Here is a 51,099-nt window from a genome sequence, read left to right on the forward strand (position 1 = left end):
CCCCACCACCGACCCCATCCGGCCAACGCCGTTGGCCCAGCTCACGCCTGTGGCACGGCAGTCGGTCGGATAGAAGCTGGCTGACAGCGCATTCGCACCCACCTGCGACCCTGAGACGCAGAAGCCCGCAAGGAACACCGCCATGCCCGCAGCCACCGGCTCGGAAGCAACGCTGCCCACCGCCGCGATGCCAAGCGCCGCCAGTGAATAGCTGGACGCCAGCACATAGTGCGGATTGATCCGGTCCATCAGCCAACCCAGCGCAATCGCCCCCACCGTCCCGCCGACCTGGAACATGGTTGTCACCAGCGCGGCCGTGCGCAGCGAATGGCCCGCGGTGCGCAGCAGCGTCGGCAGCCAGCTGGACAGCAGGTAGATCACCAGCAGGCTCATGAAGAACGTCAGCCAGAACAGCAGCGTGCCCCGCAGCAGCTCGGGCCGGAACAGGTGCCGCACGGGCGAGCTGGTGCTGCGCTGTTCGCCGACCACGAAGGTGGCGTCGCGCAGGTCGGCTTGCGGCGCGATCTTCTGCAGCGTGGCGACGATGCGTTCGCGCTGCTTGCCGGCCAGCACGAGGTAGCGCACCGATTCCGGCAGCAGCCACAGCAGCAGCGCCGCCAGCACCAGCGGCATGACCCCGCCGGCCACCAGCACCGAGCGCCAGCCAAAGGCGTCGATCAGCCCGGCGGAAGCCAGGCCGCCGAAAGCCGAGCCCAGCGTGAAGCCGCAAAACATGGTCGTGACCAGGAACGAGCGCCGCTTTTCCGGACAGAACTCCGAGGTCAGGGTGATGGCGTTGGGCATGGCCCCGCCCAGGCCCAGGCCAGTCAGGAAGCGCAGCAGCACCAGCGTCCACAGGTCCTGCGACCAGGCCGAGGCCAGGCTGGCGGCACCGAAGAACAGCACCGACAGCACCAGCACGCCCTTGCGGCCGAAGCGGTCGGCCAGCGGGCCGAAGAGGAAGGCGCCGACCATCAGGCCGCCGAGCCCGGCGCCGAACAGCGGCGCCAGCTGGGCCGGCGTCAGCTGCCATTCCGCGCGGATGGCTGGTGCGATGAAGCCGATCGCCGCAGTATCGAAGCCATCGACCGCAACGATCAGGAAGCACAGCACGACGATACTCACCTGGAACGCCGACAGCGGCTGGCGGTCGATGAACGCGGTGACGTTCAGGGGTTGGCTGGCAGGCATGGTGGTCTCCTCCTTGATGCCAGGATTAGGGGCGAGTCACGTCCGGCTGCCTTATGCTCGGCCGCCAGATCGTTTCGGATTGACTGCGAAGAAAAGTTGCGCCAGCGGCTTACAGCCACGGCGTGGGGCTCAGGCACTGGTCGGCACGCCAGCCATGCAGCCACTGCAGCGCGTCGTAGAACTGCGCCTGCGTGCGGCCAGTCCACAGGCTGTTGCGCACCAGGCGGTCCACACCCTTGGCGTGGTAGACGCGGCCCATGTCGCGCGCGGCGTACAGCACGCGCGCGGTACGCGGGATGCGGGCCTGCTCGTACAGCTTGAATGCTGCCTCGTAGTCGCCGCCGGCGGCCTGCACCGCGGCGCCCAGCGTGACTGCGTCTTCCAGCGCCTGGCAGGCGCCCTGGGCCACGTATTGGGTCATCGGGTGTGCGGCATCGCCCAGGATGGTGGCGCGGCCGAAGCTCCAGCGCTCGACCGGGTCGCGGTCGGCGGTGGCCCAGCGCTTCCAGGAAGTGGGCCGGTCCAGCATCTGGTGTGGCAGCGGATGGATGCCTTCGAAGTACGACAGCACTTCCGCCTTGCTGCCGTCGCGCACGCCCCAGGTTTCCTGCTCGCGGCTGTGGAAGGTCACCACCAGGTTGTACTGCTGGCCGCCGCGCAGCGGGTAGTGGACCAGGTGGCAGTGCGGGCCGGCCCACACCACCGGTGCATTGACCTGCAGGTCCTGCGGCATGTCGGCGACGTCGACCACGGCGCGGTAGACCACATGGCCGGTGACGCGGGGCTCATCGCCGATCAATGCCTGGCGGATGGCGGACTTGACGCCGTCGCAGCCGATCACCGCGTCGCCATGGTGATGCTCGCCGTGCTGGTCGATCACGGTCACACCCTTGTCGTCCTGCAGTAACCGCTCCACGCGCGTGCTCGTGCGAAAAGTGATCAGCGGATGGTCCTGCACCGCCTCCAGGATCGACACGTGGATATCAGCGCGATGGATCACCGCATAGGGGTTGCCGAAGCGTTCACGATACGCCTGCCCAACGTCAACCTCGGCGATCACGCTGGTATCGATTGCATCGCGCAGGCTGAGGTAGTCGGTAAAGACAGCCCGGCTGCGCGCAGCTTCGCCTACGCCCAGCGCATCCAGTGCGGCAAAGGCGTTGGCGGCCAGCTGGATGCCCGCGCCGATCTCGCCGATCTGCTCGGCCTGTTCCAGCAGTTCGATGCGGATGCCCTGGCGTGCGAGCGCCAGCGCAGCGGCGAGGCCGCCGATGCCGCCGCCGATGATGAGGACCTTGCCGGTCGCGTTGTTGGTACTGCTCATGCTTGTCTCCTGGCCTGCGTGGTGGCGTCAGGCGGTGTAGTCGGGCTGGTGCGCTGGCGCGGCCTGGGCAAAGGCGGGATGGACGCTGGCGTGTGCGTAGACCGCCATCGCGCGCTGGTACCGGCTCAGGTCGCAGCCCATGCGCAGGGCGTTGGCAACTTGCGGCACCAGCGTGACGTCAGCGAGCGTCGGCGCATCGCCGAAGCACCACCTGCCATGCCCGTGCTGCGCCAGCAGGCGTTCCACGCCGGCCATGCCTTCATCGATCCAGTGGCGGTACCAGGCATCCTTCTGCTCGGGCGTGACCTTCAGCACGTCCTGCAGGTAGCGCAGCACGCGCAGGTTGTTGACCGGGTGGATGTCGCAGCCGATCAGCGTGGCCAGTTCCAGCACCCGCGCGCGCTGCACCGGGTCTTGCGGCAGCAGGCGCGGCACCGGCTGGAGCGCGTCCAGGTAGTCGATGATCGCGAACGACTGTCCGAGCGCAAAACTGCCATCCACCAGCGCGGGCACGGTCGCGGACGGGTTGATGCTTCCGACATATTCCGGCTCGCGGTGCTGGCCGGTGCGGATATTGACCGGCAGGTAGTCGTACGGCAGGCCCTTGAGGGCCAGCGCGATGCGCACCCGGTAGGACGTGGAGCTGTTGAAGAAACTATAGAGCTGCATGATCGGTAATGCCTGTGCTGCGATTCAGAGGTTCAGACCACGCGCACGGCCAGTTCGCCGAGGCCGTCCACGCCCGTGACCATGGTCTCGCCGGCCTTGACCGCGCCCACGCCTTCCGGTGTGCCGGTAAAGATCACATCGCCCGGTTCCAGGCGGAAGAACTGCGACAGGTAGGCCACCGTCTCGGCTACCGACCAGATCAGGTGCGACACGTCGCTGCGCTGCTTCGTGTCACCGTTGACGGTCAGCCAGATGCCGGCCTGCTGCGGATGCCCGATCTCGCTGGCGCGGTGGATCGGGGCGACCGGCGCCGAGGCATCGAAGGCCTTGCCGATTTCCCAGGGGCGGCCCATTTCGCGCATCTTCATCTGCAGGTCGCGGCGGGTCATGTCGAGGCCGACGGCATAGCCCCAGACGTGTTCGAGTGCCTGTTCGACCGGGATATCCGAACCAGCCTTGCCGATCACGGCCACCAGCTCGGCCTCGTAGTGGTAGTTCTGCGTCTGCGCCGGATACGGCAGGTCCAGCGTGGTACCTGCCTGCACCGGGACGATCGCGTCCGCCGGCTTGCAGAAGAAGAACGGCGGCTCGCGGTCGGGATCGAAGCCCATCTCGCGCGCATGGGCGGCGTAGTTGCGGCCCACGCAATAGACGCGGCGCACGGCGAACTGGTCGTCGCTGCCGGCAACGGGGATGGAAACGGTGGCGGGGGGCGTGAAGACGTAGGACATGGTTCGAGGTTTCCGGAAGTCGTCAGGTAAGCGGGAGCCTCAGGCGGTGCGCGCAGGCACCGCCCGGGGCAGGTCGGATCAGGGTCGCGAGACGCTCAGGTGCGCGCTTCGCGCAGCAGGTTCATCGCGGACAGCACGGGTCGATCGGAATAGCTGAATAGCACCGCGTCTTCCAGCGCGCCCAGCTGCACCGGCGCCCACGACGGGGCCACGAAGGTGTCGCGCGGCTCGAACTGGAACTGGTCGTCGCCGATGCGCACCGTGCCGCGCCCTTCCACCACGCTGTAGACGGTGGCGTCGGTGCTGCGGTAGGTCTTGCCCTGGAAGCCCGCCGGCAGGTACTGCATGAAGGTGGCGATGGTCGGCATCGGCCAGCCGCCGGTGGCCGGGTTGATATAGCGCAGTTTGACGCCGTCCCAGGCATCGAGCTCGCCGTTACGGTAGAGCTGGTCCAGCGCCTCGCGCGAGCGCTCGTACGGGTAGCTGAAGACCGGCGAAGTGGGATCGGTCACGCGGTGCCGCACCGGCACCATGTTATGGCCGAAGCGGGCAAAGCTGTCGCCCTCGACGCGGGTCACGGGCTGCTGGGCTTGCGGGTAGTTCTCGGCAAACCCGGCATCGAACTGCTGCACCAGCGGAATATCCAGCCCGTCCAGCCACACCACCGGCTCGCCTCCGTCCTCGACGGCGGGGTTGCCATGGTCATGCCAGGTCCACGACGGCGTGATGATGAAGTCGCCGGGATGCATGGTGGTGCGCTCGCCGTTGACCGCGGTCCAGGCGCCCTTGCCTTCCACGATAAAGCGCAGCGCGGACTGGGTATGGCGGTGGCTGGGCGCAATTTCGCCCGGCAGGATCAGCTGCAGGCCGGCGTACAGCGTGGAGGTGATGCTCGACTTGCCGGGAATGCCCGGGTTCTCCAGCACCAGCACGCGGCGCACCGCTTCCTCGGCGCTGATGACGCCGCCGGCCTGCATCACCAGCGGGCGGATCTGGGCGTACTTCCAGATGGCGGGAACGATCTGCGGCCGCGGTTGCGGCGGCACCAGCGCGTGCAGCGACTCCCACAGCGGGGTCATGTGGCTGCGGCCGATTTCTTCGTAATAGGCCACGCGGGCCGGGTCTGGGGTGTGTTCGGACATGCTGTCTCCGTGACTTTTGCAGGTGCTTTGGGGAGCGCTCTTTGCGGGTGCCTGTGTCGATGCGCACCGTCTTGTTGTCGTTATACGCCCGGACCTATAAGATTTGAAATGAACTTTTCATCTTATCGATACGTTTTTTTATATAGGTAGCTTCATGGACTGGACCCAGAGATTGCGGCTGCGCAACCTGCAGATGCTGCTGAGCCTGGCCGAGACCGGCAATATGAGCCAGTCGGCGGCCATGCTGAACACGACCCAGCCGGGACTTTCCAAATGGCTGAAGGACCTTGAGGACGATATCGGGCTGCCCCTGTTCGAGCGCCAGGCGCGCGGGCTGCGGCCCACGCCCTACGGCGAGTCGCTGATCGAGCACGCCCGCCGGATCGAGGCCCAGCTGGATACCGCGCGCGACGACCTGCAGGCCATGCGCGACGGCGGCAGCGGGATCGTGGTGGTGGGTACGTCGGGCGCGTCGTCGGCGGATACCGTGCCGCTGGCAGCGCTGCAATTGCTGCAGCAGATGCCCCGCGCCAGCGTGCGGCTGGTGGAAACGACCATGGACCGGCTCATGAGCCAGCTGGCGCACAGCGAGCTGGATATCGTGGTGGGCCGCTCGGCGCCCGAGCTGCAGGACGCGCACATGCGCACCGAATCGCTCTACATGGAGCCGATCCACTTCGTCGCCCGGCCGCGCCACCCGCTGCTTCAAGGCGGGCGCATCGGCTGGGACGACCTGTATCGCCACCGCTGGGTGGTGTGGCCGCGCGGCACGCCCATCCGCAACGCGCTGGAAGGCGCGCTGGCCAGCGCCGAGCGTGCCCTGCCGGCCGATTGCGTGGAGAGCAATTCCACTGTGCTGAATCTCACGCTACTCAACAACAGCGACATGATCGGCCTGGCCTCGCACCGCACCGCGCGCAGGCTGGAAGAGCTGGGCGCGCTGCGCATCGTGCCGCTGCGGCTGGCGGGGTTCGGCTCGGTGTCGATGTACTGGCGTGACGACGCGCAGTCGCGCGCGGCGGTCATGGCCATGCTGGATTGCCTGCGGCGGGCGGCGGGGGCACCGCAGGTGCCGGCGGAAACGCCGGCCTAGTCCAGATCGGGAGACTCTGCCGGCCGCTGCCGGCGTGGCTCAGCGGCTGACCGCGCGCTGGATCGCGAGCGCAGCGGCCACCATGGCCTCGGCGGATTCCAGCGCCCGGGCCGGATCGTCGCGCTTGCGCACCGCGGCTGCGCTGGTCGCACGCGCGGCGCCGTCCGGGCTGGCGGAGAACTTCACCACCGTCAGCCCCCTGGCCGGATTGATATAGATCTTCTGTCCGAAGCGCCCGCTGGCCTCGATGCTGCCGTCGCCGTCGTTGCGCTGGAACCAGTAGTTGCGGTAGCCATAGCCGTCGCGGCCCAGCATGGTGTTGCCGCGCGCAAATCGGGCCTGGTTGCCGGCCGGCTGCAGCGCAATGCGAACCGCCGCCGGCGAGATCCCGCCCGAGGCGTCGCCCGCGGCCGCCCGGCGCACGGCCTCGGCAAAGCGGGCGGCGTCGCGCAGCGTGGAATTCATGCCACCGCTGGCCATTTCCGTGCCCTGGCGGTCCACCTGGGTGTAGGCATCATCGTCGGCAAAGCGGGCCCACAGCCGCTCGGTCACCAGTTGCGCCCAGCTCTTGCCGGTGATGCGCCGCAGCACCCATGCCACCGCTTCCGGCGAGCCGTTCTGGTAGTACCAGACGCCGCCATCGTCGCGCCCGCCGGTGGCGTAGACGACCTTGAGGAAGTCATAGATGGTGTCCGGCGCCTCCGCCTTGCGCGGCACGATCCCCACCGCCCCGAACAGCGCCAGGTCCGGCGGCAGCCCCTCCGGGTAGCCCACCGGCACCTCCATATCCAGGTTCTGCTGTACCGTGGCCTCGCCGAACGGATTGCCGGCCAGTTCCGGCACATACTGCGCCAGCCGGGCCTGCGGATCGAGCTTGCCCTCCTCGACCAGCATGGCGGCCAGCAGCCCGGTGACGGACTTGGTCATCGAGGCCCAGATATGCGGCTGGTAAGGACCAAAGCCCGCGAGGTAGCGCTCATAGACGACCTTGCCCTGGTGCAGCACGATAAAGCCGTCGGTATGGGTGTCGCGCAGGTAGTCGGCCAGTCGGACCGTCTTGCCGGCCACGGCAAAGGTGGTGCCGTCAAGTTCCGTGCCGGGCTGGCCGGCCAGGGCCAGCGGCTGGCTGGCATGCCGGATGCCCGCCGTCGGCGACATCTCGCGCGCATGCCGGAACGCCCAGCGCATATACGGCGGACGCAGCCCGCTGCCGCGGCTGACCTGCTTGTCGGGCGGCGGCGGAAAGCCCTGCATGACCTCGTCCTCGGCAACGGCCAAAGGCTGGCCGGTGCCCTGCGCCAGCGCAACGCTCATGGGCGCCACCAGCAGCGCCACGGCCAGCCACACCCGACTGCGTCCGAATCCCGTCCTGCGCGACACTGTTTGCGCTTGCATGCTGTCTCCATTCCTGTCCAGGCGGTTGCACGCACGGTGCGCCGCCTTGTATGCATGAGGTGCAAGCCCGCATGGTGCAGGCCGCGGGCGCCATCTTGGAGGAAGCGGATTCCGACCACAATGATGCGTTCGGAATAGAGCCATAACCCGGTGGAATGTCAGGCATCGAAGCCGCATAATGGCGAAACCCCTTCCTCTCCGATGTCTGCCATGCAGCTTCCCGACGCCCGCGTCCGTGACCTGCTCCGCCATCCGGGGCGCTTTGCCTGGCACACGCTCAGGCAGTTCCGCGCCAACCAGGGGCTGCTGCTGGCCGGCGCGGTGGCCTACTACGCGCTGCTGTCGATCGTGCCGCTGCTGATCCTGATGATCATTGCCCTGTCGCACGTGATCGAACCAGACCTGCTGTTGTCCACGCTCGCGCGCTACCTGGAGTGGGTGGTGCCGGGGCAGTCCAGGGCGCTGATCACCGAGCTTGCCGCCTTCCTGCGCAACCGTGGCACGATCGGCTGGGTGCTGCTGGTCACCATGCTGTTCTTCAGTTCGCTCGCCTTCACCGTGCTGGAGAATGCCATGTCGGTCATCTTCGAGCACCGCGTGGCGATCCGGCGCCGGCATTTCCTGGTCTCGGCGCTGCTGCCCTACTGCTATATCGCGGTACTTAGCGTGGGCCTGCTGCTGGTCACGGTGGTGTCAGGCGGCCTGCTCGCCATCGGCGAACGGCATGTGGAAGTGCTGGGCCGCGACTGGTCGCTGGACCGGCTCTCGACCGGCCTGCTCTACCTGCTCGGCTTCATTGGCGAGGTGCTGATGCTGACCTCGATCTACATGGTGATGCCGGTTGGCAGGCTGTCGCTGCGGCATGCGCTGAGCGGCGCGTTGGTTGCGGCCGTGCTGTGGGAAATCTCCCGCCATGTGCTGGCGTGGTACTTCACCACGCTGTCGCAAGTGAGCCGGGTCTATGGTTCGCTGACCACGGCGATCGTGGTGCTGCTGAGCCTGGAGATCGCGGCGACCTTGCTGCTGTTTGGGGCGCAGGTGATTGCGGAGTTCGAGCGTGGCGGCTGGGAAGGAAGGCCGGCGCATGCGGAACCGGAAGAATTCCACACCTGAGCGGCGCCGCAGCGACGCCGTTCGCGCGCCCGCTCAGGCGAGCGCCCGATCGAGGCAGGCGCGGATACGCCTCTCCTCCTCCGCACCGAAGGCACCGATCAGGACCATTGCAGACCCTGCCGCATCGCCTTGCGCCATCGGACTCAGCCGCATGCGGCCCGCGACCACATGCAGTTCGTGCAGGCGCGGATCGGCTGCCAGCCTGACCATGCCCTTCGCGCGCAGCAGCCGCACCGGCAGCGCCTTCAGCGCCTGCCGCAGCAGCGCCTTGTCGAAGTCGCGGCCGGTCTGGTATGAAATGCTGCGGATGCCGGCGGGCACGGTGCCGACGGCTCGCCGCCAGTGCCCGCCCGCCTGCAGCACGGCATCGGCATGTGGTTCCGGCGGGGCGGCGTCGACAAAGACCGACAAGGGCACCTCGCCCTCGCATGCGGTCAGCACCGCGGCATGCGGCGCGATGGCGTCGACCGTGGCGGCAGCCATTGCCAGCGCATCCGCATCGGCAAGATCTGCCTTGGTCAGCACCACTACCGAGGCCCCCGCGATCTGTTGCCGCACCATGTCGCCCACCAGCGGATCGTGCAGGTTGTGGCCGACCTCGGTCACGTCCACGGCCACCGCCACGGCATTGAGCACAAAGGCCCGATCCAGCAAGCCGACCTGAGCAATGCGCTGCGGGTCCGAGACGCCGCTGGCCTCGATCACCAGCAAGTCCGGCCGCTGCTCCCGCGCTGCGATGGCCACCAGCGCCTCGGCCAGCCGGCCGCCAATCGAGCAGCAGATGCAGCCGTTCTCCAGCTGGATCACGTCGTCGCTGCGCGTGCGGATCAGCGCGGCATCGATATTGATCTCGCCGAAATCGTTGACCAGCACCGCGATGCGGCGCCCCTGCGCGTTGGCCAGCAGGCGGTTGAGCAAGGTGGTCTTGCCGGCGCCAAGGTACCCGCCGACCACCACCAGCGGGACCGGAGCCCGCGCGTTCATCGTGCCGGCGCCGCGAACACGCGCCCGCCCAGCACCGTGCCCCAGACACGCACATCCTTCAGGCGCTCTGGAGCCACCTCGGTCGGGTCATCTTCCAGCACGGCAAAGTCTGCCAGCTTGCCGGGCGCGATGCTGCCGATGCGGTGATCGAGCTTCAGCGTATAGGCCGCACCCATGGTGATGGCATACAGCGCGTCGGCGGCCGGCAGGCGCTCAGCTTCGCCCAGCACGCGGCCGGAAGCGGTCTGGCGCTGCACCGCGCACCACGCCGTAAAGAGCGGGTTCAGCGGTGTGATCGGCGCATCGGAATGGATCGCGAACGGAATCCCCAGCCGCCGCGCCGTGCCCGCCGGGTTCATGCGCGCGGCCCGCGCCGGTCCCACGGTCTGGCCGGCATGTGCATCGCCCCAGTAGTACAGGTGGTTGGAGAAGAAGTTGATGCACAGGCCCAGCCGCGCCGCGTGCGCCAGCTGTGCCTCGTCCGCCAGCTGGCAGTGCTGCAGCGTATGGCGATGGTCCGCGCGCGGATGGCGCGACAGCATGGCTTCCAGCACGTCCAGCACCACTTGCGTCGCCTCGTCGCCATTGGTGTGGATATGCAGCGGCAGGCCGGCCAGGTGGAATGGCGTGAAGGCGTCGAGCAGTTGCTCCGGCGGGATCAGCCACAAGCCATTGGCCTGGCCCCCGGCATACCCCGGCGCGCGCAAGCGCGCGGTAAAGCCCTGGATCGAGCCGTCGACGATGAACTTGACCGGACCGAAGTGCAGCTTGTCGGTGCCGGCCGCCGCCGCGGCCTGCACGCGGGCGGGGCCGCCCTGCGCATTGCGCTGCGGCGAGAACGCCGGAACGATGCGCAGCGGGAAGCCGGGGTCGGCAGTGACCGCCTGCAGCGTCTCCAGCCCCTTGGGCGACAGGTCGTTGACCAGATCCGTCGCCGTGGTCACGCCCGCCAGTTGCGCCACGCGGCCGAAGCGGCGCACCGCGTCGGCATTCTCGGCCGCCGCCAGCGACAGGCCGCTGCCAAGCACGCGCTGCACCGGGAACATCGCCGCGAATTCCTGCAGCTCGCCGGTGGGCAAGCCCCGCGCGTCCTTGTGCACGCCGTCGATATCGGTGTCCTCGTCGATGCCGGCCCGCGCCAGCATCGCGGAATTGACGTTCATCAGATGCACGCTGGCATGCATCACCACGATGGGCCGCGTGGCCGAGACGCGATCCAGCTCGCGCACCGACAGCCGGCTGGCGCCGAAATAGATCGGGTCGAAGCCCCAGGCCAGCAGCGGTGTGTCCGGGTCATGCATCTGGCTTGCCGCGCCCGCCAGGCGATCGATCACCTGCTCCAGCGTGCGCAGGCCGCGCCACAGCTTGCCGTCCGGATCGCGGCGGTCGAAGTAGCCGACGTAAACCGCATCCCACATCGCGCCTTCCATCAGGTGGCAATGGCCTTCCACCAGCCCGGGCATCAGCACCTTGCCACGGAAGGTATCGACCTGCACCGCATCCGGCCAGCCGGCCATCTCGGCGGCGCCGCCCACGGCAAGGATCCTGCCGTCGCGCACCGCGACATGTGTCGCCTCGGGCTGGCCGGCTTCCATCGTGAGGATCTTGCGCGCCACGAATACCTGCGTGCGCGCCGTGTCGTCTTGTGTCATGGATTGCATGATTCCGGTCATTCACGCCGCCTGCACGCGGGCCAGTCGGGGCGTGTAGTTCACCAGCGCGGTCACCAGCAGGTTGACGCCCAGGCTGACCAGCCCGAGGTTGATGCCGCCGAAGTCGACCTGCTGCACATACAGCGCGATCGCCAGTGCCTGGCCGGTGACGATGCCGAGCGCAATCGCCAGCGGACGCACCTTCAGCGAGAACAGGATCACCAGCACGCCAGGGAAGAACTGCGTCACGCCGTAGTAGGTGGTATTGATCAGCGTCAGCATCAGGTTCGGCGTGGCCAGTGTCATGGCGATCGACAGCACCAGGTAGATCACGATCACCACCTTGGCGCCCTGCTTCTGGCGCGCCTCGGGCATGCCCGGCAGCAGGTTGCGCGTGACGATGGGGCCGATCGCCAGGCAGATGCCGGCCAGCACCAGCAGTCCCGACAGCGCCGCGCCGGCGGTCACCAGTCCGAGCAGCCAGTCCGGCAACAGCCGCACCGCGGCCGCGAAGAAGGCCTCGTTGGGGGAGGCGAGCTGCAGGTTCTGGCTGATCGCGTAGTACGACGCCAGCACCAGGAACGGATACATCAGCATGTACAGCGGCATCGCCACCTGCGTGCGCCGGATGGTGTTGGCGCTCTTGGCCGTGAAGAAGTTCTGCACCGCGAACGGCATCACGTAGAAGCCCAGCGCCTGGAACAGCATGGTGCTCATCGAGAAGCGCAGCTGGGTGTCATTCATCTGGTTGCTGACCTGCATGCTGGCGGCATGGAACACTTCGCCCACGCCCGCCTTCCAGCCAACCGCAACGCCGGTGACGACGATCGCCACCACCATCAGGATGTCCTTGAGGATGGCGATATAGGCCGATGCGCGCACGCCGGAGATGGCAATGTAGGTAAAGGCCAGTGCCGCCGAGATCATCACCAGGTACACCGGCTCGAACTCCCAGCCCAGCCCCTTGAGCGCCGCCACCAGCCCGGTGAACTGCAGCTGGCCCCAGGGCAGCAGGAACAGGATCGCCGAGCCCGCCACGATCAGCTCCAGCGCACGGCTGCCATAGTGGCCCTTGAACAGGTCTGGCAGCGTGATCGCGTTATAGCGCGCGCCCGCCTGCCAGATCTTGGGCCCGAGGAAATAGCCGAGCGGATACGCCAGCAGGATGTAGCCGAGGAACCAGACCCCGTAGGTCGGTCCCTTGGCGTAGATGCCACCGGGAAAGCCCACCATCGTGCCGATGCTGTAGATCTCGCCCGCCGCGAGGAAGAACACCAGGTAGGCGCCGAACTGCCGCGACGCCACGAAGAAGTCATGCACGCTCTGCGCGCCGTGGCCTTTCTTCGAGCGGATGGCGAGGTAGAGCGAGAAGACAATGAAGCCGACGAATACCGCTGTGGTCATGGTGGTCTCCCTTCAGGCTTCATGCGCCGCGTCGGCGGCGTGGCGGTCAAACAGCAGCCAGCACGCCAGCATGCAGCCGGAGGTCAGCACGAACCAGGCAAAGATCCAGGCGTAGATGAAGGGCACGCCGAGCACGAAGCGCTCGACAGCCGCCACCCAGGGCAGCATTCCGATGACGCCGATAAACGGCAGGCCTAGGCCGATAAACAGCTTGAGCATGATGTCTCTCCGATTTCCGATGGACGGTGGATGGCGGACGCCGTGTGTGCTGTCACCGGCCCGCTCTTGTGTTCCGGTCATCATAGGGAGCGCGGGGGTATGATTCAAATGCAAATGTTGAACCGCTCCCATAACCAACGCGCATGGTTTTCCGCATGGACACACAGAAACTTCTGCATCTGCTCGCCGTGGTCGAGCACGGCACGTTCTCCGAAGCGGCCCGTGCCGTGCACCTGACCCAGCCGGCGCTGAGCCGCAGCATCCGCGCGCTGGAAGACGAACTCAAGGCGCCGCTCTTTGACCGCGGCGCGCGGCGCGCGCGCCTGACGGTGTTCGGCGAGCTGGTGGCCGAACGCGCGCGCCGCATGCGGCTGGAAGAACGCCAGTTGCGGCGCGACTTGGACCTGCTGCGCGGCGCCGAGGAAGGCTCGCTGACGATCGGGGTGGCGCCCGCGCCGGCGGCGCTGCTGCTGACGCCGTTCCTGATCCACATGGCGCAGGCCCACGCGCGCATCAAGGTGCGCACCGAGAGCGGCGCCACCAGCGCCCTGCTGGAGGCCCTGCGCAACGAGACCATCGACGCCATCGTCGGCGATGCCTATGTGCTGCGTGCGGCCGACGACATCGACGTGGAGCCACTGGGTGAATTGCCCGCAGGTCTTGTATGCCGCGCCGGGCATCCGATCCTGCGCAAGCGCCGCATCGATATCGAGACCATCCGCGCCTACCCGGTGGCAACCACCACGCTCAGCACCGTCATCAGCCGGCAACTGGCGGAGCTATGGGGGCCGGGCGCCGCGCCCGACAAGCTCTTCACCCTGCATTGCGACAACCTCGACATGCTGCGCAGCGTGACGCTGGCCAGCGATACGCTGTTGTTCGGCGTACTCTCGATCACGCGGCAGGAGCGCGCCGCGGGGCTGATGGCCGAAGTGCCGATGCCGCCCGATCCGCGCCGCTGCGGCCGCTATGGCATTGCACGCATGGCGGCGCGCTCGCTGTCGCCGGCGCTGGAGGTGCTCTATCGGTTCACGCGCGAACACTGGAAAGCGCTGTCGTCCGAAGCTGGCGGTGCCAACGCGCGCCGCTGAGCCTGCCCCTTGCCGCGCGCTGTTGTATGCTCCGCCCTGAACCATCGCCCGTGTCCCGCATGACCGAATCCACGCCAGACCGCCCTCGCCGCATCACCATCCATGACGTCGCCCGCGCCGCCGGCGTGTCGCTGACCACGGTGTCGCACGCGCTGAACGACCGTGGCGTGCTGGACCCGGCCACGCGTGCGCGCGTCAAGCGCGTTGCCGCCGAGCTGGGCTACCGTCCCAGCGTGCGCGCGCAGCGGCTGCAGTCGGGCCGCGCCAACTGCATCGCGCTGTTGTCGTCGATGCCATTCGCGGTGGCGGGCGGCACATCGCGGCTCGGCTTCATGATGGAAGTGGCGGCGATTGCCGCCGAGGCGGCAATGGGGCGCGGCCTGGGCGTGGTGCTGGTGCCACCGCTGGAAGGCGCGGGGGGCCTGCTCGATACATTGGATATCGACGGCGCGATCGTGATCGAGCCGATTGCGGGCGACCCGCATATCGCGCGGCTGCGCGAGCGCGGCGTCAGCATCGTGTCGATCGGACGCGAGCCGCTGACCGACACGCCGGTGCCTTGCGTCGACCTGCAATCGGCCGACACCGCCCGGCTGCTGCTGGCGCACTTGCACGGGCACGGGCGCCGGCATATCGGCCTGATGATCGGCGCGGCGCCGCGCCAGTCGTATGTGGAAACCGAACGCGCTTACCGCGAGTTCACGCAGGCAATGGGCCTGCCCTGCCATATCGTCAAGGCAGCCGAGGAACACGGCGAAGCCGCTGGCGCCGACGCCTGCGCGCAATTGCTGGCGCAGATGCCGGCGCTCGATGCGCTGTGCGCGCCGGTGGATGCGTTTGCGGTGGGCGCCATGGCCCACCTGCAAGCGCTGGGCAAGCACGTGCCCGACGATGTGCTGGTGGTGACGCGCTATGACGGCATCCGCGCCCGCAGCGCGCAGCCGCCGATCACCGCGGTCAACCTGCACCTGGAGCGCGTGGCATCGCTGGCCGTGGAGCTGCTGTTCGCACATCTGTCCGGCGACCGCAGCCGCGACGTGATCACCGGGCCCGCGCCCGAACTGGTGGTGCGGGCATCGTCCACGCCAGGCGTCTAGGACACTAACCGCGCAGCAGCACCACCGCACCGGAAACCAGCGCAAACACCAGCACGCCGATGCGCAGCATGCGCTGGTTGATGCGCTTGTGCACCAGGTGGCTGGCCACCATGCCGACCATCAGCACCGGCAGCAGCCCGATGGCATAGAGCACCTGCTCCATGCCGAGCCGGTCGCTCAGCGCCAGCACCACCAGCGAGATCGCTTCACCGACCAGGAAGCACAGCGCCACGGTGGCGCGCAGCGTCGCGACCGGCGCATGCTGGTAGGCCAGCGCCAGCGGCGGGCCGCCGACACCGGTTGCGGTCTCGGTCACGCCGGTGATCAGGCCGGTCGAGGCAAAGGTCAGCCGCCCCGGCGTAAAGGCCGGCGCCAGCAATGACACCACCGCTGCGGCAATGGTGCTGCCGCCGACCAGCGCGTTGAGCCATGCCATCGGCATCGCCACCAGCACCCACAGCCCGCCGAAGGTGCCGGCCAGCCGCCCGGCGCTGATCCAGCCGGCCCCGCGCATATCGATGGCATGGCGTTCGCGCCAGGCCACATAGGCGTTGAGCGGCAGCATCGCCAGCAGCAGCGCGCCGGGCAGCATTGCCGGCGCGGCCAGCGCCAGCACCGGCACCACGATCAGCGCGAAGCCCATGCCGGTCGCACCCTGGACCAGCGCCCCGGTAAAGACCGCCACGCCGACGCTGAACAACGTCATGTCCATGGTCAGGATGCCTCCGTGCCGGCATGGCGGACTCGGTGCACGTCCGCGGCTTCATGCAGCTTGCGGATCGGGGCGTTGGCGACGGTGTCCTCGGCCATGGCGTGGATCGCCCGCATCAGCGCGCGTGCGTCCCAGTCCGTGGGCCAGCCCTGCCACAGGCGCAGGCTGCCATCGACAAAGACCGCGCGGATCTGGTCGCGGTTGGCCAGGCGCACCAGTTCCCAGGTCAGGTCCCAGGACGGCGTCAGCTCAGGCACGTCCAGGTCGACCAGCAGGAAGTCGGCGCGCTTGCCTGCGGCGATCTCGCCGGTGAGCGCACCGAGACCCGCCACATCGGCCGCGTCGTGCGTGGCCATGTCGACCCAGCGCCAGCCCGCGCCGCAGGAGGAATCGCCCACGCCGATGCCGAAGGCGAAGCGCTGGGCGGCCTCGGCATAGTCCAGCAGGCGGAAGCCGTCGCTGCGGGTGCCATCGGTGCCCAGGCCCAGGCGCACGCCGAAGGTAGCCATGGTCTCGGCCGGTGCCACGGCGTTGCCCTTCCAGGCGCTGGCCACGGGGTTGTAAGCCACCGCGCTGCCGGTGTCGGCCAGCAAGCGGATCTCTTGCGGCGTCACCAGCGTGGCATGCGCCAGCAGTGCCGCCGGACCCAGTGCGCCGACTGCGGCGAGATGTTCGATCGGACGGCGCCCGCAGGCGTTGAGCGAGCGCTCCACCGCCACCAGGTGCTCGTTGGCATGGGTCTGGAAGATGCGGCCGGACTCGGCGCACAACTGGTAGACGTGGTGCAGCATCGCGTCGGAGGCCACCTCGGGAATCGAGATCGCCAGCGACGGGGCCACCAGCGGATCGCTGGCGTACTTGTCCAGGTGGGCGGCGGCGCGGCGCAGGATCGGCGCGGCGTCGAGCGTTTCGGCGCCGGGCTTGTCGTTGCAGATCAGGCCCAGCACGCAGCGCACGCCGGCATCGGCGACCGCGCGCGCGACCGCATCCAGCCCGGCGTCGCTGCGCGTGCCGGCATCGACCACGGTGGTGAAGCCGCCGCGCAGCGCTTCCAGCGCCGCCAGCTTGGACGACAGGTACAGGTGCTCCGCCTTCAGGCTGCCTTCCAGCGGCACCCACACGCGCCGGAAGATCTCCGATGGTTCGCCGAACACCAGCGACTTGCCGAACGACTGCGTCAGGTGGTGGTGCGTGTCGATCATGCCGGGCATCAGCAGCATGCGCGGCAGCGGCAGGGTTTCCAGCTCGGGGAAGCGCGCGGCGACTTCCGCGGCCGTGCCCACTGCCGTGAAGCGGCCGCCCTCCACCACCACCGCGTGGCCGCGTACCGCGCCCTGGCGCAGCAAGGTCCATTCCGGCAGCAGGATGCGCGGCTGCCTGAAGCTGTCCGGCACCAGGGCCGGGTTGGTATCGCCGGGCCAGGCCGGCGTCGAGTCAGAACGATCAGTCATTGCAATTCAGGAAGCCGGGTCAATGCGTGGCGGCGGCATCGTCGCGGGCAACCGCGCCCGCTGCCGCGGCTCGCAGGCCCGTATGGAAAAACAGGAAGTTGAGCAGCGCCGCGGTAATGGCACCCATGGCCACGCCATTGCCCACCAGGATGCGCACATTGGCCGGCAGGCCGCCATAGATGCCGGGCACCAGGATCGGCAGCAGGCCCACGGCCAGCGCCACGGCCACCACGTACATATTGGCGTGGTCGCGCAGATCCACCTTGCGCAGCATGTCGATGCCCATGGTGCCGACGATGCAGAACACCACCAGCCCGGTGCCGCCGACCACGGCCTCGGGAATCGCGCTGATCAGCGACGACACCGGCACCAGCAGCCCGAACACCACCAGGATCGCGCCCGACATCGCCGTGACGAAGCGCGAGCGCACGCCGGTGGCACGCACGATGCCGATGTTCTCGCCGCTGGTGATGATCAGCGAGGTGCCGAACATCCCGCCCAGCAGCGAAGTCAGCGCATCGGCGCGGATGGTGCGCGGCACGTCGCGCTGCTGGTCAACCGGCCGGCCCACGGCATCGCTGATCGCCAGCGTCTGGCCGGTGGCCTCCACCATCGAGATCACGGCGAACACCATCAGCGGGATTGCCGCCACCACATCGAAATGCGGCCACCCGAACGGGAACGGCGTGGGCAACGCGAACACGGGCGACATCGACACATGGCCAGGCTGGAACGCGCCGGCCAGCCCGGCCACCAGCGCACCGCCCAGCAGCCCCAGCAGGATCGCCAGCTGCGCCAGCATGCCCGACAGCAGGCGCGATGCCGCCACGGTGCAGGCAATGGTGGCGAACGCCAGCAGCAGGTTGAGCGGGTCCACCGTGCTGCCCGCGGCCGGGTGGCCGGCAACCAGCTTGCCGGATACCTGCGCCAGGTTGATCGCCACCAGCAGCAGCATCGTCCCCACCACCACCGGCGGGAAATAGCGCAGACAGCGCCGGAACACCGGCAGCACGCAGAAGTAGAACACGCCGGTCAGGATCACCGCGCCGGCAGCAGTCTGCACGTCGGTCTGCTGCGCGATCAGGATAAACAGCACGATCGGGGCGCCGCCGGGCAGCATCACGAACGGCAGCCGGGCACCGATGCCGCGCTTGCCCAGCGACTGCAACAGCGTGCCGAGGCCGCAGATCACAAAGGTGGCGCTCAGCAGCTGCACCGCCAGCGCGGGCGGGAAGTTCAGCGCCTTGCTCATCAGGAAGACGGACGCGATCGGCGACGCGGCCATGACCAGTACGTGTTGAAGCCCGAAGACAAACAGGCGCCGCCATGGCAGCCGTTCATCCACCGGCGCGGGGGCGGGGTGGGACATGCTTTGCTCCTCGTTTGGTGTGTGAGCGTTTGTGCCGGTGGCTCGCAAGCCACTTGCTGCGTCTGTGCGCAATTCGCCTCAGATATTATCGATTTCCGCCAACAAAAACGTTTTGGTAAGTGTAGGGAAATGGAATTCGCGATGCAAGCGGTTTCTCGGCGGAACGCCCGTGGTCTTCCCCCATATCGATTCAATCGATAAGTGCTAGCAGCAAAACACGTTTCACAAGTTGATGCCGCGGCCTCAAAGTACCCGCCATAGCGCCTTGCGAGACACAACAAGCCCCTGAAGGAGACGCCCCATGCGAGACAAGAACAGTCCGGCGGAATCTGCCGACCCCGCCCAGCCGCTGCCGGCCCGGCGCCGCATCGTCCAGGGCGCGGGCCTGCTCGCCCTCGGCGCCACCCCGCTCGGCGCACTGGCCGCGCGCATCAGCGACGGCGTCACGCTGGCCGACGGCCCCCGCCCGCTGGTGCGCTATCCGGGCAAGCGCCCGCTGGTGCGCGTCAGCACCCGGCCGCCACACCTTGAGACGCCCTTCTCTGCGTTCAACGAGGGGCCGATCACCGCCAACGACGCCTTCTTCGTGCGCTACCACCTGGCCAACATTCCGCTGTCTGTAGACCTTGCCACCTTCCGCCTGACGGTCGGCGGCCACGTCAACAAGCCGCTGAAGCTGTCGCTCGATGAACTGAAGCGGCTGGCCGATCCGGTGGACATCGTCGCCGTGAACCAGTGTTCAGGCAACAGCCGCGGCTTCTCCGAGCCGCGCGTGTTCGGTGCCCAACTTGCCAACGGCGCAATGGGCAATGCGCGCTGGACCGGCGTGCCGCTGCGCAAGGTGCTGGAGCACGCAGGCGTCAAGGCCGGCGCCAAGGTGGTCACGTTCAACGGGATGGATACGCCGGTGTTGCCGAGCACGCCGGACTTCCGCAAGTCGCTCGATATCGCCCATGCCATGAACGGCGAGCCGATGCTGGCCTGGGGCATGAACGGCGAAGACCTGCCGCTGCTCAACGGCTACCCCGTCAAGCTGGTGGTGCCGGGCTACTTCGGCACCTACTGGATCAAACACCTGTCCGAGATCGAGGTGCTGGACCACCCGTTCGAAGGCCATGATGCGTTCTTCATGACCAAGGGCTATCGCGTACCGGATAACGACTGCCAATGCGTGGCGCCGGGCACCCCCGCCAGCAAGACGCGACCGATCTCGACGCTGGCGGTACGCAGCTTCATCACCAGCGTGGGCGCCGGCGGCGTGCTGCCCGCCGGGCGCACGGTGGAGCTGAAAGGCATTGCCTTCGATGGCGGCTCCGGCATCCGCGGCGTCGAGGTCTCGGTGGACGGCGGGCAGAGCTGGCAGGCCGCGACGCTGGGCCAGGACCTGGGGCGCTTCTCGTTCCGCGCCTGGCAACTGCCGGTGAAGTTCGCGCGCAAGGGCCCGGCGGTGCTGATGGTGCGCGCCACCAGCGTCCAGGGCGAGGTGCAGCCCGCCAAGGCCAACTGGAACCCGGCCGGCTATCGCCGCAACGTCATTGAATCCACGCCGGTCACCATCGCCTGAGGAGCGCACCATGCATCGATCCATCACCCCAGTGCTGCTCGCGCTCGCCCTGCTGGGCGCGGGCAGCGCGTCCGCGGCCCCCCAGGACATCAAGCTGCCGGCGGAGAACGTCAAGCTCAAACCGGCCAAGCTGCCCGGCTACGGCATCGCCATGCAGAAATGCGCGATCTGCCATTCGGCCGACTACGTCTCCTACCAGCCGCCCGGCCTGAGCCTGACGCAGTGGACCGCCGAGATGAAGAAAATGCAGCAGGCCTATGGTGCGCCGATCGACGATGGCGAGGTCGAGCAGCTCGGCGCCTACCTCGCGGTGGCCTACGGCTCCGCCAGGATCAAGGACCCGGAGATCGTGGCGATCGCGCAGAAGGCGGGCAAGCCCGCGCCGGCCACACCCGCGGCCGCCTCGGCGCCTGCCGCCGCCGCGGTGGACGTGCAGGGCCTGCTGGCCAGGAACGCCTGCCTGAGCTGCCACAGCGTGACGCAGAAGGTGGTCGGCCCGGCTTATCACGAAGTCGCCACCCGCTACAAGGGCGATGCGCAGGCACAGGCCAAGCTGGAAGCCAGCATCCGCGGCGGCAGCAGCGGCAAATGGGGATCGGTGCCGATGCCGCCGTTTGCCGGCTTGAAGGCGGATGAGGTCAAGGCGCTGGCGGCGTACGTGCGGCAGCAATAGCCTGCGCCCCGCTTCCCCGATCACAAGACGCCCCGGCTGATGCCGGGGCGTCTTGCATTTCGCGCTTGCAGTTTCCGCTTGCCTCCCTATACTTAGCCCCATGGCTAACCATTGTGCCGAGTTTGCTGACGTGTCCCAGGCTGTCGATATTTCCCCGCTTTCCGACGTGTTCTACGCGCTGGCGGACCCGACCCGCCGCGCCATCGTCAGCGTGCTCGGCCGCGGGCCGGAAACGGTCTCGGCGCTGGCGGCACCGTTCACGATGGCACTGCCCTCGTTCATGAAGCACCTGCAGGTGCTGGAGCGCAGCGGCCTGATCCGCTCGCGCAAGACGGGGCGCGTGCGCACTTGCGAACTGGTACCGCAACCGCTGTCAGACGCGCAGCAATGGCTGGCCGACCAGCGCGCCATGTGGGAGGCCCGTACCGACCGCCTGGCCGCTCTTGTCGAAGCCCTTCATCAGGAGGAACAGTCAGATGCCGAATGAAAACGCCGCCAGCCCTGAAAGCCAGGACCTGGTCATCTCGCGCCTGCTCAAGGCCCCGCGTGCCAAGGTCTGGCGTGCATGGAGCGATCCCAAGCTGCTCAAGGAATGGTGGTGCCCCAAACCCTGGACCACCGAGGTCCTGGCCTTCGACATGCGCCCCGGCGGCGCCTTCCATACCCTCATGAAAGGCCCGGACGGCGGCGTCAGCGACAACCCGGGATGCTTCCTCGAGATCGTGCCGATGGAGAAGATCGTCTCCACCTCGGCCCTGGTGGCCGGGTACCGGCCCAACAAGCCGTGGCTGTCGATGACCGCGGTCATCACCATGGCCGACGAGGGTGACGGCACCCGCTACATTGCGCGCGTGATGCATCCGGACGAGGCCACGCGCAAGCAGCATGAGGAGCTGGGGTTCTATGAAGGCTGGGGCATCTGCATTACGCAGCTGGATGAGTTTGCGCAGCAGTTGAAGTAAGGCTGCGGCAAGTGAATGGCGCCGGCACGGGATACCGTGCCGGCGCGACTTCCTTGATATTTCGCCGGTCTGCATGGTGAGGTGAGGGTCTCAAATTACATGGCCTCAAGGAAAGGCTGAATTGAACAACGTGTCGTCTGGCCGAGACGCTCCGAATCAACGTCAGCCTACCGTGGCGCTGTCGCCGCCTCCATGTGGGTGATTGTTCTCCGGCACATCGTCCATCGTCTGGCAAGGGACAAAATGCCATTGTTCCGCCTCCGGATCGAATACGGCGATCTGGTTCACGACCTGGCCAGCCGAATGCACTACCGTACTTGCGGTTGCCAGCGCGCTGTCTATTGCGTGCTTCATGCGGTCGCCCTTCCAGATCCTGGCTAGCGACTGCAGTGTGTCCTGCCAGGCAAAGAGACCTGCGCCCTCAAAGAGACGGCTGATCGCGCGTCGGCCATCGGTGGTGTATTCAGGCACAAGAATTCCCATCCGCAATGGCGCGCGCACGTCATGCACCAAGACGTTGCGCCGCCACTTGCCGCTTGGGCTGAGCAGGAGCTGTCCGTCGCGGGCGAGAAAGCCGCAGGCAATGTCCAACTCCACGCCGGTCGGGAAGGTTTGCTTCACGCGGGCTGCGGGCAGCCGGTCAAGGGATGGAAACTTGAAGGCTTGATTGGGGGCGCTGCCCCGCATTGAGTCCAACAGCAGGTCGATCGGCGACAGGTAGGCAGTCAGGACCGTCTTGTTCCCGTAGCGCATGCCCCAGAAGCCTTCCATTCCGCGCTTGCCCGGTACCTTGGAAGGTTGCACTATCAAGATAACGTGAGGCGCTGGTAGCGGCGAAGTGGCGGTCATGTGGTCTGTTCCGTAGTGCTTCGAAGCAGGGCTTCCGCTTCCGCGCGGGTCAGCGCGCCACGCTTGCGTCGCTCCTGCTGCTGGTCGAGCATTCGCGCCAGATCCTCGCGGGAGGGCCTGGCATCCGGGCCGCTCGGCACGCCGATGTAGTCGTCGGCGTACGGGCGCGCGTACGGGTCATTGGGCATGGGCTTGCACGCCGCCTCGATCTCCGGCGGCCACACGGGATCACTGCACGTGACGAGCACGAGCCAGCGGGCGATCGCATCCAGCAGTGCGAACGGTGCAAAGATGACGTCGGTCAAGGTGAAGAACGCTCCGGAGAATTTACCCCCTCTGCAGATCTTGTAGCCTTCCCAGAACGTTTCCCGCGGCGCCCAGAAGCGATATGGCTCGGGCAGCCCAGCCGGCCCGTCCTGCATGTAGCGGCGGTAGTATTCCCACTGCGCGTAGGCTTCTTCCAGGGTGAAGACGAACTGGCCGAGCACGAATGCGCGGACGACGTTGCCACTCGCGTCGAGCTGGTAATGGCGGATGTCGTACATGTCATAGGCGCGTGAAAATCCGCCCATGCGCCGATGGCCCACACAGAAGAATTCGTCATGGTTCCATGGCACTTCCCAGATGCCGCCCGGGTCCTTGGTGCGAATGGCATAGATACGACGGGTCTTCCGGTTCAGGCGGATGGGGCGGCGCTTCAGCGTGAACATGTTGCGACGCATCGGATCGAAGGCAAGCAGACCGAAGAAGCCTGCAGAACTAAAGCCAAGTAATATGCCGACGATCGTACCGAACCAATACCCGTTCTTCGCCATCATTTCCTCAGAGTCTCTGAATGGGCTAGTTGCAAGCAATAATCCGTAAAAGAGAGAAAACGACGCAAATGCTGAACAGATAATCCAAAGCAGACCAACGTTCTGCATCCGAGCCTGCGACTCATCGGTGATCTCCAGGCAGGTCGAATCAATGCGGTAGACATTGCCGCTCTCCAGCACATGCTCGCTGGCAGGCTGGCCGACATGGAGCCGGTGTTCTTGCTCCCACTTGCCCAGCGGTTTGCCCTGTTGGCGGAAGTAGAAAGGCGTGCGTTCATCCTTGGTCGGGAATTTCATCGAAGAGTCCTATTTGACGTCCTTGAGGCCCAGTTGCACGAACTCGAACGACTCGGTCTCCAGGCTGGTGTAGCGTTCGCTGGCGGGTCCCTTGCTGAAACGGCAACGCTTGGCCCACTTGAGCGTCGCCGGGTCGTCTAGTATCAGGATGCCGATGTTCACCGCGAGCAACACGACTAGGAACGGCCAGCTAGGCACGCCAACGAGGAAGGCCAGGAATTCTTCAGTCGCCAGCGGGAGGACGGCTGCTGCGCCTCCGGACATCGCAGAGCCAAAATATAGTATTGAGACTGTCCGGTTTCCCCTCATGCCTTCATCGTAGGCATGGTACGCATCCCATCCCACCCCAACTGCAGCCCCGGCAAAACCAATCCAACGCCCTCTGACAGCCAGCTTCTTGCCCATTTCCAGCCATTCCGCCTTCGGCGGCGAGCGCATGATGCGCCGGACAATTATGTGCGTCGGCGCCTTCTCCAGCACGACGCCAGTCTGCTCGGCAAGGGTCCCGGCCATGGACACCAGGCCGCCGACCAGCTTGATTCCTCTTTCGGGTTCATCGAACTCGCCCGCTGCGCGGAACGATTGCGTGGCGTGATAGAGTGCCAGTCCCTGCAGGATGCAGGCGACCGCCCCGACATTCACGAAGCGTGAACCCAGGACCGCCTTGACTTGCCGCACCCCAGGCACGTCATTGGCGGTACGCAGCTTGAGGGCGCTCAGTTCCGGAATGCGCTCCAGGTCCTCTGCCTTGAACCACACCAATCTGGCGGTTTGAGCCATGCGCTTGGCCGCGCGTCCAAGTGCCACGGCGTCCTCGCGCCGTCGGGTGCGGTCCAGTTGCTTGTACAACTCCGGATTCACTGTGGAGAGATCGTTCAGCACGACCGCGCGGATTTGCATGACGCTGGCCGTGGGGGCGATCAGGCGCACGCCGCCTAGCAGGCTCATCCCGTACAAGGCGAGCCTGGCCGATGCCGAGCTGACGCTGTTTGCAAGGGTCGGGATGATCTGGTCGGCCAGTATCCAGGTCAGGCGCGGTACCAGGCCCATCTTCGCTAGGGCTTCGGGAAGAGTGAGGCCCTTTGCCATGGAGTCCATCTTGTCGAGACCGCTCTTCAGGATGCCGAAGATGGCGGCATAGCCCTGATCGGTCGGGTCCGGCACCGTGTCGATGATGGGCTTGTGGTCCAGCAACAGGGCGCGCGCAAGCAGATTGCTGTGGTTCTCCGGATTCGCCTCGTTGAACCAACGCTGGATGACCCGACGGCATTCCACGGTGTCGAGCGCGTTCTCCAGGCAGCGCGTCAGGGATTCGTTGTAGACATAGCCGTGCGGCAGGTCCATCTTGTCATGCCGGTATTGCATGTAGGAAGCAAGCTGAGGACTCATGAGCCACTGTGCGAGCGAGGTCGCAATGGGTGCCAGCACGTCCTCGTTGAGGGCCTTCAGTCTGGGACTCAGGTCCTGGTGGCGCTTGCCTGGCGTGAGTTCGTCTTCGTAGGGTTTCCAGGCGGCGTCACTGGCGGCTTTCTTGCGGGCAAGTCGCGTGGCTTCACGCTCCGCATCTTCGCGCTTCCATCGCTCGGCCGTCGCTTTTCCATTAAACAGAACCGACATGAGTTCGTAAGCCGGAAATCCATCCGGCGTGGTCTTCATGCGCTCAGCCTCGGCCGCCGCGGCCTCCGCCTCTTTCGTGTGCTGCGCCTCGGCGTTGGCCCGGATGTTCTTTTCGAGCGTATCCAGGAACAGATCTGTTGCCTTGTCCCAGATGACGCCGTTGTTTGCCTTAGCGTGCAGCTTGGGATTGGTCAGGATGCCCAGGTCTTCAGTGATTGCGAGCGGATCATTGAACGCCAGCATCATCGCCTTGCCGGGGGACACGATCTCCATCCGATCCGCAAGCATCGAACCGCTTATGGGGCCAATCGGAGCAATCTCGCCCAGGTTAATGGTTCCGGGTGGTGTGGCGCTCAGATACCGGAATGCTTGTTGCTGCGCTTCGGGCGTCATGGCGAACGATGCCACGCGCTTGTTGATTTCCGTCGCGCGGCCGGCGTGTGGCTGGTTCTGGTTGCCCATCCAGGCGGCCACGTCGAGGCATTGCATATGAGCCCTGCGCACATCGACTTTGTGCTTGTTGTCGTTCAGTTGGGCCTTGGTCCAGGCCACATGCGAATAGGCGTACCAGACACGCGTCGCGTGCGCGGGATCGGGAATGGTGAAATACAGGGATTCAAGGCTGTGGTGCGAACTAACACAGCAACTGAACGCCTCCGGGACTTTGGCTGGGCCAGGATTCTCCGGTATGACCTTCCACATGTGACCGCCCTTCATGACCACATAGGCATCCCACATTTGCATGGCTTCATGGAAGACGTACAGGAAGCCGGGGCGCATCGTGCGAAGGATGTACTGCACCCCGCTGCCGAGCTGGGCAGGGGCGTTCTCGATCCTGAAATTCCCTGAGAGCGGCGGCGCCCCGTTCTTGTCCTCGGGTCCGACGACGGCGTACCGGACCGGCAGCACGGCCAAGCCGGGCGCATGATGGCAAAAATTGCACGCCTTCACCGGTTTGGATGAACATTCCAGCGTGCTGTCAACGTTATACATGACCATGGTGGCGTTCCGATGAGATTTGCCTGGCGTGCTGCGCCATGATTTTCATGAGTTCCCAGTCGTCGCTGGACAGCGATCCCAGTGCCTGGCGCAGCGTCATTTCGCCTGCGGCCACGGCGGGCCATGCGGCCTGCAGTTTCGGTTGGTCTTCGAACGGCTGCCCAAACGCCGCGACGTGTGTGGCGTAGTGACGGCGATCCGCCGGCAGGGTCAGATGCAGCACTTCATCGGCGTGCCGCAAGGCGCGGTCCACTGTGCGGGCCTGTGCCAGGGACGGCTTGTTGCGCCCGGCAATGCGTGTCAGGACCTGCGCAATATCGGCGGTTTGCTCGACGGTGGGCCACTGCCTGGCGTCTGGCCACCAGGGTCGCGGCAACGTCGGCGGTGCCTCCGCCAGCGTCGGTCTGGCGAACTGGTACCAATCGCCCGCCCAGGCGAAGCCCCACGACTCGCTCGGGCCAAGGAGCGCATGGAGTTGGACGGGACGCAGCAGCCACGTCATGTGCGCAAATACGCGAGGGTCGTAGAAGCGCCACAGCGCGTGTCCGCCGGCATGGTCGGTACCGGTGAGGCAGGACGCCAGATGGCTGCTGACTTCCTGGACAGGGGGCGACGCTCTGCAGCCACGCGCAGATGAGGGGCGGATCTCCACGCGCGGCTTCATCCTGGGCCACGTTCAATAGCATCTGCCGGTCTGCCGGCGACACGGTGGCCAGCTCTACCACGGCGGGCATCAGGTGTGCGTTGTCGCCGATGCCGGCGGGCAAGCACTGATGTAGCGTCAGGGCAGACAGATCCGCGAGGGTGGGATCGTGATTTAGCGGATCGAGCACCAGGTAACCGTCGCCCCAGGCCTGCGGCCAGGGCAGTTGGGTCAATGGGTTGCCGATGGGTGCGGCCATGTTCGTCCTCAATGCAGAGGCACGGCACCGGCGCCGGATGCCGCCGCTCCCGCCGCCAGGTGCGAGCAGATCTTGGTGGTGGGCAACGTATAGGGAGCATTCTTTGGCCCGGTGAGCGACTTGCTGGCCGAGAACACAATCCACTTGCCCGTCGAAATGTTCTCGATGCCCTCCGGCGTGATGCGCAACTCGTTGCCCTCGACATTGACCCGAACGCCTTTCTTGCCGCTGATCTCCACCCAGTCAGTTGTGGACAGCAGGCGCAGCACCTTCTGTGCGATCACATCGACGTCATCCGACTGGGCCTGCACCTCCACCTTGCCCTTGGCCGAATACAGCTTGATCCCGTCGCGCTGGACGAAGAGCGAGAAACGGTCGCTGATCGTGGCGTACATGCCACCGCCGCAGGAGAATGAGAGGTGCTGGCCGCTGGTCAGCGCAATGTGTTCGCCGCTGTAGACGTGCGTGGATCCCGGCGCGGTGGTGGCGATGCCCGCCCGGCTGGCAACGGTGATGTGCGGCTCGGTGAATTCCCCCAGCTTGCCGCCGCCCTTGACCGCATCGGCCTGGCTGCGCAAAGTCTTGGCAACCTCCTGCTGCTGCCCGGTCTGGGCCTGGGCATTGACCGCGCTCTGGGCGAGCGAATCCGCCAGGGTCAGGGCTTCCATGAACACATGGATGACATCCTCCACGTTCATGGCGTTGCCCTCGGCCCGTTCGCGCGGGTAGGTGGTTAGCAGCATGCCCAACGCCGCGCGTAGCGCGGCATGTCCATCGGTGCGCGCCTCCAGCCCCTCACCACGCTTGTCGCGGCGTCCCTGCACGTCAGGAATGCCGGTGATGTACCCCATGCTGATCTGCGACTGCAGGTGGTCCGATGCGAGCTGCGCCTGGATTTTTCCCTTGGTGTCGTCCAGCACCAGGTGGTTACTACGACCACCATCGTGCTCGCGGCTGCGAATGCCGGTGAGAGCGAGCTGGTCCGGCAGCTGCCATGGCGGCATGTTGAGGCTGTTCGGCACCGCCCCCATCACAATGGGCTTGTCCGGATCGCCGCCGTCCAGGAACATCACCAGAACTTCGCTGCCGATACGCGGGATGCTGATCTGGCCGTACTGTGAGCCCGCCCACGGCGTGGCCACGCGCACCCAGCAGGACATCTTGTTGAAGCGGTCCCACGGAAACTGGACGCGGACGCGCCCATACTGATCCGGCCACACGACATGGCTGTCTTCCGGCCCGACCACGGTCGCGCTTTGCGGCCCAGCGACCACCGGCCACGGGATGCTCAGCGCCGGACGGAAGACCTCATGGGTGGGGTGGCACTCGAACTCGACGCGGCAATGCCAGCGCTGGCCCTCGCCGGAGGCCTCGGCCACGTCTTCCAGCCTGAGGTTGGCGCCAAGCACCACGTACTCGCGGTTGGCCGCCTGCTGGGGGTGTCCCTTCACATTCATGGTGCAGCCTGGCACCACCGCGCGCAGGTTGCCGGTGCCAAAGCAGCGCAGGCCACGCGAACGGATTTCCTCCATGCGGATGCGGGCGATCATGTCGCCTTCGTCCCACGGGCGGTTGTCCGTGGCCGGCTGGGCATGCTCGCTGGGGAAGTCGTACACCTCCTGGTGCAGCGCGCCAGTGTTCAGGCCCGTGTCCCGCGGGTCCGAACTGCTGGCGCTCAGGTTGCCGCGCGGCTGGGTGAAGCTGTAGGCATTGGTCGTGTACTTGCCTGCGACCACGGCATCGACAACCGAGAACGCATCGAGGTGTTCCTGGTCGACCCTGACGCCAGGCGGATGGATTTCCAGCACCTGGTACGCCTCGCTCGGCATGCTGAAATAGCCACCGACGTGATCGACCAGAACCAGGCGGTGCTTGCCGTCAGAATGTTCGAAGAACCACGATATGCCCCAGTGCTGCATGAGGCGGGCGATGAAGGTGTAGTCGCTCTCGTCGCACTGGGTGCGGTAGACCCGCCTGGGGTATTTCGCCACGTCGAGCCTGCGCTCAACCGGAAAGGAGTATGCAGACAGGACCTCTTCGATGATCTCGATGTCGGTGCGGTTCTCGAAGACGCGGCTGTCCCGGTTCTGGGAGGCGATCCACAGCCAGGGACGCAGGGTCAGTCCGTAGACAAAGTGCCGCCCTTCGGCGCGCAGGTAGCGGGCGCGGTCCACTATGCCGCTGATCTCACGCGTGCCGGCACCCACGCCGCCTGCCATCCCGGTGCCCATGCCATCCAGTTCGATGCGAACGGTCAGCTCGCGCCCGTTCATCTCGCGCAAGTCGAAGTTGCCTTCCGGGCCGTGGAAGTTGTAGGCCTTGTCCGGCGTCTTCAGTTCGATGTCGTATTCGAACAGGCCGCAGACGCCTTCCTTGCCATCCAGGCGTACGAAGGTAAAGGGGGACTGTCCGAAGAGTTCCGGCAACGCCGGACCAGACACGGTGACGGTGCGGGAGGAAAGGAACGGCGGTCGGTTATCCAAGTGCAGCACTCCGTAGCGTTGAACTTTCTCTTGCCGCAGAAGCACCAGTGTTCCGGTGCTTTGCTTCTCGCGTCATTTGCATGACCGTCAAGAAGATGCGTTCGTCGCGTACGGTAGCCGTTATGCGTTGAGGAAGGAAGGTGGATTATTCAGATATCGCCATTGTTTTCGATTGAATGAGAATTCCAATAGAAATTAAGGGATGTCCTATATCAATCTCGTATCGCCATGATCTATAGGGTCGTTCCGTGCGATTTCGTTCGCCTTGTGAAGCGCGAAGAGTAAGCACAAAGGAAAATGACCCGACACGAGCGACAGCCCGGGATGCGTTCTAGAGATTGGCGCCCTCCCCCACTTTGCGGGGAGCGCCACGGGACAGGTGGCAGCCCGCCCCGGGTCTCCGTAGCCTCAGCCGCTTGGCCTCAGCGCCGCATGAACGGGCAGCAGTCCGTTTCAGAACCGATGCCGCAACCCCACGCTCACCGACTTCGCATCATCCCCGCTACCCGGATCGATCACGATGCTGTTGTTGCTCACGCTGCCGCCAGGGCTGTTATGCACCAGCACCGCCCGCACATAGGCGGTGGTGCGCTTGCTCAGGTCATGGTCCCACCCCAGCGTCACCGCCAGCGGCCGCTGGCCGCCGCCCAGGATCTGGCGCTTGAGTGCGGCGGCCTTGAAGGTGTCGCGCTGCGTCACGTTCCAGCTGAAGGTCACGCCGTAGTGGCGTGCCGAGCGGGTCTCGGGCCGGTCGCTGCTGGCGGCGCTGTACAGCAGGCCGATTTCCACCGGCTTGAAGCGATAGGAGCCGCCGACGAAATGGTTGGAAGTCAGCGTCGGTTCCACCGGCACGTTGGCGCCCGAATACATCCCCTGGTAGGAGTAGAACGCGTAGACGTTGCCGGCCTCGTAGGTCGCATTCATGCCGAAGTTCAGCCCTGAGCGCGCCGACCCCGGCACCTCGCCCGGCGCCACCGCTGCGCCGAAGGAAAAGCCGCCCCACTTGGGCGAGAAATACTGCACGGCGTTGTCGAAGCGGGCGCCGTAGGCCACGTGCCCGGTGCCCTGCGATGCAGTCGCGCTCAGCAGGTTGAACGGCGACACCGCGCCATTGAGCAGGAACGGATCCAGCCGCAGCAGCGCATAGAACGACGGCGTGTACTGCCGCCCCAGCCGGAACTCGCCCCAGTTGCCCGACAGGCCCAGATAGGCCTGCCGCCCGAACAGCCGGTTGTTGCCGAAGAACTCGGTGCCGTTGTCGATATTGAAGCCCGACTCGACCAGGAAGTTGGCCTTGAGCCCGCCGCCCAGGTCCTCGATGCCGCGGATGCCCCAGCGCGACGCGGCCTGCTGGCCTTCGCGCATGCGCACCACGCTTTCCGAGCCCCTGGCGTATTCGATCGATGCATCGACCACCCCGAACAACTGCATCGTGCCCGCCACGGCATTGCCCGCGGCCAGCGCCGCACCCATCACCATCCACTGTCTTACCTTCACGCTGCCTGTCTCCCGTTGTTGTTGTGGTCCAGCCTTACTTCGCCTGCAGCCCCGCCACCTTCACCACCTCGCCCCACGCGGCCAGGTCGGCGCTGACCAGCTTGCCCAGGTCGGCCGGGCTCGACGGCGCGGCCGGCTGCAGGTTCATGGCGGTGAATTTCTCGCGGTCGCCCGGTGTCTGCAGAATGCGATTCACCTCGGCGTTGAGCCGGTTGACGATCGGCGCGGGCAGGCCCCTGGGGCCGAAGATCGCGACCCAGCTGGCTTGCTGGAAGGGCACGCCCTGCTGCGACATGGTCGGCACGTCCGGAGCCGTCAGCAGGCGCTCCGGTCCGGAGACCGCAATGCCCCGTATGCGGCCGGACTTCAGGTGCGGGACCGACGAGATGGCGTCGGTGATGCCGACGGTGACGTGGCCCGCGGCCAGGTCGTTGCTGCACTGGGTGGCGGTCTTGTAGGGGATATGGCGCAGGTGGATGCCGGTCTTGGCCTTCAGGTATTCCATGGCCAGGTGGCCGCCCGAGCCCACGCCCCAAGAGCAGTACGCCAGTTCCGTCTTGCTGGACCTGGCGTAGGCAATCAGCTCCTGCAGGCTGTGCACCGGCACATTGGCGCTGACCGCGAGCAGGTTGCCGCCGGGCTGGCTGGGGCGTGCGATGGGGGTGAAGTCCTTGATCGGGTCATAGGGCAGCGACGGCGTGGTCCACGGGTTCACCGTCATGGTCGCGGCATAGGTGAACAGCAACGTGTAGCCGTCGGGCGCGGCGCGCGCCACGGTCTCGTTGGCGATGATGCCGTTGGCGCCGGGGCGGTTGTCGACCACCACCGGCTGCCTGAGCGCGGCGGTCAGGCGCTCGGCCACCAGCCGTGCCGTCTGGTCGGTGACGGTGCCCGCGCCCGAGGGCAGCACCATGCGGATGGGCTTGCTGGGGTACGGGGCCTCGGCGTGCGCGCTGGCGGCGCCCGCCAGGGCCAGCGCCGCGGCCAGGGCTGCTGTGCGCGTGGCACAAGCCCTGCGGGCGCCAGTGTGCTGGCTGCTCATATTGCTGTCTCCGTTGCGGCGCATTGGCCGCGCATGCCGGTGCGTTGCCGGCGTGTCATGGGTGGGCGCACCGGGCAGCGGCCCGGGCGCCCTGGCTGAACCGGCTCAGGCTTGCGCCTGCGCCGCGTGATCGAGTGCCGCCAGCCGTTCGTAGTGCCAGTCGGCATCGCCGAACAGGTTGGCGTGGGCTGCCAGGCGCTTGTAGCAGTGGCCGATTTCCATCTCGTCGGTCATGCCCACCGCACCGTGCAGCTGCACCACGTCTTCGCCGAGCGCGCGCCCGGCATCCGAGACAAAGGCCTTGGCATGGGATACCGCGCGCATGCGCGCCACCGCATCGCCATGCAGGGCGTTGGCCGCCAGCTCGGTGATGGCGCGTGCCTGCTCGACGCTGACATAGAGGTCCACCAGCCGGTGCCGGATCACCTGGTTGGCCGTCAGCGCGCGGCCGAACTGCTCGCGCGTCACCAGGTAGTCGCGGGTCAGGTCGAACGCGCGCGACATGGTGCCCACGGCTTCGGCGCAGGCCATCACCGTGGCCTGGTCGATGGCGGCTTCCACCAGCGGCCAGGCGCCGTCCACCGGGCCGATGCGCGCGCTGTCCGGCACGGTCGCGCGGCGCAGCGTCACGCTGGCGGTCTGGCGGCCGTCGTAGGTCGGCAGCGCATCGACGCTGATGCCGCGCATGTCGGCCGGCACCGCGAACAGTGTCAGGCCGTCGCGGTCGCGGCGCTGGCCGCCGCTACGCGCCAGCACCAGCAGCACCGCGGCGCTGCCGCCGCCCAGCACCAGGGTCTTGCGGCCGTCCAGCGTCCATTGCCCCGGCTCATGCTGTTGCGCGGTGGTGCTGATATCGAAGGCGTCATAGCGTCCCTGCGTTTCCCATGCGGCCAGCGCCAGCATCGCGCCACCCTCGGCCATCGCCGCCGCGATCGCGGCGTGGGCGGGATCGCCGCAGGCGGCCAGCAGCGGCGCGCACAGCGCGGCATTGGCCAGCCAGGGCTCGGCAGGCTGGGCGCGGCCCAGTTCCTCGGCCAGCAGGGCCTGGTCCGCGGCATCGCCCAGGCCGCCGCAGGCTTCGGGCAGCCCCACGGCCAGCCAGCCCATTTCGGCAAACGCCTGCCAGTGCTTGCGCGAGAAGCCATCGGGCTCGGCCAGCGCCGCGCGGCGCTGCTCGAAGCCGTAGCCGCGTTCGACATAGCGCCGCACGCTTTCCTGCAGCATGCGGCGATCGTCCGTTGGATCGCTCATGTGTTCAGTTCCTTGTCCTGGGTTGCGGGCACGATTGGAGCCACTACAGGCCCAGCACCTGCTTGGCCAGCAGTTCGTGCTGGATCTCGCTGGAGCCGCCGGCAATGGAGTAGCCGCGGGTGACGAAGCGGCGCGCCGATGCCGCCGCGGCGTACGCCGACTGTCCCGCTTGCGGCACGGCGGGCTCGAAGTGCGCGGCGCGGTCATAGGCCAGCGTGTCCGGCCCCAGCGCATCGACCGCCAGGTTCTCGATGTCCTGGATCAGCCGGCTGCCCAGCAGCTTGAGCATGCCGGTCTCCGGCCCCAGCGTTTCGCCGGCGCGCGCCCGCTTGCGAAAGCGCAGCACGGTTGCAGCCAGCGCTTCGAGCCGCACCTCCAGCGCGCGCATCCGGCGTGCAAACCACGGGCGCTGCGACAGCGGCTGGCCGCCCTCCTCCAGCTCGTTGCCGATGGCGCGCACCTTGGCCAGGCGGCGGCGGTTCTCCGCCACGCGCGCCAGGTTCAGCCGCTCATGCTCGAGCAGGGACTTGGCGATGGTCCAGCCGGCGTTCTCCTCGCCGACGAGGTTCTGCACCGGCACTTCCACCTCGTCGAAGAACACCTGGTTGAACAGGTGCCAGCCATGGATGCCCACCAGCGGCCGCACGCTGACGCCGGGGCTGCGCATGTCGATCAGCAGGAAGCTGATGCCCCGCTGCGCGCGCGCCTCGGTATCGGTGCGCACCAGGCAGAAGATCCAGTCCGCGTACTGCGCGTAGGAGGTCCAGATCTTGCTGCCGCTGACCACGTAGACCTCGGTGCCGTCGGGCCGCGTCTTGCGCACCGCACGCGTCTTCAGCGAAGCCAGGTCGGAGCCGGAGTTCGGTTCGGAATAGCCCTGGCACCACCAGTGCTCCTGGTTCAGGATGCGCGGCAGGAAGTACTGCTGCTGCGCCGGCGTGCCGTAGCGGATCAGGATCGGGCCGATCATCTCGAAGGTGATGCCGCCGCTCTCGGGCGCGTGCGCCAGCACCAGTTCTTCCTGGAATGCGGCGCGGCGCTCGGCGCTCCAGTTGCAGCCCTGCCATTCAGCCGGCCAGTGCGGCGCCAGCCAGCCGCGTTCGGCCAGCCGGCGCTGCCAGTCGACCAGCTCTGGCTTGCTGAGTTCCAGTCCGAGGCGGACTTTCTCGCGCACGGCATGGGGCAGCGACCGGGCGACGAATTCGCGCACCTCGCGGCGGAAGTCCTGCAGCGACGCGTCGTCGTCGGTGGTGATGGAATCTGTCATGGAGATATCGGTCCTCAGGAATTCTTGTCGCGCGCAGCAGATGCCATGCGCCTCGTCGCGGCGCGCATGCCGCCCTTGATCGCAGCCACGCCATCGGCCGGAAAACCCCCGATGGTGGCGGCCAGGCCGCGCGCGCGGTCCAGCACCTCGGCGTCTTCGACCAGTTCGGTGGCAATGCCCAGGCGCAGCAGCTCCGGCGCGGGCACGCGGTCGCCAAGCAGGCACAGGCGCGCGGCCACGGCCTCGGAATGGCGCAGCGCCAGCCAGTCGGCATTGCGCGGCGCGGCCATGCCCAGGCGGATCTCGCCGATCTGCAGGAAGGCCCCGGCGCCGCACACCAGCAGGTCGCCGGCCAGCGCCAGCGCCGCGCCGCCGTTGATGGCATGGCGCTCCAGCGCCACGATCCATGCCTTGCGGCTTTGCAGCAGGCCCAGGTGGACGCGCTCCCAGAGCGGCGCAAACGCGGCCAGCCCGCCGCGCTCCGCCTGCAGTGCCTGCAGGTCCAGGCCGGAACAGAAGGCGCCGTCGGCGCCGCGCAGCAGCACGGCGCGCACGCTGTCGTCGGCGGCCAGGGTCTCGATGGCGTCGCCCAGCGCGCGTGCCAGCGACATGTCGACGGCATTGCGGCGGGCCGGGCGGTTCAGCACCACCTCGGCCCAGCCGGCATGGCGCTGCAGCAGTACAGGGGATTGGGGGGTGTTCATGCGGGCTCCTGCCGGGCTTGTTCCACGCCGATCGCGCCGGCGCGGGCCATGGTGTGAATCTCCGCGGCGCTGAAGCCGAGCTCGGCCAGCACCTCGGTCGTATGCTGGCCGAGGCGCGGCACCGCGGGCATCGCGCCTGCCGGCATGCTGGCCATGGTGAAGGGCAGTCCCGGCAGCTCCAGCTGGCCGCCCTCGCCGTCGTCAACGGCTTGCAGCACGCCACTGGCGCGCACGTCGGGGCTCGCGTTGACCTGGTGGTAGTCGCGCACCACGCCCACCACCACCTGGTGGCGCTCCAGCAGCGTGCGCGCGGCGTCGCCGCTGAGGTGGCGCATGGCGTCGTGCAGGATGGCCAGCAGCGCCGGGCGGTTCTGCACGCGCAGCGCGTTGCAGGCAAAGCGCGGATCGTGCGCCAGCGCCGGCTGGCCGATGGCCTCGCACAGGCGCGTCCAGTGCTCGTCGAGATAGGCCGACAGCACGATATGCCCGTCCGCCACCGCGATCACATCCGCGGCCGGCGCGGCCTTGGGCTGGCTGTTGCCGCTGCGCACCGGCAGCGCGCCGGAGCACTGGTACTCGGCCCACAGCTGGGCCTGCATCTGCACGCCGACCGACAGCAGCGAGGTCTCGATGGTCTCGCCGGCGCCGGTGCGCTCGCGCCGGAACAGCGCCGCCAGGATGGCGTTGCCGGTCGCCAGCGCGGTGGCCGCGTCGATCAGCGCAAAACCGGCCTTCAGCGGCTGCCCGCCGGCCTCGCCGGTGACGGACATCATGCCGCTCTCGGCCTGCGCGGCAATATCCAGCCCGGGGCGCGTGCGCGACGGCCCACGCGTGCCGAAGCCGCTGATGGAGGCATGGATCAGGTCGGGACGCGCCGCGCGCAGCGTGGCGGCGTCCAGCCCCAGCGCTTCCATCACGCCGGCGCGGGTGTTGTGCAGCACCACGTCGCTGGCCAGCGCCAGCCGCCGTGCGGCGTCCAGCCCGCCGGGCGTGCGCAGGTCCAGCGCTATGCCGCGCTTGCCGCGGTTGTAGGCCAGGTACATCGGGCTCTGCGGGCTGGTGCCGTCAAAGCGCCGCGCGCTGTCGCCGCGCAAGGCCTCCACCTTGACCACGTCGGCGCCCAGGTCGGCCAGCATCATGGCCGCGCCCGGCGCCGCGATGAACTGCCCGAACTCCGCCACGCGTATGCCTGCCAGCGGCAGGTCTTGCCGGTTCGTCATGCGATGCCACTCCTCGAAGATGCCGGCGCGGCCGGCGGTTTGCGACGATGTGGAGCGATCATGCGTTGGCACGGCGCATCACGGCAGATGCTAAAACCGCCTCGGTGCAAACCAATGGTTAGCACCCTGGGGTTATCCCGAACCCGCCGGAATGCCGCTATGCTGTGCGCCCAGTGCGTCGTTTGAGTGGAGCCAAATCCATGCGTCTGAGCCAAGTCCAGGACTTCATCGCCGTGGCCGAGCACGGCAGCATCCGCGCCGGGGCCCGTGCGCGCGACGTGTCGGCACCGGCACTGACCAAGAGCATCCGCCAGCTGGAAGAGGAGCTGCATGTGCCGCTGCTGACCCGCACCACCCGCGGCGTGGTGCTGTCGCGCTACGGCGATGCCTTCCTGCGGCGCGCGCGGCTGATCGCCACCGAGGCCCGCAAGGCCAGCGAGGAAATGGCGCAGATGCTGGGCGCGCGCAACGGCGTGGTGCGCGTCGGCACCACCCGCGGCCCGGCGCATGTGCTGCTGCCCGCGGTGGTCAAGCGCTTTCGCGTCCAGCACCCCGACGTGCTGGTGTGCATCGACAGCTGGGGCTACCCGACCCACCTGGACGAACTGCGCTCGGGCGTGATGGACATGGCAGTCAGCCCGGTCCCGGATGAGGGCATCGAGCGCGAATTCACCTGCGAGCCGCTCTACAACAACGACTCGGTCGTGATGGCGCACCGCGAGCATCCGCTGCGCAACGCCCGCAGCCTGCGCGAACTGATCGGCTCGGACTGGATCCTGACCGGCCAGCGCATGCACGGCCCGGGCGCCGCCATCCTCGATGCCTTCCGTGAACGCGATCTGCCATTGCCGCGCGTGGCAGTGCGCTGCGACACCATCGGCATGATCGAGCACCTGATGCAGGACCGCCACCTGCTGTGCATGCTGCCGCGCCAGATGGTGGCAGGCCGGCTGGCCGCCAATGGCCTGGTGCCGTTGCCGATCGAGGACAAGCTGCCCAGCCACACCGTCAGCCTGATCTACCGCGCCGATTCGCCGATGACGCCGGTGGCGGCGCAGTTCGCCACCTTGCTGCGGCGTGAAGTCCACTATCTGTCCAACCTGCCTGACAGTCCGCTGCGCCGACTTGACTGAAGGCAGCCGCTACCGCAGCGCGCGCCGGCGGGGAACTCCCTGCACCCGCGCGGTGCTAACCAGCGGTTTACACATGAAATTCCAAAACCTCCGCCGGGCCGCACCGGCGCTTGGTTTGCGGCCGGTTCGCCGCATCCCGGCGGGATTTTCCCCAATCCCCGGGATGCCCCTTCTTGCGTGACAGTTGCGCTGGACGCGACCTGGTTCGCGGAGGAGGCAAGCATGCAGGACATTGAGGACCGGCCGGCCGCACTGGTCACTGGCACCGGCATCGAAAGCGTCGGCGACGGCGTGTGGCTGCTGCACGGACAAGGGCAGAGCTTTGTCGCCGACGTGGGCGGCGGCCTGCTGGTGGTCGACAGCGGCCCCGGCGGGCGCGTCACGCGCGGCATGATCGAGGCGCTGCGCACGCAGACCGGGCTGCCGGTGCTGGCAGTCTGCTACAGCCACGGCCATATGGGCTACAACGCCGGCCTGCAGCAATGGCTGGACCACGCCGCCGCGCGCGGCGAGCCCGCGCCACGGGTGCTGGCCCACGTCAACGTGCTGGCACGGCAGGCGCGCTACCGCGAGACCCAGCGCATGCAGGAGCGCATGGCAGAGATCCAGTTCCGCCAGCCGGCCGGCGCGCTGGCGGGAAAGCTGGTCCACATCGAACCCACCGAGACCTTCGCCGATGGCCTGACCCTGGGCCGGGGCGAGCGCCGCGCGGAAATCCTGTGGGCACCGTCCGAGACCGACGACGCCGTGGCGGTCTGGCTGCCGGGCCGGCGCCTGCTGTACGGCGGCCCCGCGGTGATCGATTCGATCCCGAACATCGGCACCCCCTTCCGCACCATGCGCGACACCGTGCGCTGGGCCGATACGCTGGAACGCTTGGCCGGCCTGCAGCCGCGCACCGTGGTGCAAGAGTTCGGCGCCACGCTGCAGGGCGAGGAAGAATGCCAGCGCGTGCTGTGCCAGACCGCCAGGGCCCTGCGCTGGCTGCGCGCGGAGGTGGTGCGGCTGATGAACGCCGGCTGCAACGAACGCCAGGTGCTGGCCGCGCTCAAGCCGCCGGCGGACCTGTTCGACCAGCCCTGGATGCGCCCCACCTATGGCGATCCCAGCTACATCGCGCGCGACATCTACCGCTCTGAGAACGGCTGGTGGGACCGCAATGCCACCACGCTGCATCCAGCCGCGCCTCAACAGGCGGCCGCCGAGATCGCCGCGGCCGTGGCCGACCATGGCGCACTGATCCGCCACGCGCAGGCCCTGGCCGCGCGCGGCGACACGCAGCTGGCGCTGCACGTGATCGACGTGCTGGCGCTGGCGCCCGATGAAACGCCCACCGTGCGCGAGGCCCGCCAACTCAAGGCCGCCTGGCTGCGCCAGCGCGCCACGCAGATCCGCAGCTATGTGTCGCGCAGCCTGTACGGCGCGGCCGCCGACGCGCTGGAAAGCGACGCGGCGGACAACTTCGGCATGCACTAGGGAGACGCCATGCCCCGAGCAATGAACCCGGCTCCGACGGAACTGCCTGGCAACGCCGCGCGCCGGCGCGACGTGCTGCGCGCGCTTGCCGCACTTGGTCTTGGTGCTGCGGCCGGCCCGCTATGCGCCAGCAATGCCTGGCCCGCCAAGCCCATCCGGCTGGTGGTGCCGGCCCCGCCCGGCGGCGGCACCGATCTGTTCGCGCGCGCGCTGGCCGCATCGCTCGGCAAGGCGCTGGGCCAGACCATCGTGGTCGACAACAAGCCCGGCGCGACCGGCATCATCGGCAACGATACCGTGGCCAAGGCCAGCCCCGACGGCTACACGCTTCTGTTCACCTATGCCGCCACGGTGGTGATCAACCAGACCCTGCAGCCCAAGCTGCCCTATGACGGCCTGCGCGACCTGTTGCCGGTGGCGCAGGTCGGCGCGGGCGGCAATTTCCTGGTGGTGACGCCGGACTTCCCGGCGCGCACGCTCAAGGAGCTCGTCGCCCACGTGCTCAAGCGCCCGGATGCATACGACTACGGCTCATGGGGCATCGGCTCGGGCGGCCACCTGACCATGGAAGCCCTCAAGATGCAGACCGGCATGAAGCTGCGCCACGTGCCGTACAAGGGCGTGGCGCAGATCCTGACCGACATGCAGGGCGGCGTGGTCAAGGTGGCCTTTGTCGATACCTCGTCGTCGCTGCCGCTGATCCGCGCCGGCAAGCTGCGCGCGCTGGCCATCAGCGGCACGCGCCGCGCGCCGGCCACGCCGGACGTGCCGACCATGACTGAACAGGGCTACCGGTTCGATACCGACAGCTGGTATGGCCTGTTCGCGCCGGCCGGCACCAGTGCCGCCATCGTGCAGCGGCTCAATGCGGAAGTGACCCGCCTGCTGGCTGACGCGCCCATGCGCGAGCGCTTCCTGCAGCTGAACATGGGCATGGCGCCCGCCAGGAGTGCCGAGCAGTTCGCGCAGACCGTGCGCGACGACGTGGGCGTGTGGGGCAAGGTGATCCAGGCCAACCACATCACGGTCGACTGAAGACCACCGGGGGGCGCCGCGGCTGGAGGGGCTTGCCGCATGAACCCTGGCGCTGCGCTTCAGTGCGAGAACAGCACCGGCACCGTCATCGACTCCAGCACCACCCTGGTCACGCCGCCCAGCACCAGCTCGCGCAGCCGGCCGTGGCCGTAGGCGCCCATCACGATCAGGTCGGCACCAAAGTCCGACGCTCGCGACAGGATCAGCTCACCGATGGCCAGGTCGCCACCGCCCGGGCCGTGCTCCACCTCAACTGCCACACCCTGTCGCTCCAGCACGTGCACGGCGTGGCTGACCGGAGTGGCATCGGCACGCGACTCCCTGGCGGCATGGGCGCCCAGCACCCGCGCGCGTGCCCCCGCCAACAGCGGCAGCGCGTCGTGCAAGGCACGCGCGGCCTCGCGGCTGCCGTTCCAGGCCACCAGCACGCGTGTGCCCACGGTGGCGAAAGCGCCGGAACAGGGCACCACCAGCGCCGGCCGGCCGCTCTCAAGCAGCAGCGCCTCCAACAGCTGCCGCGCCACCGGGCCTTCAGCGTTGTCGGCGTCATACTGGCCGGAGACGATCAGGCCGGCCTCGCGCGCCTCGCGCAGCGCCAGTGGCACCGGATCGCGCTCGACGGTGCGCCAGTCGCAGGCAACCGCCAGCTCGCGCGTGGCGGCCGCGAAGGCACAACGCATGTTCTCGCGCTGCAGCCGGCGCCGCTCCTGGTCTTCGGCCAGGCAGCGCTGGGCATTGTTCATGCGGTAGAACCAGCTGGGGTCTGGCACGCGCCCGGCCAGCAGGCCGATCAGCGGACACTGGCTGGCGGTGGCAAGGCGTGCCGCAACCTGCAAGCGCTGCATGGCCTGCCGGTTGCCGTCGAGATGGACCAGGATGCTGTCGTACGCCATGATGCCCTCGCGTCCGAATCTTTTGCTTTCAGTCTAGGCCGCGTCGCAGGCAATGCATGCCGACTTGCCGATCGCGCCAGCAATGGTGGTGCGCGGTGCGCCAGCGCCGGCACGAACCAGTCGACTTCCTCCTATATCGATGTCGGAACCTCACCGACGGCGAGCGTGCAGGCCAGCCACTAGTATGCATTCAGCAACCAGCACGCCCCCACGAATCCTGGTGCCGCAAGCGGCATCGTGGCCGCGGCTGCGCGCTGCGTGGACCGAGACCGCAAGCACAGGAGGAGCGCCATGGACCGCCGACAGTTTCTCAAGTGGGGAAGTTTCCTGACCGTCACCGTTGCCACCGGCGGGCTGAGCGCCTGCGGCGGCGGCGACGACCCGGAACCCGACACCGGCAATCCGGAAAATTTCAATTTCGTCCATGGCGTCGCCTCGGGCGACCCCAAGCCCGACAGCGTGGTGGTATGGACGCGGGTGGAAGGCAGCAATGGCAAGCGGCCGGTGGTGGTGCGGCTGCAGGTGTCGGCGCAGCCTGACTTCCCGCCGCCGAGCCTGCTGGTCAATCAACCGCTGATGGCCCTGCCGGACTGGGACTACACCATCCGCAACAAGGTCACGGGCCTGAGCCCCGGCACCCGCTACTACTACCGCTTCCTGCTGGGCAACCGCCCCAGCACCGTCGGCCGCACCCGCACCGCGGCAGCGGCCGGCACGCCCTTGTCACAGCTGCGTTTCGCCTTTGTCAGCTGCCAGGACTGGAATGCCAACCACTGGGCCGGCATGGAAGAACTGGCGCAGCAGGACCTGGACTTCATCGTCCATGTCGGCGACTACATCTACGAGGCCGTCCCGGGCGGCTCGCGCGCCGGCAATGTGGAGGATCGCCACGGCGTGCTGCAACTGCCCAATGGCACCGCGCTGCCGGACGGCAGCGTCTACGCCACCACGCTGGACGACTATCGCTACCTGTACCGCAGCTATCGCACCGACGCGCGCCTGCAGGCCCTGCATGCCGCGTTCCCGATGATTGCGATCTGGGACGACCATGAATTCTCGGACAATTGCTGGCAGGACCGGCAGACCTACGACTCCGACGACGACCTGACGCCGCGCACCGCGCGCCGGCGCGCTGCCAACCAGGCGTGGTTCGAGTTCATGCCGGCCGATGTCAGCCTGGACGTCAACAACCCGTCGTTCCAGAACATCCAGATCTATCGCTCGTTCACCTTCGGCAATCTCGCCACCCTGCTGATGACCGACGAGCGCCTGTACCGCGCCGACCACATCATCTCCGAGCAAGCCACCGGCCGCGCAGTCGGCGCCCTGTACTTCGTCCCGGCCGAGACACTGGCTGCGGCCGAAGCGCAGAAGATTGCCGCCGCCGGCGGCACGCTGACACCGGTGTCGATGCTGGGCGATGCGCAGCGCGCGTGGTGGCAGGACCGCGTCGGCGCCGACGCCACCGCGTGGAAGCTGTGGGCCAACCAGTTGTCGCTGTTGCGCATGCAGGTGGATGTGATCCAGGCGGTGGCACGGCTGATCGCCAGGGCGCTGGTGCTGGCCAACAATTCCCTGTCCTCGCTGGAGAGCGCCATTGCCAATGCGCTGGCCGACGACCTGCGCGCGGCCAAGACCGCCGGCACCTATGCCAACCTGGCCTACACGGCGCTGCGCAATGTACTGGCGCAGGTCGGCATCGACAGCGCCACGTTCGATGCCAACATCAAGCCGCTGATCGAAAGCCGGTTGCCGGCCATCGCGCTGCTCGACCGCTTTATCCTCAATGCCGACCAGTGGGATGGCTACAACGCCGAGCGCAAGAACCTGATGGCGTTCCTGAAGAACAACGGCGTGCGCAATGTGGTGGCGCTGAGCGGCGATATCCACGCATTCTTTGCCGGCCAGGTGATGGACGACTACGATGCGGCGACGCCAGCGCCGGTGATGGTGGACCTGGTCACGGCCGGACTGTCGAGCAACTCCCTGCTCAGTTCATTCCGCTCGATCGTCGACAACGACCAGGCCTTCGCCGCACTGCGTGAACTGGTCTACAGCGACGTGGGCGGCACGGTGGTGAACACCTTCGACACCACCTTGCGCACCTTCAACGCGTGGCTGCGCCATGCCGACTCCAACGCCGAGGGCTACACGCTGGTCACCCTGACGCCCGAGAAGCTGAGCTGCACCTTCCATACGCTCAAGCCGCTCGAGGGCGGCACGGCGCCGGCGCTACCTGCCACGGCGAGCACGCGGCTGCTGGAGGTGGCGGCGGGAACCGCGGATGTAAGCGTGACATAGCCACCCGGACGGACCGGCACGCCGGGCGCTCAGTAGCCCGCTTGCCGGTCCACCTGGTTCAACAGTTCACGCCCGTCGCGCGCGCGCCGCAGGTTCTCGATGCATTGCCGCGCCACCAGTTCGTACGAGGGGTCGGCCGCGATATGCGGCGTGGCCTCGATGCGGGGATGGTTCCAGACCGGATCGTCCGCCGAGGGCGGCTCCTTGGCGAACACATCAAGCGCCGCGCCGGCAAGGTGGCCTTCGTCGATCAGTGCGACCAGGTCTGGCTCGACCACATGCTCGCCACGCCCGACGTTGATCAGGAACGCCCCCTTGGGCAGCCGCGACAGCGTCTGGCGGTTCAGCATGCCCTCGGTGCGCGGCGTCAGCGGCAGCGTGCAGACCAGGATGTCGCTGTGCGCGAGCATGGCATCCAGCCCGTCGTCGCCGGTGAAGTCGGTCACGCCGGGCAGATGCTTGGCGCTGCGGCTCCAGCCGCTGACCGGGTAGCCGATGGCGGCAAACATGCGCGCCACCTCGCTGCCGATCTCGCCCAGCCCCAGCACACCCACGCGGCAGCGCGACACATCGCGCCCCGGGTGGCGCTTCCATTCGCCGCGGCGCTGCTGTTCGGCGTACCGGCCGAGCGCGCGGGTATGGCGCAGCGCCATCGCCAGCACGTAGTGGGCGATGCCGGCCTGCTGGCCGGGATCGACGATGCGCGTGACCGGCATGCCAGGCGGCAGGTCCGGCGCCGCCAGCAGCTTGTCGACGCCCGCGGTGGCAGCGCAGACCAGCCGCAGCTTCGGGTAGGCCGGCAGCACGCCGGGCTTCAGGCCCCAGGCGATGATGGCTTCGACCTGTTCCGCGACGGCGGCCTCGCGGCCGTTCCACACGGTGATGTCCGGCGCGGCTTCGCGCAGCGCGGCAGTGATGGGAACCGCCATGAACGACGGCAGGTGAACGAGGATGGCCATGGTCAGTTGCGGTAGTCAGGGTTGATGCGGTCGAGGCGGCGCAGCAGGCCCGGCCAGGCCAGGTTGGAGCCCTTGCCCTTGGTGGCCTGGCGCGCCTGCTGGCCCATGTTGGCGCTGGCGGCTTCGGGCACCATGGTCAGCGGCGTGCCGCCGCTTTGCGCCAGGATCTGGATGCGGCAGGCGGACTCGAGCGTGTACATGGTCAGGAAAGCATCGGATACCGTGCGCCCGCACGTCAGCAGGCCATGGTTGCGCAGGATCATCTGCTTGCAGCGGCCCAGGTCTGCCACCAGCCGCGCCTTTTCGTCCTCGCGCAGCGCCACGCCTTCATAGTCGTGGTACGCCAGCCCGGTCAGCGCGAACATCGACTGCTGCGAAATCGGCAGCAGGCCCGCCTGCTGCGCCGAGACGGCGACGCCGTGCGAGGTATGCGTGTGCATCACGCAGCCGACTTCGGGGCGCGCCTCGTGCACGGCGCTGTGGATGATGAAGCCGGCCGGGTTGACGTCATACGGCGTTTCCAGCACGGGCTGCCCTTCGTGGTCGACCTTGACCAGGCTCGATGCCGTGATCTCGTCGAACATCATCCCGTACGGGTTGATCAGGAACTGGTCCGGCGCATCGGGCACGCGTGCCGAGATATGGGTGAAGATCAGGTCGTCCCAGCCGAAGTGGGCGACCAGGCGGTACGCGGCCGCCAGGTCCACGCGCATCTGCCATTCGGCGTCGGAGACGCGGTCCCTGATTGAATCGACGAGCTGGATTTGCGCCATATGCGTACCTCCCGGGGGCATGTGAGTCATTGAATCGATGCATTGTCCGGGCGCACCGCGCCAAAGTCTGTTAAGTATTGGACAATCTCGGCTCCAGCAGGAGAGCGATGTGAAGGCTGATGTGAAGAGTGGATCGAGAGCGGTGGAGCCGGCGCGCACGCTGCCGCGCAGCGTGCTGGCCAGCGGCTGGCTGCGCAATGCGCCGCCGGGCGTGCTCGATGCCGTGGCGAACGCCGCACGCCGCCTGCGCTTTGGCGACGGCGAGATGATCTTCGCGCGCGGCGATCCGCCCACCTACTTCTGCATGGTGCTGTCGGGCCGGGTGCGCATGAGCCGGGTCAGCACGGGCGGGCGCGAGTCGGTGTACTCGGTGATCGGGCGTGGCCGCTGGTTCGGCGAGATCTCGCTGCTGGACGGCAAGCCGCGCACGCACGACGCCTTCGCCGTAGGCAATACGGAACTGATGGTGCTGAGCCAGCGCGACTTCCACCGCATCCTGGCCGCGCATCCGGAAGGCATGCAGCTGATCGTGCAGCAGATCTGCGCGCGCCTGCGCGTAGCGTTCGACCACGCGCAAAGCGCGGCGCAGGCGCCCATCGACGCGCGCATGGCGGCGCGCCTGCTGGAACTGGCCGACCGCACCGACCATGTCGTGCGCATCAGCGCTGAGGACCTTGGCGACATGGTCAACCGCTCGCGCCAGACCGTGGCCAAGTACCTGCAGGCGTGGGAAGATGCGGGCCTGATCCGCCGCGAGTACCGCCAGATCGAACTGCTGGACCCCGCGGCGCTCAAGCGATTGGCCCGGCGTTGACGGCCGCGCAAGATTTGCAGGCCGCGCGCGCAATTAACCTGCCCTGGCCGCAATGGCAAGGCTGGTTAACGACCGTTGCAAAATCAAACAGAATGTCAGGTGCTGCGGCGCTACAGTGACTGTTCCCTTGCCTGTAGGCGTTCTAGGAGGTACACGAATGAAGCAACATCTGGCGAAATCCCTGGTCGTGGCTGGCGCGATGATCGCGTCCTACCCGCTGTTTGCGCAGCAGGCTCAGCCCCTGCAGCCGAGCCAGCCGATGCCAATGACGCAGCCGATGCAGCCGATGCAATCCAGTCAGCCGGTGCAGTCCGCCCAGCCCGTGCAAGCCATGCCGTCGGCAGCGCCGTCGGCCCAGGTGGCACCCGCAGCGGGCGGCAGCTATGCCCAGGCTCCCATACAGGCGGCCCAGCCGGGCATGGCGCCGGCAGCCGCCGACCCGACCATGGCAGGCAGCCCCGCCTCGGCCGTGGACCCCGCCAGCATGAGCCTGGCCCCCGATGCGCTCGGCTCGCGCCTGGGCCAGCGCAGCGCGTTCCTCGACGGGGCCTGAGCTCCCGTCTCAGCGCAGGCCCGCATCGCGCGGGCCGCGCGCCACACTCGCCCCGCTTCCCCGGCTCGCGCCGCTTCAGGTCGCTGCGGCCGTCTGCCCCTGCTGCTGCAGCCACTCCAGGAACGCGCGCAGATGCAGCGGCTTGTCGGCATCGCGCGGCACCAGCGCATGATAGGTATTGCCCGGTGCGCGGATGGCGGCAAACGGCGTCGCAATGCGCCCGCCCGCGCGGTCCGTTTCCAGCGTCGGAAAGGTGCCGATGGCAAAGCCAAGGCTGTCCACCACCGCCTGCAGCGTGACAAAGAAATGGTCGAAGCGCAGCGTTCGCACCGGCAGCAGCGAGGCATGTCCCGCCTGCTGCAGCCACGATTCCCAGCTTCCCGGCCGGGTCTCCGTATAGAGGAAGACGCCCTCCACCAGGTCCTCTACACCTTGCAACGGCACCTGCTCCAGCATCGCCGGACTGGCGATCACCGTCTGGTACTCCGAAAAGATCGGCACTGACTCGAACTGTTCGCCACGTTCGAGGGTGCGCCGTATCGCCACGTCAAAGGTGCCATTGAATCCTGTCTCGTTGCTGAAGGCGGTCGACACACGCACGTCGACCTCGGGCTGCCGGTGCCGGAAGTCATCCAGCCGCGGAATCAGCCAGCGCATGGCAAAGGTTGCCGGGGCATTGACGCGCACCACCTTGCGCGTGGCGATGCGGCCATAGCGCTCGGAAGCGGCGCTGATCTGGTCGAACGCCGTGCTGATCTCGCGCGCGAACGCCTGCGCGTGGACAGTCGGCACCATGCGCTGGCCCTGGCGGATAAACAGCGGCTGCCCCAGCCATTGCTCCAGGATCTCGATCTGCCGGCTGACCGCGCCATGGGTCAGGTGCAGCTCGCGCGCGGCCGCCGAATAGCTGCCGGCGCGGGCGGCAACCTCGAAGATGCGCAGGGCGTTGAGCGGGGGCAGCTTGTGCGGCATTGTGAGATTTCCTGACAGAATCTGGAAAATAAACTCGATTGTGAGAGTTTATCGCCTAACTTAGCATGGGTCTCAGGCAAATCCCCTTCACAATCCTTCCGCAAGAGACGCCATGAGCACCCAGATCCAGGTCAACGGCCACCACTACCAGCTTCCCGCCCGGCCCACCGTCATCGTCTGCATCGATGGCTGCGAGCAGGAATACATCAACCTTGCCGTGCAGGCGGGCGCCACCCCGTTCTTCGCCAGCCTGGCCAAACGCGGCACCGTCCTGACCGGCGATTGCGTGGTGCCGTCGTTCACCAACCCCAACAACCTGTCGATCGTGACCGGCGTGCCGCCGTCGGTGCACGGCATCTGCGGCAACTTCTTCTACGACACCGAAGCCGGCGCCGAAGTGCTGATGAACGACGCCCGCTACCTGCGCGCGCCCACCGTGCTGGCTGCGGCAGCGCAGGCCGGCGCATCGGTGGCGGTGGTCACCGCCAAGGACAAGCTGCGCGCGCTGCTGGGCCACAGCCTCAAGGGCATCTGCTTCTCGGCGGAGAAGGCCGACCAGGCCACCATCGAAGACAACGGCATCGACGACGTGCTGCGCAAGGTCGGCATGCCGCTGCCCTCGGTCTACAGCGCCGACCTGTCCGAGTTCGTGTTCGCCGCCGGCGTGGCCTTGCTGGAAACCGTCCGCCCCGACCTGATGTACCTGTCCACCACGGACTACATCCAGCACAAGCATGCCCCGGGAACGCCGCAGGCCAATGCCTTCTACGCCATGATCGACAGCTACCTGCAGCGCCTGGACGCGCTCGGTGCGGTCATCGGCGTCACCGCCGACCACGGCATGAATGCCAAGACCGATTCGCTGGGCAAGGCCAACATCCTGTTCCTGCAGCAGGTGCTGGACGAGCGTTTCGGCACGGACGCCACGCGCGTGCTGCTGCCGATCACCGATCCCTACGTCGCCCACCATGGCGCACTGGGCTCCTACGCGACCGTGTACCTGCCTGCCGGCACCGATCAACAGGCCGTGCATGAAGGCATCGCCGCACTGCCCGGGATCGAACTGGTGCTGGACAAGCGCGCCGCCAGCGAGCGCTTCGAACTGCCGCCCGACCGCATCGGCGACCTGGTGGTGGTCAGCGAACGCCTGACCGTGCTCGGCACCACGCCGGCGCGCCATGACCTGAGCGGCCTGGATGCCCCGCTGCGCTCGCATGGCGGCCTGTCCGAGCAAAAGGTGCCGCTGCTGTTCAACCGCAAGGTCACTGCGCCCGCAGGCCAGCGGCTGCGCAACTTCGACATCCTGCGGCTGGCGCTGAACCACGCGGACTAAGTCCGGTGCGTGCCGGCCTGGCCGGCACGCTTCCTCAACAAGCAGATAAAGGTGGCCGCGAAGACAGCCACCACCAGGGGGCGGCGCCATGCAAATCCTGCTTTCCCTGATGTCCGGGGTCGCACTACTGATCTGGGGCGCGCATGTGACGCGCCACGGCATGCTGGACCTGTTGGGGCCGCGCTTGCGGCTGGTGCTGGCCGCGGGCACGGCCAGTCCCGCGCGTGGCTTCGTGGCCGGGCTTGGCGTGACCGCGCTGATCCAGAGCAGCAGCGCCACGGCGCTGATGACCAGCGCCTTCGTTGCAGGGGGCCTGGTGTCGTTGCCGGCGGCACTGCCGATCGTGCTCGGTGCCGACGTCGGCACCAGCCTGATGGCGCGTCTGCTGACGGTCGATATCTCCTGGCTCTCGCCACTGCTGCTGGTGATCGGCATCGCACTGCGCCTGTCCGGCAAGGCCAGCCTGCGCGGACAGGCCGGCGAAGTCATCGTGGGACTGGGGTTGATCACGCTGGCCTTGCAGCTGATCCGCCTCTACGCCGCGCCGCTGCTGCACGCCGAGATCGTGCGCGCCATCTTCACCTCGCTTGGTAACGACGCACTGCTGGCCCTGGTGATCGGCGCCTTCGTGACCTTGCTGGCCTACTCCAGCCTGGCCGCGGTATTGCTCACCGCAACGCTGGCCATGGGCGGCGTCATCGGACCTGCCACCGCCTTGCCGCTGGTGCTTGGCGCCAATCTGGGCAGTGGCCTGATTGCCTGCCTGGCCAATTCCGGCAGTTCGCCTGCCGCGCGACGGGTATCGCTCGCGAACCTGATCTTCCGGTTCGCGGGGATACTGGCATTCCTGCCGCTGCTGGACGCCATCCCCTGGCTGCTGGCGCGCCTGGGCAGCAGTGCCGGCACCATGGCCATCGACTTCCACATGGCCTTCAACCTGACCCTGGCCGCAACGCTGATCTGGTTTGTCAACCCGGTGGCGGCCCTCTGCACCCGATGGCTGCCTGAGGCGCACGACGACGCAGCGCCCGGCGGCGCGCGCTACCTGAGCCAGGGCGACCTGCGGCACCCGTCCGTCGCGCTGGGCAATGCCACGCGCGAGGTCGTGCGCATCGGCGACGTGATCGAGGAAATGCTCGATGGCATGAAGCTCTCGATCGTGGGCAACGACCGCGCCGCTAACGCCCGCTGCCGCGCGCTGGACGACCGCATCGACGACCTCTATTCGTCCGTCAAGATGTACCTGACCGACGTCGACGCCGGCAGCCTCGACGGTGAGGATGCGGAACGCTGGGATGCGATCATGCTGGTCAATATCAACCTGGAGTACGCGGGCGATATCGTCGAACGGATCCTGGTCGACCTGGACCAGCGCAAGCTCACCCGCAACTTCTGCTTCTCGGCCGAGGGCAGCGCCGAACTGCTGGAACTATGCGACATGCTGGTGGCCAACCTGCGTACCAGGATGTCGCTCTTTGTTGCCAACGACCGCGCAGCTTCGGCATTGCTTCTCGAATGCGCCGGCGACTTCCAGGCGCGCGCCGAGCGCTTCACCGCCCGCCACATTGCCCGCGTCGCGCAGCGCCGCACCGCGAGCGTGGAAACCAGCGCATTGCACCTGGACACCCTGCGCGAGCTGTCCCAGATGAACGCGCTGCTGTGCGCCGCGCCGGCAGGCATGCCTGGCGCCCTGCGCGAAGACCCTTCGTTCCTGGCTGCCGGCAACCACGGCACGCCGCACGCAAGTCCCAGGCCAAGCTCAACATGACCCATGTCGCCTACAAGGGCGGCGGTCCGGCCATGCTGGCCGCGATGGGCGGCGAGGTCACCCTGACGATCGAGACCATTGCGGAATGATCCCGCGCGTCAAGTCTGGAAAGCTCAAGGGGCTGCGGTCACCTTGGGCCAGCGCTCGGCGGCACTGCACAATTGCCGACCTTGTCTGAATCGGGCATAGTCGCGCCGCATCTTCAGCGTGCCTGGCCAAGCTGCTCCAGGATGGCCGGATTCTCCAGCGTCGAGGTGTCCTGCGTGATCTCCTCTCCCTTGGCCAGCGACCGCAGCAGGCGCCGCATGAT

Annotated in this window: 44 protein-coding genes; 16 read left to right on the forward strand and 28 right to left on the reverse strand. The window is 67.5% G+C overall.

Translation table 11 applies throughout. The features are described from left to right. The 5 genes from AC3WRR_RS29720 to gtdA form a co-directional block, all read right to left on the reverse strand. The coding region (locus AC3WRR_RS29720) for an MFS transporter (RefSeq protein WP_492298837.1) at positions 1-1,191 on the reverse strand (1,191 nt) is incomplete at its 3' end. A gap of 109 nt (positions 1,192-1,300) precedes the next feature. Beyond that, on the reverse strand, positions 1,301-2,515 hold the full coding sequence (locus tag AC3WRR_RS29725; protein ID WP_011616859.1) for a 3-hydroxybenzoate 6-monooxygenase: 1,215 nt from the start codon (positions 2,513-2,515) through the stop codon (positions 1,301-1,303). A gap of 27 nt (positions 2,516-2,542) precedes the next feature. Next, positions 2,543-3,184: a maleylacetoacetate isomerase gene (gene maiA, locus AC3WRR_RS29730; protein ID WP_011616858.1), complete on the reverse strand. Its 642-nt coding sequence runs from the start codon at positions 3,182-3,184 to the stop codon at positions 2,543-2,545. A gap of 32 nt (positions 3,185-3,216) precedes the next feature. Continuing rightward, the gene (locus tag AC3WRR_RS29735; RefSeq protein WP_010813403.1) at positions 3,217-3,915 is read right to left on the reverse strand and encodes a fumarylacetoacetate hydrolase family protein; all 699 of its coding nucleotides are present in this window, start codon (positions 3,913-3,915) and stop codon (positions 3,217-3,219) included. Positions 3,916-4,010: 95 nt separating this feature from the next. After that, complete coding sequence (gene gtdA / locus AC3WRR_RS29740) at positions 4,011-5,057, reverse strand: gentisate 1,2-dioxygenase (RefSeq protein WP_010813402.1); 1,047 nt, start codon at positions 5,055-5,057, stop codon at positions 4,011-4,013. A 154-nt stretch (positions 5,058-5,211) separates the two neighbouring features. On the opposite strand from gtdA, the gene AC3WRR_RS29745 reads away from it, so the two are divergent. Further along, positions 5,212-6,150, forward strand: coding sequence for a LysR family transcriptional regulator (locus AC3WRR_RS29745; RefSeq protein ID WP_011616857.1), 939 nt, complete (start codon positions 5,212-5,214; stop codon positions 6,148-6,150). Between the two features lie 39 nt (positions 6,151-6,189). On the opposite strand, the gene AC3WRR_RS29750 is transcribed toward AC3WRR_RS29745, so the two are convergent. After that, complete coding sequence (locus tag AC3WRR_RS29750) at positions 6,190-7,545, reverse strand: serine hydrolase domain-containing protein (RefSeq protein ID WP_492298840.1); 1,356 nt, start codon at positions 7,543-7,545, stop codon at positions 6,190-6,192. A gap of 201 nt (positions 7,546-7,746) precedes the next feature. On the opposite strand from AC3WRR_RS29750, the gene AC3WRR_RS29755 reads away from it, so the two are divergent. Next, complete coding sequence (locus tag AC3WRR_RS29755; RefSeq protein WP_011616855.1) at positions 7,747-8,658, forward strand: YihY/virulence factor BrkB family protein; 912 nt, start codon at positions 7,747-7,749, stop codon at positions 8,656-8,658. A 33-nt stretch (positions 8,659-8,691) separates the two neighbouring features. Here the strand turns inward: AC3WRR_RS29755 and AC3WRR_RS29760 are convergent, their stop codons facing one another. The 4 genes from AC3WRR_RS29760 to AC3WRR_RS29775 are packed head-to-tail and all read right to left on the reverse strand — an operon-like array spanning position 8,692 to position 12,917. Then, positions 8,692-9,642, reverse strand: a complete 951-nt coding sequence (locus AC3WRR_RS29760) for a CobW family GTP-binding protein (RefSeq protein WP_011616854.1) — start codon at positions 9,640-9,642, stop codon at positions 8,692-8,694. Then, a complete protein-coding gene (locus AC3WRR_RS29765; protein ID WP_371852247.1) occupies positions 9,639-11,303 on the reverse strand; it encodes an amidohydrolase in 1,665 nt (554 codons plus the stop codon). Before AC3WRR_RS29765 ends, AC3WRR_RS29760 begins: the two co-directional genes overlap by 4 nt. Before the next feature lie 12 nt (positions 11,304-11,315). Further along, positions 11,316-12,698: a sodium:solute symporter family protein gene (locus AC3WRR_RS29770; RefSeq protein WP_011616852.1), complete on the reverse strand. Its 1,383-nt coding sequence runs from the start codon at positions 12,696-12,698 to the stop codon at positions 11,316-11,318. Positions 12,699-12,710: 12 nt separating this feature from the next. Next, on the reverse strand, positions 12,711-12,917 hold the full coding sequence (locus tag AC3WRR_RS29775; protein ID WP_010813395.1) for a DUF3311 domain-containing protein: 207 nt from the start codon (positions 12,915-12,917) through the stop codon (positions 12,711-12,713). Positions 12,918-13,072: 155 nt separating this feature from the next. Between AC3WRR_RS29775 and AC3WRR_RS29780 the strand changes: the two genes are divergently transcribed. Both AC3WRR_RS29780 and AC3WRR_RS29785 read left to right on the forward strand, forming a co-directional pair. Further along, positions 13,073-14,008, forward strand: coding sequence for a LysR family transcriptional regulator (locus tag AC3WRR_RS29780; RefSeq protein WP_011616851.1), 936 nt, complete (start codon positions 13,073-13,075; stop codon positions 14,006-14,008). Positions 14,009-14,067: 59 nt separating this feature from the next. Then, complete coding sequence (locus tag AC3WRR_RS29785) at positions 14,068-15,105, forward strand: LacI family DNA-binding transcriptional regulator (RefSeq protein WP_041688032.1); 1,038 nt, start codon at positions 14,068-14,070, stop codon at positions 15,103-15,105. A 4-nt stretch (positions 15,106-15,109) separates the two neighbouring features. Here the strand turns inward: AC3WRR_RS29785 and AC3WRR_RS29790 are convergent, their stop codons facing one another. From AC3WRR_RS29790 to AC3WRR_RS29800, 3 genes are read right to left on the reverse strand one after another with little or no spacing between them, the layout of a single operon-like run. Beyond that, the gene (locus AC3WRR_RS29790; protein ID WP_010813392.1) at positions 15,110-15,817 is read right to left on the reverse strand and encodes a sulfite exporter TauE/SafE family protein; all 708 of its coding nucleotides are present in this window, start codon (positions 15,815-15,817) and stop codon (positions 15,110-15,112) included. A gap of 2 nt (positions 15,818-15,819) precedes the next feature. Then, positions 15,820-17,268, reverse strand: coding sequence for an amidohydrolase family protein (locus AC3WRR_RS29795; RefSeq protein WP_439669813.1), 1,449 nt, complete (start codon positions 17,266-17,268; stop codon positions 15,820-15,822). Between the two features lie 19 nt (positions 17,269-17,287). Further along, positions 17,288-18,637 carry a uracil-xanthine permease family protein gene (locus AC3WRR_RS29800; RefSeq protein ID WP_010813390.1) on the reverse strand — a complete coding sequence of 450 codons (1,350 nt, stop codon included), beginning with the start codon at positions 18,635-18,637 and terminating at the stop codon, positions 17,288-17,290. A gap of 301 nt (positions 18,638-18,938) precedes the next feature. On the opposite strand from AC3WRR_RS29800, the gene sorA reads away from it, so the two are divergent. The 4 genes from sorA to AC3WRR_RS29820 all read left to right on the forward strand — a co-directional run bounded on the left by sorA (position 18,939) and on the right by AC3WRR_RS29820 (position 21,836). After that, positions 18,939-20,201 carry a SorA family sulfite dehydrogenase catalytic subunit gene (sorA, locus tag AC3WRR_RS29805; RefSeq protein ID WP_010813389.1) on the forward strand — a complete coding sequence of 421 codons (1,263 nt, stop codon included), beginning with the start codon at positions 18,939-18,941 and terminating at the stop codon, positions 20,199-20,201. 10 nt (positions 20,202-20,211) lie between these two features. Further along, on the forward strand, positions 20,212-20,874 hold the full coding sequence (sorB, locus tag AC3WRR_RS29810) for a SorB family sulfite dehydrogenase c-type cytochrome subunit (RefSeq protein ID WP_010813388.1): 663 nt from the start codon (positions 20,212-20,214) through the stop codon (positions 20,872-20,874). Positions 20,875-20,974: 100 nt separating this feature from the next. Continuing rightward, the gene (locus tag AC3WRR_RS29815) at positions 20,975-21,361 is read left to right on the forward strand and encodes an ArsR/SmtB family transcription factor (RefSeq protein WP_051398556.1); all 387 of its coding nucleotides are present in this window, start codon (positions 20,975-20,977) and stop codon (positions 21,359-21,361) included. Beyond that, positions 21,351-21,836, forward strand: coding sequence for an SRPBCC family protein (locus tag AC3WRR_RS29820; RefSeq protein ID WP_010813386.1), 486 nt, complete (start codon positions 21,351-21,353; stop codon positions 21,834-21,836). Before AC3WRR_RS29815 ends, AC3WRR_RS29820 begins: the two co-directional genes overlap by 11 nt. A gap of 162 nt (positions 21,837-21,998) precedes the next feature. On the opposite strand, the gene AC3WRR_RS29825 is transcribed toward AC3WRR_RS29820, so the two are convergent. The 11 genes from AC3WRR_RS29825 to AC3WRR_RS29875 form a co-directional block, all read right to left on the reverse strand. Beyond that, a complete protein-coding gene (locus AC3WRR_RS29825; protein ID WP_439669809.1) occupies positions 21,999-22,685 on the reverse strand; it encodes a hypothetical protein in 687 nt (228 codons plus the stop codon). Beyond that, a complete protein-coding gene (locus AC3WRR_RS29830) occupies positions 22,682-23,797 on the reverse strand; it encodes a DUF6708 domain-containing protein (protein WP_011616846.1) in 1,116 nt (371 codons plus the stop codon). Before AC3WRR_RS29830 ends, AC3WRR_RS29825 begins: the two co-directional genes overlap by 4 nt. A 9-nt stretch (positions 23,798-23,806) precedes the next feature. After that, complete coding sequence (locus AC3WRR_RS29835; protein ID WP_492298845.1) at positions 23,807-26,413, reverse strand: T6SS effector BTH_I2691 family protein; 2,607 nt, start codon at positions 26,411-26,413, stop codon at positions 23,807-23,809. After that, positions 26,400-27,077 carry a hypothetical protein gene (locus AC3WRR_RS29840; RefSeq protein WP_492298847.1) on the reverse strand — a complete coding sequence of 226 codons (678 nt, stop codon included), beginning with the start codon at positions 27,075-27,077 and terminating at the stop codon, positions 26,400-26,402. Before AC3WRR_RS29840 ends, AC3WRR_RS29835 begins: the two co-directional genes overlap by 14 nt. Positions 27,078-27,323: 246 nt before the next feature. Beyond that, a complete protein-coding gene (locus AC3WRR_RS29845) occupies positions 27,324-29,798 on the reverse strand; it encodes a type VI secretion system Vgr family protein (RefSeq protein ID WP_492298849.1) in 2,475 nt (824 codons plus the stop codon). Between the two features lie 453 nt (positions 29,799-30,251). Next, positions 30,252-31,277 carry a porin gene (locus AC3WRR_RS29850; RefSeq protein WP_010813380.1) on the reverse strand — a complete coding sequence of 342 codons (1,026 nt, stop codon included), beginning with the start codon at positions 31,275-31,277 and terminating at the stop codon, positions 30,252-30,254. 52 nt (positions 31,278-31,329) lie between these two features. Then, complete coding sequence (locus AC3WRR_RS29855; protein WP_492298851.1) at positions 31,330-32,337, reverse strand: Bug family tripartite tricarboxylate transporter substrate binding protein; 1,008 nt, start codon at positions 32,335-32,337, stop codon at positions 31,330-31,332. A 105-nt stretch (positions 32,338-32,442) separates the two neighbouring features. Next, a complete protein-coding gene (locus tag AC3WRR_RS29860; RefSeq protein ID WP_062804662.1) occupies positions 32,443-33,588 on the reverse strand; it encodes an acyl-CoA dehydrogenase family protein in 1,146 nt (381 codons plus the stop codon). A 43-nt stretch (positions 33,589-33,631) separates the two neighbouring features. Then, entirely contained in the window at positions 33,632-34,855 is a 1,224-nt protein-coding gene (locus AC3WRR_RS29865; RefSeq protein ID WP_439672550.1) for an acyl-CoA dehydrogenase family protein, read from the reverse strand. A 14-nt stretch (positions 34,856-34,869) separates the two neighbouring features. Next, positions 34,870-35,559: an enoyl-CoA hydratase/isomerase family protein gene (locus AC3WRR_RS29870; RefSeq protein ID WP_010813376.1), complete on the reverse strand. Its 690-nt coding sequence runs from the start codon at positions 35,557-35,559 to the stop codon at positions 34,870-34,872. Continuing rightward, positions 35,556-36,779, reverse strand: coding sequence for a CaiB/BaiF CoA transferase family protein (locus AC3WRR_RS29875; RefSeq protein WP_011616839.1), 1,224 nt, complete (start codon positions 36,777-36,779; stop codon positions 35,556-35,558). The genes AC3WRR_RS29870 and AC3WRR_RS29875 overlap by 4 nt, the downstream gene beginning before the upstream one ends. 200 nt (positions 36,780-36,979) lie before the next feature. On the opposite strand from AC3WRR_RS29875, the gene AC3WRR_RS29880 reads away from it, so the two are divergent. The 3 genes from AC3WRR_RS29880 to AC3WRR_RS29890 all read left to right on the forward strand — a co-directional run bounded on the left by AC3WRR_RS29880 (position 36,980) and on the right by AC3WRR_RS29890 (position 40,423). After that, positions 36,980-37,912 (forward strand): LysR family transcriptional regulator, encoded by a 933-nt coding sequence (locus AC3WRR_RS29880; RefSeq protein WP_010813374.1) that lies wholly within the window; start codon positions 36,980-36,982, stop codon positions 37,910-37,912. Positions 37,913-38,134: 222 nt separating this feature from the next. Next, entirely contained in the window at positions 38,135-39,388 is a 1,254-nt protein-coding gene (locus tag AC3WRR_RS29885) for an alkyl sulfatase dimerization domain-containing protein (RefSeq protein ID WP_454749371.1), read from the forward strand. Between the two features lie 9 nt (positions 39,389-39,397). Further along, positions 39,398-40,423, forward strand: a complete 1,026-nt coding sequence (locus AC3WRR_RS29890; RefSeq protein ID WP_037023885.1) for a Bug family tripartite tricarboxylate transporter substrate binding protein — start codon at positions 39,398-39,400, stop codon at positions 40,421-40,423. A gap of 59 nt (positions 40,424-40,482) precedes the next feature. Here the strand turns inward: AC3WRR_RS29890 and AC3WRR_RS29895 are convergent, their stop codons facing one another. Continuing rightward, positions 40,483-41,316: a universal stress protein gene (locus AC3WRR_RS29895; protein WP_439669804.1), complete on the reverse strand. Its 834-nt coding sequence runs from the start codon at positions 41,314-41,316 to the stop codon at positions 40,483-40,485. A 291-nt stretch (positions 41,317-41,607) separates the two neighbouring features. Between AC3WRR_RS29895 and AC3WRR_RS29900 the strand changes: the two genes are divergently transcribed. After that, on the forward strand, positions 41,608-43,617 hold the full coding sequence (locus AC3WRR_RS29900) for an alkaline phosphatase D family protein (RefSeq protein WP_439669803.1): 2,010 nt from the start codon (positions 41,608-41,610) through the stop codon (positions 43,615-43,617). A gap of 29 nt (positions 43,618-43,646) precedes the next feature. On the opposite strand, the gene AC3WRR_RS29905 is transcribed toward AC3WRR_RS29900, so the two are convergent. Both AC3WRR_RS29905 and AC3WRR_RS29910 read right to left on the reverse strand, forming a co-directional pair. Continuing rightward, positions 43,647-44,576, reverse strand: coding sequence for a 2-hydroxyacid dehydrogenase (locus AC3WRR_RS29905; protein WP_011616835.1), 930 nt, complete (start codon positions 44,574-44,576; stop codon positions 43,647-43,649). 2 nt (positions 44,577-44,578) lie between these two features. Beyond that, positions 44,579-45,349: a class II aldolase/adducin family protein gene (locus AC3WRR_RS29910; protein WP_010813368.1), complete on the reverse strand. Its 771-nt coding sequence runs from the start codon at positions 45,347-45,349 to the stop codon at positions 44,579-44,581. A gap of 109 nt (positions 45,350-45,458) precedes the next feature. On the opposite strand from AC3WRR_RS29910, the gene AC3WRR_RS29915 reads away from it, so the two are divergent. Next, positions 45,459-46,163 (forward strand): Crp/Fnr family transcriptional regulator, encoded by a 705-nt coding sequence (locus AC3WRR_RS29915; RefSeq protein WP_011616834.1) that lies wholly within the window; start codon positions 45,459-45,461, stop codon positions 46,161-46,163. Positions 46,164-46,320: 157 nt separating this feature from the next. Then, a complete protein-coding gene (locus AC3WRR_RS29920) occupies positions 46,321-46,716 on the forward strand; it encodes a hypothetical protein (RefSeq protein WP_010813366.1) in 396 nt (131 codons plus the stop codon). A gap of 75 nt (positions 46,717-46,791) precedes the next feature. Here AC3WRR_RS29920 and AC3WRR_RS29925 read toward each other — a convergent pair whose 3' ends face one another. Beyond that, positions 46,792-47,688, reverse strand: a complete 897-nt coding sequence (locus tag AC3WRR_RS29925) for a LysR substrate-binding domain-containing protein (RefSeq protein ID WP_010813365.1) — start codon at positions 47,686-47,688, stop codon at positions 46,792-46,794. A gap of 112 nt (positions 47,689-47,800) precedes the next feature. Between AC3WRR_RS29925 and phnA the strand changes: the two genes are divergently transcribed. Next, complete coding sequence (phnA, locus tag AC3WRR_RS29930; RefSeq protein ID WP_010813364.1) at positions 47,801-49,021, forward strand: phosphonoacetate hydrolase; 1,221 nt, start codon at positions 47,801-47,803, stop codon at positions 49,019-49,021. 88 nt (positions 49,022-49,109) lie between these two features. Continuing rightward, positions 49,110-50,789 (forward strand): Na/Pi cotransporter family protein, encoded by a 1,680-nt coding sequence (locus AC3WRR_RS29935; protein ID WP_010813363.1) that lies wholly within the window; start codon positions 49,110-49,112, stop codon positions 50,787-50,789. The last annotated feature ends 310 nt before the right edge of the window (positions 50,790-51,099 follow it).

The organism is Cupriavidus sp. FW305-3-2-15-C-LB2 (genome assembly GCF_058787575.1).

Bases quoted from the DNA above. Each gene is read 5' to 3' on its own strand.
- AC3WRR_RS29725 (WP_011616859.1), bottom strand. From the start codon at position 2,515: ATGAGCAGTACCAACAACGCGACCGGCAAGGTCCTCATCATCGGCGGC.
- maiA (WP_011616858.1), bottom strand. From the start codon at position 3,184: ATGCAGCTCTATAGTTTCTTCAACAGCTCCACGTCCTACCGGGTGCGC.
- AC3WRR_RS29735 (WP_010813403.1), bottom strand. From the start codon at position 3,915: ATGTCCTACGTCTTCACGCCCCCCGCCACCGTTTCCATCCCCGTTGCC.
- gtdA (WP_010813402.1), bottom strand. From the start codon at position 5,057: ATGTCCGAACACACCCCAGACCCGGCCCGCGTGGCCTATTACGAAGAA.
- AC3WRR_RS29745 (WP_011616857.1), top strand. From the start codon at position 5,212: ATGGACTGGACCCAGAGATTGCGGCTGCGCAACCTGCAGATGCTGCTG.
- AC3WRR_RS29750 (WP_492298840.1), bottom strand. From the start codon at position 7,545: ATGCAAGCGCAAACAGTGTCGCGCAGGACGGGATTCGGACGCAGTCGG.
- AC3WRR_RS29755 (WP_011616855.1), top strand. From the start codon at position 7,747: ATGTCTGCCATGCAGCTTCCCGACGCCCGCGTCCGTGACCTGCTCCGC.
- AC3WRR_RS29760 (WP_011616854.1), bottom strand. From the start codon at position 9,642: ATGAACGCGCGGGCTCCGGTCCCGCTGGTGGTGGTCGGCGGGTACCTT.
- AC3WRR_RS29765 (WP_371852247.1), bottom strand. From the start codon at position 11,303: ATGCAATCCATGACACAAGACGACACGGCGCGCACGCAGGTATTCGTG.
- AC3WRR_RS29770 (WP_011616852.1), bottom strand. From the start codon at position 12,698: ATGACCACAGCGGTATTCGTCGGCTTCATTGTCTTCTCGCTCTACCTC.
- AC3WRR_RS29775 (WP_010813395.1), bottom strand. From the start codon at position 12,917: ATGCTCAAGCTGTTTATCGGCCTAGGCCTGCCGTTTATCGGCGTCATC.
- AC3WRR_RS29780 (WP_011616851.1), top strand. From the start codon at position 13,073: ATGGACACACAGAAACTTCTGCATCTGCTCGCCGTGGTCGAGCACGGC.
- AC3WRR_RS29785 (WP_041688032.1), top strand. From the start codon at position 14,068: ATGACCGAATCCACGCCAGACCGCCCTCGCCGCATCACCATCCATGAC.
- AC3WRR_RS29790 (WP_010813392.1), bottom strand. From the start codon at position 15,817: ATGGACATGACGTTGTTCAGCGTCGGCGTGGCGGTCTTTACCGGGGCG.
- AC3WRR_RS29795 (WP_439669813.1), bottom strand. From the start codon at position 17,268: ATGACTGATCGTTCTGACTCGACGCCGGCCTGGCCCGGCGATACCAAC.
- AC3WRR_RS29800 (WP_010813390.1), bottom strand. From the start codon at position 18,637: ATGTCCCACCCCGCCCCCGCGCCGGTGGATGAACGGCTGCCATGGCGG.
- sorA (WP_010813389.1), top strand. From the start codon at position 18,939: ATGCGAGACAAGAACAGTCCGGCGGAATCTGCCGACCCCGCCCAGCCG.
- sorB (WP_010813388.1), top strand. From the start codon at position 20,212: ATGCATCGATCCATCACCCCAGTGCTGCTCGCGCTCGCCCTGCTGGGC.
- AC3WRR_RS29815 (WP_051398556.1), top strand. From the start codon at position 20,975: ATGGCTAACCATTGTGCCGAGTTTGCTGACGTGTCCCAGGCTGTCGAT.
- AC3WRR_RS29820 (WP_010813386.1), top strand. From the start codon at position 21,351: ATGCCGAATGAAAACGCCGCCAGCCCTGAAAGCCAGGACCTGGTCATC.
- AC3WRR_RS29825 (WP_439669809.1), bottom strand. From the start codon at position 22,685: ATGACCGCCACTTCGCCGCTACCAGCGCCTCACGTTATCTTGATAGTG.
- AC3WRR_RS29830 (WP_011616846.1), bottom strand. From the start codon at position 23,797: ATGAAATTCCCGACCAAGGATGAACGCACGCCTTTCTACTTCCGCCAA.
- AC3WRR_RS29835 (WP_492298845.1), bottom strand. From the start codon at position 26,413: ATGGTCATGTATAACGTTGACAGCACGCTGGAATGTTCATCCAAACCG.
- AC3WRR_RS29840 (WP_492298847.1), bottom strand. From the start codon at position 27,077: ATGAAGCCGCGCGTGGAGATCCGCCCCTCATCTGCGCGTGGCTGCAGA.
- AC3WRR_RS29850 (WP_010813380.1), bottom strand. From the start codon at position 31,277: ATGGTGATGGGTGCGGCGCTGGCCGCGGGCAATGCCGTGGCGGGCACG.
- AC3WRR_RS29855 (WP_492298851.1), bottom strand. From the start codon at position 32,337: ATGAGCAGCCAGCACACTGGCGCCCGCAGGGCTTGTGCCACGCGCACA.
- AC3WRR_RS29860 (WP_062804662.1), bottom strand. From the start codon at position 33,588: ATGAGCGATCCAACGGACGATCGCCGCATGCTGCAGGAAAGCGTGCGG.
- AC3WRR_RS29865 (WP_439672550.1), bottom strand. From the start codon at position 34,855: ATGACAGATTCCATCACCACCGACGACGACGCGTCGCTGCAGGACTTC.
- AC3WRR_RS29870 (WP_010813376.1), bottom strand. From the start codon at position 35,559: ATGAACACCCCCCAATCCCCTGTACTGCTGCAGCGCCATGCCGGCTGG.
- AC3WRR_RS29875 (WP_011616839.1), bottom strand. From the start codon at position 36,779: ATGACGAACCGGCAAGACCTGCCGCTGGCAGGCATACGCGTGGCGGAG.
- AC3WRR_RS29880 (WP_010813374.1), top strand. From the start codon at position 36,980: ATGCGTCTGAGCCAAGTCCAGGACTTCATCGCCGTGGCCGAGCACGGC.
- AC3WRR_RS29885 (WP_454749371.1), top strand. From the start codon at position 38,135: ATGCAGGACATTGAGGACCGGCCGGCCGCACTGGTCACTGGCACCGGC.
- AC3WRR_RS29890 (WP_037023885.1), top strand. From the start codon at position 39,398: ATGCCCCGAGCAATGAACCCGGCTCCGACGGAACTGCCTGGCAACGCC.
- AC3WRR_RS29895 (WP_439669804.1), bottom strand. From the start codon at position 41,316: ATGGCGTACGACAGCATCCTGGTCCATCTCGACGGCAACCGGCAGGCC.
- AC3WRR_RS29900 (WP_439669803.1), top strand. From the start codon at position 41,608: ATGGACCGCCGACAGTTTCTCAAGTGGGGAAGTTTCCTGACCGTCACC.
- AC3WRR_RS29905 (WP_011616835.1), bottom strand. From the start codon at position 44,576: ATGGCCATCCTCGTTCACCTGCCGTCGTTCATGGCGGTTCCCATCACT.
- AC3WRR_RS29910 (WP_010813368.1), bottom strand. From the start codon at position 45,349: ATGGCGCAAATCCAGCTCGTCGATTCAATCAGGGACCGCGTCTCCGAC.
- AC3WRR_RS29920 (WP_010813366.1), top strand. From the start codon at position 46,321: ATGAAGCAACATCTGGCGAAATCCCTGGTCGTGGCTGGCGCGATGATC.
- AC3WRR_RS29925 (WP_010813365.1), bottom strand. From the start codon at position 47,688: ATGCCGCACAAGCTGCCCCCGCTCAACGCCCTGCGCATCTTCGAGGTT.
- phnA (WP_010813364.1), top strand. From the start codon at position 47,801: ATGAGCACCCAGATCCAGGTCAACGGCCACCACTACCAGCTTCCCGCC.
- AC3WRR_RS29935 (WP_010813363.1), top strand. From the start codon at position 49,110: ATGCAAATCCTGCTTTCCCTGATGTCCGGGGTCGCACTACTGATCTGG.